The organism is Alkalicoccobacillus plakortidis, from assembly GCF_023703085.1.
GTDB lineage: Bacteria > Bacillota > Bacilli > Bacillales > Bacillaceae_D > Alkalicoccobacillus > Alkalicoccobacillus plakortidis.
Map to the genome: position 1 here is coordinate 1960589 of NZ_JAMQJY010000001.1, position 57671 is coordinate 2018259.

Annotated in this window: 52 protein-coding genes and 2 pseudogenes (2 of these 54 running past the window's edge); 7 read left to right on the forward strand and 47 right to left on the reverse strand. The window is 39.7% G+C overall.

Annotated elements, in window-relative coordinates:
- From NDM98_RS10430 to NDM98_RS10470, 9 genes are all read right to left on the reverse strand, one after another.
- A protein-coding gene (locus NDM98_RS10430) for a BglG family transcription antiterminator (RefSeq protein WP_251607187.1) crosses the window boundary here: on the reverse strand, positions 1-1861 show its 5' portion. Its footprint begins 227 nt before the window's first position; 1861 of the gene's 2088 nt are visible here — the first part of the coding sequence; the start codon lies at positions 1859-1861; its stop codon lies off the left edge, out of view.
- Between the two features lie 476 nt (positions 1862-2337).
- The gene (locus tag NDM98_RS10435; protein ID WP_251607190.1) at positions 2338-2670 is read right to left on the reverse strand and encodes a type II toxin-antitoxin system PemK/MazF family toxin; all 333 of its coding nucleotides are present in this window, start codon (positions 2668-2670) and stop codon (positions 2338-2340) included.
- On the reverse strand, positions 2670-2951 hold the full coding sequence (locus tag NDM98_RS10440) for an AbrB/MazE/SpoVT family DNA-binding domain-containing protein (protein WP_251607193.1): 282 nt from the start codon (positions 2949-2951) through the stop codon (positions 2670-2672). Before NDM98_RS10440 ends, NDM98_RS10435 begins: the two co-directional genes overlap by 1 nt.
- A gap of 473 nt (positions 2952-3424) precedes the next feature.
- Positions 3425-4348 carry a reverse transcriptase family protein gene (locus tag NDM98_RS10445; RefSeq protein WP_251607196.1) on the reverse strand — a complete coding sequence of 308 codons (924 nt, stop codon included), beginning with the start codon at positions 4346-4348 and terminating at the stop codon, positions 3425-3427.
- A 488-nt stretch (positions 4349-4836) separates the two neighbouring features.
- Positions 4837-6831, reverse strand: a complete 1995-nt coding sequence (locus NDM98_RS10450; protein WP_251607199.1) for a DEAD/DEAH box helicase — start codon at positions 6829-6831, stop codon at positions 4837-4839.
- Positions 6785-7840 carry a hypothetical protein gene (locus NDM98_RS10455; protein ID WP_251607201.1) on the reverse strand — a complete coding sequence of 352 codons (1056 nt, stop codon included), beginning with the start codon at positions 7838-7840 and terminating at the stop codon, positions 6785-6787. The genes NDM98_RS10450 and NDM98_RS10455 overlap by 47 nt, the downstream gene beginning before the upstream one ends.
- Before the next feature lie 178 nt (positions 7841-8018).
- On the reverse strand, positions 8019-9188 hold the full coding sequence (flgL, locus tag NDM98_RS10460; protein WP_251607202.1) for a flagellar hook-associated protein FlgL: 1170 nt from the start codon (positions 9186-9188) through the stop codon (positions 8019-8021).
- A gap of 150 nt (positions 9189-9338) precedes the next feature.
- On the reverse strand, positions 9339-10598 hold the full coding sequence (locus NDM98_RS10465) for a histidine--tRNA ligase (protein ID WP_251607204.1): 1260 nt from the start codon (positions 10596-10598) through the stop codon (positions 9339-9341).
- Positions 10599-10836: 238 nt separating this feature from the next.
- Complete coding sequence (locus NDM98_RS10470; RefSeq protein ID WP_251609080.1) at positions 10837-11385, reverse strand: GNAT family N-acetyltransferase; 549 nt, start codon at positions 11383-11385, stop codon at positions 10837-10839.
- Positions 11386-11824: 439 nt separating this feature from the next.
- On the opposite strand from NDM98_RS10470, the gene NDM98_RS23485 reads away from it, so the two are divergent.
- Both NDM98_RS23485 and NDM98_RS10480 read left to right on the forward strand, forming a co-directional pair.
- Positions 11825-12253 carry a methyl-accepting chemotaxis protein gene (locus NDM98_RS23485; RefSeq protein WP_285803910.1) on the forward strand — a complete coding sequence of 143 codons (429 nt, stop codon included), beginning with the start codon at positions 11825-11827 and terminating at the stop codon, positions 12251-12253.
- Positions 12246-12485 carry a chemotaxis protein gene (locus NDM98_RS10480; RefSeq protein ID WP_308807704.1) on the forward strand — a complete coding sequence of 80 codons (240 nt, stop codon included), beginning with the start codon at positions 12246-12248 and terminating at the stop codon, positions 12483-12485. Before NDM98_RS23485 ends, NDM98_RS10480 begins: the two co-directional genes overlap by 8 nt.
- A 158-nt stretch (positions 12486-12643) precedes the next feature.
- Here the strand turns inward: NDM98_RS10480 and NDM98_RS10485 are convergent, their stop codons facing one another.
- The 20 genes from NDM98_RS10485 to NDM98_RS10580 all read right to left on the reverse strand — a co-directional run bounded on the left by NDM98_RS10485 (position 12644) and on the right by NDM98_RS10580 (position 37914).
- The gene (locus tag NDM98_RS10485; protein WP_251607206.1) at positions 12644-13519 is read right to left on the reverse strand and encodes a carbohydrate ABC transporter permease; all 876 of its coding nucleotides are present in this window, start codon (positions 13517-13519) and stop codon (positions 12644-12646) included.
- A gap of 18 nt (positions 13520-13537) precedes the next feature.
- Complete coding sequence (locus tag NDM98_RS10490; protein WP_251607208.1) at positions 13538-14422, reverse strand: carbohydrate ABC transporter permease; 885 nt, start codon at positions 14420-14422, stop codon at positions 13538-13540.
- A 91-nt stretch (positions 14423-14513) separates the two neighbouring features.
- Positions 14514-15572: a response regulator transcription factor gene (locus NDM98_RS10495; protein ID WP_251607210.1), complete on the reverse strand. Its 1059-nt coding sequence runs from the start codon at positions 15570-15572 to the stop codon at positions 14514-14516.
- A 111-nt stretch (positions 15573-15683) separates the two neighbouring features.
- Entirely contained in the window at positions 15684-17354 is a 1671-nt protein-coding gene (locus NDM98_RS10500; protein ID WP_251607212.1) for a cache domain-containing sensor histidine kinase, read from the reverse strand.
- An 86-nt stretch (positions 17355-17440) separates the two neighbouring features.
- A complete protein-coding gene (locus NDM98_RS10505; RefSeq protein ID WP_251607214.1) occupies positions 17441-18724 on the reverse strand; it encodes an extracellular solute-binding protein in 1284 nt (427 codons plus the stop codon).
- Positions 18725-19055: 331 nt separating this feature from the next.
- The gene (locus NDM98_RS10510) at positions 19056-20408 is read right to left on the reverse strand and encodes a hypothetical protein (RefSeq protein ID WP_251607215.1); all 1353 of its coding nucleotides are present in this window, start codon (positions 20406-20408) and stop codon (positions 19056-19058) included.
- A gap of 759 nt (positions 20409-21167) precedes the next feature.
- Positions 21168-21566, reverse strand: coding sequence for a VOC family protein (locus NDM98_RS10515; RefSeq protein WP_251607217.1), 399 nt, complete (start codon positions 21564-21566; stop codon positions 21168-21170).
- Positions 21567-22217: 651 nt separating this feature from the next.
- Positions 22218-22628: an RDD family protein gene (locus NDM98_RS10520; RefSeq protein WP_251607219.1), complete on the reverse strand. Its 411-nt coding sequence runs from the start codon at positions 22626-22628 to the stop codon at positions 22218-22220.
- 490 nt (positions 22629-23118) lie between these two features.
- Positions 23119-23766: a bifunctional 4-hydroxy-2-oxoglutarate aldolase/2-dehydro-3-deoxy-phosphogluconate aldolase gene (locus tag NDM98_RS10525; protein WP_251607221.1), complete on the reverse strand. Its 648-nt coding sequence runs from the start codon at positions 23764-23766 to the stop codon at positions 23119-23121.
- Entirely contained in the window at positions 23763-24077 is a 315-nt protein-coding gene (locus tag NDM98_RS10530; RefSeq protein WP_251607223.1) for a carbohydrate kinase family protein, read from the reverse strand. The genes NDM98_RS10525 and NDM98_RS10530 overlap by 4 nt, the downstream gene beginning before the upstream one ends.
- A gap of 25 nt (positions 24078-24102) precedes the next feature.
- Positions 24103-24720 (reverse strand): sugar kinase, encoded by a 618-nt coding sequence (locus tag NDM98_RS10535; protein WP_251607225.1) that lies wholly within the window; start codon positions 24718-24720, stop codon positions 24103-24105.
- A complete protein-coding gene (locus NDM98_RS10540) occupies positions 24717-26216 on the reverse strand; it encodes a tripartite tricarboxylate transporter permease (protein ID WP_251607228.1) in 1500 nt (499 codons plus the stop codon). Before NDM98_RS10540 ends, NDM98_RS10535 begins: the two co-directional genes overlap by 4 nt.
- Positions 26217-26228: 12 nt before the next feature.
- Entirely contained in the window at positions 26229-26654 is a 426-nt protein-coding gene (locus NDM98_RS10545) for a tripartite tricarboxylate transporter TctB family protein (protein ID WP_251607231.1), read from the reverse strand.
- 18 nt (positions 26655-26672) lie between these two features.
- Positions 26673-27641, reverse strand: a complete 969-nt coding sequence (locus tag NDM98_RS10550; protein WP_251607234.1) for a tripartite tricarboxylate transporter substrate binding protein — start codon at positions 27639-27641, stop codon at positions 26673-26675.
- Between the two features lie 70 nt (positions 27642-27711).
- A complete protein-coding gene (locus NDM98_RS10555) occupies positions 27712-28557 on the reverse strand; it encodes an IclR family transcriptional regulator (RefSeq protein ID WP_251607237.1) in 846 nt (281 codons plus the stop codon).
- Positions 28558-28980: 423 nt separating this feature from the next.
- Positions 28981-29166: a hypothetical protein gene (locus tag NDM98_RS10560; RefSeq protein WP_251607240.1), complete on the reverse strand. Its 186-nt coding sequence runs from the start codon at positions 29164-29166 to the stop codon at positions 28981-28983.
- A gap of 96 nt (positions 29167-29262) precedes the next feature.
- Positions 29263-29862 (reverse strand): class D sortase, encoded by a 600-nt coding sequence (locus tag NDM98_RS10565; RefSeq protein WP_251607243.1) that lies wholly within the window; start codon positions 29860-29862, stop codon positions 29263-29265.
- A 9-nt stretch (positions 29863-29871) separates the two neighbouring features.
- The gene (locus tag NDM98_RS10570) at positions 29872-30879 is read right to left on the reverse strand and encodes a SpaA isopeptide-forming pilin-related protein (RefSeq protein ID WP_251607246.1); all 1008 of its coding nucleotides are present in this window, start codon (positions 30877-30879) and stop codon (positions 29872-29874) included.
- On the reverse strand, positions 30843-33614 hold the full coding sequence (locus tag NDM98_RS10575; RefSeq protein ID WP_251607249.1) for a SpaA isopeptide-forming pilin-related protein: 2772 nt from the start codon (positions 33612-33614) through the stop codon (positions 30843-30845). The genes NDM98_RS10570 and NDM98_RS10575 overlap by 37 nt, the downstream gene beginning before the upstream one ends.
- Positions 33607-37914 carry a collagen binding domain-containing protein gene (locus NDM98_RS10580; protein WP_251607252.1) on the reverse strand — a complete coding sequence of 1436 codons (4308 nt, stop codon included), beginning with the start codon at positions 37912-37914 and terminating at the stop codon, positions 33607-33609. The genes NDM98_RS10575 and NDM98_RS10580 overlap by 8 nt, the downstream gene beginning before the upstream one ends.
- Positions 37915-38285: 371 nt before the next feature.
- Here NDM98_RS10580 and NDM98_RS10585 point away from each other — a divergent pair, with 371 nt between their 5' ends.
- Together NDM98_RS10585 and NDM98_RS10590 are read left to right on the forward strand one after the other, a co-directional pair.
- A complete protein-coding gene (locus NDM98_RS10585) occupies positions 38286-39968 on the forward strand; it encodes a methyl-accepting chemotaxis protein (RefSeq protein ID WP_251607255.1) in 1683 nt (560 codons plus the stop codon).
- A 528-nt stretch (positions 39969-40496) separates the two neighbouring features.
- Entirely contained in the window at positions 40497-41072 is a 576-nt protein-coding gene (locus tag NDM98_RS10590; protein ID WP_251607257.1) for a hypothetical protein, read from the forward strand.
- A 55-nt stretch (positions 41073-41127) separates the two neighbouring features.
- Here the strand turns inward: NDM98_RS10590 and NDM98_RS10595 are convergent, their stop codons facing one another.
- The 6 genes from NDM98_RS10595 to NDM98_RS10620 all read right to left on the reverse strand — a co-directional run bounded on the left by NDM98_RS10595 (position 41128) and on the right by NDM98_RS10620 (position 44553).
- A complete protein-coding gene (locus NDM98_RS10595; protein WP_251607259.1) occupies positions 41128-41712 on the reverse strand; it encodes a hypothetical protein in 585 nt (194 codons plus the stop codon).
- A gap of 434 nt (positions 41713-42146) precedes the next feature.
- Positions 42147-42500 carry a GIY-YIG nuclease family protein gene (locus NDM98_RS10600; RefSeq protein ID WP_251607261.1) on the reverse strand — a complete coding sequence of 118 codons (354 nt, stop codon included), beginning with the start codon at positions 42498-42500 and terminating at the stop codon, positions 42147-42149.
- A gap of 93 nt (positions 42501-42593) precedes the next feature.
- On the reverse strand, positions 42594-43430 hold the full coding sequence (locus tag NDM98_RS10605) for a hypothetical protein (protein ID WP_251607263.1): 837 nt from the start codon (positions 43428-43430) through the stop codon (positions 42594-42596).
- Positions 43431-43527: 97 nt separating this feature from the next.
- On the reverse strand, positions 43528-43839 hold the full coding sequence (locus NDM98_RS10610) for a hypothetical protein (protein ID WP_251607265.1): 312 nt from the start codon (positions 43837-43839) through the stop codon (positions 43528-43530).
- A 56-nt stretch (positions 43840-43895) separates the two neighbouring features.
- Complete coding sequence (locus NDM98_RS10615) at positions 43896-44117, reverse strand: DUF6366 family protein (protein WP_251607267.1); 222 nt, start codon at positions 44115-44117, stop codon at positions 43896-43898.
- Between the two features lie 22 nt (positions 44118-44139).
- Complete coding sequence (locus tag NDM98_RS10620; protein ID WP_251607270.1) at positions 44140-44553, reverse strand: hypothetical protein; 414 nt, start codon at positions 44551-44553, stop codon at positions 44140-44142.
- Between the two features lie 563 nt (positions 44554-45116).
- Between NDM98_RS10620 and NDM98_RS10625 the strand changes: the two genes are divergently transcribed.
- Positions 45117-45329 (forward strand): hypothetical protein, encoded by a 213-nt coding sequence (locus NDM98_RS10625; protein ID WP_251607273.1) that lies wholly within the window; start codon positions 45117-45119, stop codon positions 45327-45329.
- A 24-nt stretch (positions 45330-45353) separates the two neighbouring features.
- Here NDM98_RS10625 and NDM98_RS10630 read toward each other — a convergent pair whose 3' ends face one another.
- Complete coding sequence (locus NDM98_RS10630; protein ID WP_251609083.1) at positions 45354-46154, reverse strand: sialate O-acetylesterase; 801 nt, start codon at positions 46152-46154, stop codon at positions 45354-45356.
- A gap of 413 nt (positions 46155-46567) precedes the next feature.
- On the opposite strand from NDM98_RS10630, the gene NDM98_RS10635 reads away from it, so the two are divergent.
- Entirely contained in the window at positions 46568-47218 is a 651-nt protein-coding gene (locus NDM98_RS10635; protein ID WP_251607275.1) for an SGNH/GDSL hydrolase family protein, read from the forward strand.
- A 557-nt stretch (positions 47219-47775) separates the two neighbouring features.
- On the opposite strand, the gene NDM98_RS10640 is transcribed toward NDM98_RS10635, so the two are convergent.
- Positions 47776-48117 (reverse strand): hypothetical protein, encoded by a 342-nt coding sequence (locus NDM98_RS10640; protein WP_251607278.1) that lies wholly within the window; start codon positions 48115-48117, stop codon positions 47776-47778.
- A gap of 509 nt (positions 48118-48626) precedes the next feature.
- Between NDM98_RS10640 and NDM98_RS10645 the strand changes: the two genes are divergently transcribed.
- On the forward strand, positions 48627-48887 hold the full coding sequence (locus tag NDM98_RS10645) for a hypothetical protein (protein WP_251607281.1): 261 nt from the start codon (positions 48627-48629) through the stop codon (positions 48885-48887).
- Between the two features lie 215 nt (positions 48888-49102).
- On the opposite strand, the gene NDM98_RS24635 is transcribed toward NDM98_RS10645, so the two are convergent.
- The 10 genes and pseudogenes from NDM98_RS24635 to NDM98_RS24640 form a co-directional block, all read right to left on the reverse strand.
- Positions 49103-49375: a DUF1643 domain-containing protein gene (locus tag NDM98_RS24635; RefSeq protein ID WP_373370403.1), complete on the reverse strand. Its 273-nt coding sequence runs from the start codon at positions 49373-49375 to the stop codon at positions 49103-49105.
- 169 nt (positions 49376-49544) lie between these two features.
- A complete protein-coding gene (locus NDM98_RS10650) occupies positions 49545-50063 on the reverse strand; it encodes a hypothetical protein (RefSeq protein WP_251607284.1) in 519 nt (172 codons plus the stop codon).
- Positions 50064-50091: 28 nt separating this feature from the next.
- On the reverse strand, positions 50092-50475 hold the full coding sequence (locus NDM98_RS10655; protein WP_251607287.1) for a hypothetical protein: 384 nt from the start codon (positions 50473-50475) through the stop codon (positions 50092-50094).
- A gap of 66 nt (positions 50476-50541) precedes the next feature.
- Positions 50542-51868: pseudogene (locus NDM98_RS10660) on the reverse strand (UDP-glucose dehydrogenase family protein).
- 24 nt (positions 51869-51892) lie between these two features.
- A pseudogene (locus NDM98_RS10665) lies at positions 51893-53264 on the reverse strand (sugar phosphate nucleotidyltransferase).
- The gene (locus NDM98_RS10670) at positions 53261-54565 is read right to left on the reverse strand and encodes a lipopolysaccharide biosynthesis protein (protein ID WP_251607289.1); all 1305 of its coding nucleotides are present in this window, start codon (positions 54563-54565) and stop codon (positions 53261-53263) included. The pseudogene NDM98_RS10665 and the gene NDM98_RS10670 overlap by 4 nt, the downstream one beginning before the upstream one ends.
- A gap of 30 nt (positions 54566-54595) precedes the next feature.
- Complete coding sequence (locus NDM98_RS10675; RefSeq protein WP_251607292.1) at positions 54596-55735, reverse strand: glycosyltransferase family 4 protein; 1140 nt, start codon at positions 55733-55735, stop codon at positions 54596-54598.
- Complete coding sequence (locus NDM98_RS10680) at positions 55713-57080, reverse strand: O-antigen ligase family protein (RefSeq protein ID WP_251607295.1); 1368 nt, start codon at positions 57078-57080, stop codon at positions 55713-55715. The genes NDM98_RS10675 and NDM98_RS10680 overlap by 23 nt, the downstream gene beginning before the upstream one ends.
- Positions 57077-57586 carry a glycosyltransferase family 4 protein gene (locus NDM98_RS10685; RefSeq protein ID WP_251607298.1) on the reverse strand — a complete coding sequence of 170 codons (510 nt, stop codon included), beginning with the start codon at positions 57584-57586 and terminating at the stop codon, positions 57077-57079. Before NDM98_RS10685 ends, NDM98_RS10680 begins: the two co-directional genes overlap by 4 nt.
- Positions 57576-57671, reverse strand: partial view of a glycosyltransferase gene (locus tag NDM98_RS24640; RefSeq protein ID WP_373370372.1) — the final stretch only. 240 nt of this gene lie beyond the right edge of the window; only the last 96 of its 336 coding nucleotides appear in the window; its start codon lies beyond the right edge, outside the window; the stop codon is at positions 57576-57578. Before NDM98_RS24640 ends, NDM98_RS10685 begins: the two co-directional genes overlap by 11 nt.

Below are 57671 nucleotides of genomic sequence, written 5' to 3' on the forward strand. Positions count from 1 at the left end.
CAAACCCACAGCCCTTAACGGACGAACTTCGTAGATGCGGAAAAGCAATGCCAGGAGCGATAATATAGGAATGATGACCCGACTCGACTTCTCGAATTAACTCCTCCCCATAACCCGAACGAACAAACTGATTCCGCTCAAGACTCGTGTGCAAGGCTTGAATACAACTGCGCCAATCTCTTCCTGATTCCTGAAGAAAAATACAATCAATGGCTGTTAATGATGTCACGCGACCAATCCTCTTCCTGCTCCCTGTAAAAAACCGATATAAATCCTGATAGAGAGCACGAGGCTTTTCAAGAGTTGTATGAGACGTCACAAGATCAAAAACAGATTGTACCGTGTCAATCACATCTAAATCTGTCTTAACTTGTGTCGCTTGCACACCTAAGCGTTCCTCTAGTATTTTCTGCTCCTTAAGATTTACAAGCGGAGACACTTTAATCCAATCAACCTGCATGCGTGTGGTAAAAGGAATGGTCGTAATCAATAAATCAACCTCAGCTTGATTCAATTGATGCGCTTGTTGCACAGAAAATTGTCCCACCACCACAACCTGTGGGAACAACCGCCGAATCGCCCCTTCAAGCATCATCGACGTGCCAACTCCAGAACTGCACACAATCGCCACTCTCCTAACCGGCAGCTGAGGCTTGTGCACTAATGCAGCGCAAAGATGAATGGCCAGAAACCCTATCTCATGCTTACTCATCTTACTTAATCCCCACTCAGGCGAGCTCTGAATGAAGGACTGCAGTTGATCCAAATAAACCCCATATTCCTGCTCCAGCTGAGAATAGAAGGAATTTTCAATAGCTGTACCATATTTCAAACGATAGAACGCCGATTTCAAATGAATTGACAGACCCGAAATGACATCCTCTCTTCTGATGAGCCTCGTTTGATTCTCTTGCTCAAATCGAGTGACAATAGCCCGAGCCGTTTGTTCATTTGAATAAGATATTTGATTGGAGTGACTTAATCGTCTGGCTCCTAACACATGCATGGTAATATACGATAACTCATTTAAAAAAGCCTCTGAACTCTCATCCAATCCCAAAATCCTCGCAAACTCAACTCTCGCTTGCCCATAAGAATCCTGCTCCAATACACGAAGCTCATCATCACTCGTTAACTCAATGAAATGCCCCATACGAACCCGACTCACCTGTGCTAATCCATTCAAAAACAACTCATATTTACTATCATCAACAAAATAACTTTCACCAACAGACTCAATCAAATGAATCAACCGAACCAAATCCGTACCCCACAACTCACAAGACTGAAGCAAGCTATCTGTCGGCAAATGAATGTCTTCCTCACTCACAAACATCGGAAACACATCCTGCTCCGGCAAAATCTCCCGTAACAAATCAACAAACAGCATCCGTTTATGCCGCTCACTTCCCTGCAAAAAAAGCCTCCTACTTTCCCTCACCAGAACTAGCTCATAATCTGCCAGCTGCTGCTTCATCCGATTCAAATCATTCTGCAACGTACTCTGGCTAATCTGATACTCTTCCTGTAACTCCTCAATCGGAAGAAATTCCTGTACCAACAGCCTTTTCTGCGTATCCAACCAACGCTGATTTGCACTCAAAAAATCCTGACTTTCATGAAGCGCTTTCAAAAGATTCTGCTCCTGCTCCCGTGTCACCACAAGCCGCGCTCCCCGCTTCCGATTGCGCTCCAACGTCAAATCCGCCCCAACCTCAAGCAGCCACTCCTCAATCTCAAGCAAATCCTGCCGAATCGTCCGAGGTGACAACTGATACACTTCCTTAATCGTACCAAGCGAAACAAAATCCCGCTCACTCATTAACCGCTCAAGTAACTCCTTTTGTCTAACTGAAAGCAATCCGTTCTCCTCCTACAACAATCCAATGCGTGCGTGTTATTTGTTTATTAACATATACAATTTTGAGGAGGAGGGCAAGGGGGGAGTCGTTGTAAGAATATCAAGTACTTATTTAATTAGATTATCTAATGTGAACGTAATTGGGTGATTGATCGTGGTTTGAAGAGACAGAGTGCGTTACCAAGAGGAATGGATGAAGCATCAAGGTAGAATGGGGTATTATCCAGAGGTAGCAGGCTTCTCCAAGAGAGTTTGAGTAGTTATCAAGAAGTAAAGGCAGTTTAGTAAGTGAGGTTGATCATTATTAAGACGCTTTGTGACTATATCAAGAGCGGCTCGTTCTTAGTAAAAGGATTTGGGGCCTTACCAAGAGCTTCCAGCTCTTCTAGCAAGATGGAGCGGGACCACGCCACCATTTCAAACATCAGCCCTCTTAAACCCGAAAAAAAGACCCCAAAAAGGAGGGCAGTCGTTCATCACGTCACAAGTGTACTAAGAATATCAAGCACTTCTTCCATCGTTTCATGAGAAACTTCTTCTACCACTTTAATATTGTTCCTACGCGAACGAATATCGAGGCTTTTAATATGATGAACAAGAACCACGCCACTAGTGTCCAAATGATTTGGAAGCTCCACTTCAAATGCATTCCCTCGGATTGTATTTGTGATCGGACATACCAAGGCAAACGGTGTTACAGTATTAAAAGCCTCCGGTGATATCACTAAAGCTGGTCGAAAGCCAGCTTGTTCATGACCACTCTGAGGATCAAAGCTAATCTTAATTATATCTCCACGCTTTAATACCATTACCACAATTCCTCCCCTTCAGGGCGACCCCAATCAATCTCTTTATGTTCTTTTTCTGGGTCGTACTTACTTAGAAGTTCATCTAAAGTTTGTTTTTTCCTAGCCTTCTTAATTACGATGGTTCCATTTATGAGTTCCATATCAAGTTTGCTTCCGTTTTCAATACCTAGCATTTTTTTGTATGAAGCAGGAATGCGCACTCCTGAGCTATTGCCCCATTTTTGGAGAACTGTTGATTCCTTTAATGTACTATCTGAAATTCGTCCATGAACAGCTCGCATGTTATCCTCTCCTTTGGATCTTTTCTTCATGGTATCAAACACCTCCCTTGATGTATATCTTTATGTATATACATTATGAAGGATATCCAGAATTCGTTCGGAACATTACTGTTTTAAAAAATCAATTGAATATTTTTTTGAACCATTGATATTCCACTCTATTGTTAGCTTGATATTTTGATTTCACGGAATTCTCTTTGAACCCTTGTTGGAAATCGTTTAAAGTACTTTGGATAGATTGATACTTGTGTAAACCTTCTATACTTCTAACATACCCAATCTGACCAAGTGTTTTAATTATCTTAGACTTAAAATCTATAAATTCTTCAAAACTTGAAAAATCACAATCTAATATACTTATGTAATTACGATTTATTTGCTGATGTATAGAGTTTGGGGCGAGTTGTTTATTATCTTTTAAAATAATTCCAGTAATTTTTTTATGGGAGTGGTTATAAAATTGGTTAATCTTTTCAGGGTGGATAGTTAGCTTGGTGCCGAAAAGCGATACTCTTTACTTTATTAATAAATGATGAGGTGATTTTTCGATTGGAGGAGAAGGTTAAGTCATCAACATAAACACTAAATTTCATATTTTTCATTTGTGTTAAACGATTAAGCCCATTAAAAAGATCAAAATAAACAAGATAACTCAGAATTGAGCTAGTAGGAAAACCTTGAGGTAACCTTCTTATTTTCTTTTCATCTTTTTTTTCTTCAACATCTTCATGTGTAACAAGCATAGTCACTATTTTAGCAACATCCACACTCATCTTAAGCTTATCTTTAAAGAACTTATATACATACACCTCAGAAGTTGAAGGAAAAAAGTTCTTCAAATCCATGGTGCAAACATATGGCTTATTATCATGATAACGTGCATTACTCAAAGCATTTCTTTTCTTTAAACCAGAATGTAGATAATCAGGAAAGTCTATATTTTGAAGGAAAAGGTTGATCTTACGTAGAATTTTTTTGTATGGTTTTGAGGGATTTAATATGACTCGTGTCTTACCTGCTTTTTCGATGGTAAATCTATAGCACATAAGATTTTTATCCAGATGTTTAAAAAATTTCGGATCTCTTATTCCAAGAATAGTTGCCAATCTTCTTTTACTCTTTAATTGATAAAAAGCATGAGCCTCTGATATTTTCAAAGAAACCACCCTTAGAAATTGATATAAAAGATTAGAGATCATATCATAAATTTTAGACATGAACCATGAAACATTGTTAATAACAACATCAAGCAGTCTAGAGAGAAGATTACGAATGAAAATATCTAATACATATCTTATCCATACATTCTTTGATTTTTTTCGACCATGCTTCTCTTTCCTACTTGGCCTTGCTTCATGATAATGGTTCCGGTCTCTACCAACGGACTTTTTATCCATAGGCTAGTTCCTCCTTCCTAACTATGTAGGGCTCGAATATGAACCCCCTCTGCTTAATTGTTAGTGGATTGAAACTAATTGGGTAACCATTTATCTCTAATCTTCGTAGCTCTGCGTATACCGTATCTAATTGCAGAGTATATTTGAATGAATAGAAAATTTGTTCCTAACTCTATTAGCAATTCATCCACTGGTAAGTAAATGGTTACTTTAAGCTGGTAATAAGCTTCATTGTGTGATGCCTAGAGTATTATTACGTTACGGGATTACTCACAGGTATTCACTTGTTCACCAAAGAGTTGCGATACTCAGTCGATACGTGCTTGAGAGAGTTACCTTCGAACAGTTCACCTCGCTTACCCAAACGATAAGCTAAAATTTCGCAGAATTTTCCCAATTCATGACCGTATATACATACTACCTAAATCTGTATGTATTTTCAAGTATTTAGGCATTAAAAAAGGAGGACCAAAATGGCCCTCCAATCCTCAACTCCCCATCAACTTCGCCGACACAACATCAAAGTAATCAAGTTTCGACAGTCGCTTCTGATCTCCAACCACAATAAGATTCTTCTTTGCTCTAGTAATAGCTACGTTAATTAAATTCGGTTTCTGCACGATCCAATTAGCAGCTCCTAGTTTGTTTCGATCTGTTCCTATTACAAATATGACTGTATCAGCTTCTTTTCCTTGGAAAGTGTGAACAGTCCCGACATGGTTGTAGATCCAGAGGTTAATCTCTTTGGTTATGCGGCCAGTTGATTCACCATACTTTTTGTTATTTCTTTTAATTTTCCTTATTAATTCATCTTTTACTGCTTTAAATGGGGTTATGATGTATAAGCTCGGAAGCGGATCTTCAATACTAACTACAGCAAATGCCTCATCAACCAGTTTTAAAACTGCCTTTCCTTCTTCAGGAACATAATTACTCCCATTTGTTTTGCCTATCACATCAATCCATCTACTTTTATCTGAACTTTTTACATTCGCTAGTACCATTTTATTTCTATACGCTATTTCATTCGCCATTGTAAACATCGGGTCTGCACACCGTCTGTGCACCCATAGTGGGATCCCAATCCACTTTTTATCAATATAGGTACCTATTGAATTAGCAGAGTCGGCCACAGATTGCACGGAACTTTCCATAGATAAATAGTGTTCGTTTACACCAAAATAGTGTGCAATATCTCTTATTAATGTTTCTGGCATGGTGATAACTGGTTCAATTTGCAAGGGATCGCCTACCGCAACCACATGTTTTGACCTGTACAACAACCCAACTGCCGCTTGTGGTAAAGCTTGTCCGGCCTCATCGATATAGGAATAGCCTATTTCCTCCGCATCGATATATTTAAACATATTCGAGACAGACGCAAATGTAGTAGAAATGACAGGTACCACTAGAAATAAAGTCTGCCAAGCAGCCTTCAGAAATTCTCGGTCTTCTTCAAAGTCACAATTGTATTTGTTATCATTAAAGAAAACATTTAAGTTACTCATCACTTGGTACTTCGACAAATACAAAAAGACTTTGTGTACTTTCATGGATTGAAGAAACAACTTTGATCGTAAATGATTTAATTCAGGAGAGAGCCACGGAACTTGTTTTTGCCTCGTTTCATAATTCCCTTCCCAATAATCTTCGTCAGGAATGGTCACGCCATCAGTTAAAAGGTTGTTAAAAATCTGGTTCATGTATGCAGCACTTTGCTTCAGCTTTTCCACTTGTTGCTGAAGCTCTTTGTCTTTTGCCTCATTAACCGAGAGTTCCTCTTTTTTTCTAAATCGCTCTTTTTTGATCTCGTACAACTGAGTTTTGTGCTCATCCGCTTCCTTTTTTTGCTGGCGCTTTTTAGAACTTGCCCACCAAAATACTGATGGCGAGATTAAAGATATTAGCTCCTCTATATCGTTCTGCTTGTTTTCTAAATCAGCAATATCAACTTGAAGCTTTTTGATTAAATGCTCATTTTCTTTCTGATCTTCAAGCAACTCTTGTAGCTGCCTTTTAGTTTTATTCCAGTCTGGAAGCAATCGTGCAGCTTCTTTTAATTCCTCACGCTTTTTCTCGATTTTATCTTCGAGGTCTCTCATCTCCCTTTTGGTTTTATCCCAATCATCAAGGGAATAGGAAAGATCGTTATTCCAAAAATAATTATCTATCGTTTGATGCTCCTTACTATATCGAAACTGCTGATAGAAATCTTGCCTACGTTTTGAACTACCAAGAGGCGCAGAAAACAGTCCCCACGAAGCTGGCTCACCAACACCAGTATCCTCTTTTCCCATAACAGCATCTGCTAATCTTGGAAAATAATCTAGCTCTTCAGCCCATTTAACCAAGGTTTGCTCTTTTTCATTGCCATCTTCTTCGCGCATCACCTGACTTCTTTCCGGAAGCTCTTTCGATATATTTTCGACCGCATTATTATTTTGAAGAAGAGACAACCATGCCGTACTTCGCGATCGATTCATGTGGTCTAAACCCTTTTCGACTCTCTGTTTCAGATTTTATTGGTTTAAATGCATCATATGGTTTCTTAAAGGCTGACATCGCCTTCGCTCTATTATAAATATTCGCTGCAAACAAATCCTTTAGTAGAGTTGTTTTCCCTGTTCCCGGTGGTCCATTCACGGAATGCAGAAACTGTTCATCATGTAAAATCACATTCACGGCTACCTGTTGCATGGTTGTCAGGAGATGATGATCAGGAGAAGGCCAACGAACAGGAGAAATATACTTTGGATCTAACCACTTTGTTAGAAGCACGCGATTTTCATCAATATCCGTTTTAACATCAGTCCCCTTAACATATTGCTTTAGTGCGCCTTTCCCAAGACCATTTGATAGAACCTTCTCTATATCTTTGGAATAGAAACTATTCATAAAATACGGCATCTCATTTTTCTTTAATTTCTTCACAACACACTCAAACAGATAGCCCTTTTGCTTATTAACAATCAACGATTCAGGATAGTTCATACTTTGAATAAGCGTCTCTAGCATATACTGGATCACATCCAAAGAAATGCTACCCTTACCAAAATTCTCATTAAAAACAATCTGTAGATCATTGTGCATATTCTGAAACGTTGTATGGTACGAATCATATAAATTTTGAGACTTCCCCAACTCCCCCAAAATACCACTAATATAAGGAATCTGAAGAGAACCACGTTCATAACTTCCATCAGCACCAACTTTGATCAAAGCTAAAAACGTCTTCTCATTTGTATATTGATGAAACTCTTCTTGAGACCGAAACGCATCTCGAATAAACTCCATCATGCTTTTTAAAGGAGTCAATCCAATAAAAACATAATAACCCTCACCTTTATCTTCTTGCTTTTCTTCCCAAGGAAGCTTACTCAAACCCTCTCTTTGAATATGCCTCATCGAAGAATCTTTATCATCAATTGTCGGCATTTGTAAAAGCTCAGTTAACCACCATGCTCGTAGAATATTCTTACTCTTTTTCTCCATTTTCGCCACCGCCTCTATCAGAAAAATCTTTCTATTAGTGTAACAATAATTGGGAGTTAGGTCAGGTAATGTCTCAAATCGCGACAAAAAAAGTCCAAAATGTATACATAATGAAACATCCTTTAAATGAAATACAAAAAAGACTCCGGAAAACCGGAGTCTTTAGAGTAGGATGAGATTATCCAAGAAGTTGAAGTACAGATTGTGGTGCTTGGTTAGCTTGAGCAAGCATAGCTTGAGAAGCTTGAGAAAGAATGTTGTTTTTAGTGAAGTTCATGATTTCTTTAGCCATATCTACGTCGCGAACACGTGATTCAGCTGCTTGTAAGTTTTCAGAAGTATTATCTAGGTTAGAAATTGTGTGCTCAAGACGGTTCTGTACAGCACCTAATTTAGAACGTTCAGATGAAACTGTTTCAATAGCATTGTTAATTGTAGTGATAGCTGAAGTAGCTTTGTCACCATCAGTAACATCTAGAGCATTCCCATCAGCATTTCTTAATGATAGAGCTTCAGCACGCATGTCATTGATACCAACTTTGATATTTTGACCACTGTTTGCTCCAATCTGGAAAGAAAGAGAATCTCCAAGATCTGTTTGAGCAGCTTCAGCTTTTTTGAAGCTGATTGTTACACTTTCACCAACTGCCATGTCAGCAAGTTTTGCGATATCAACAGTATTACCAGTACCATTAACACCTGAAATTGTTGATGCATCATCACTTAAAGTGATAGTGGAACCATCTGGTACAGTAACTGTAAACTCATCACCAGCATTCGTTGGTGCAGTAGCCGCTTTGTCATTACGTGTAATAGTAATTGTTCCAGTATAAGTTAAATCATTCGCTGCAGGAACAGTTAAGTCAATATCAGCTTTACTATTATTTTGAATTGAGTAACTTCCATCAGTTGCAGGTTTTAGTCCTTCTTTTTCACCATTTAGAAGTTTTTGATTGTTAAACTCAGTAGAGTTAGCAATACGATCAATTTCTTCTGTTAGTTGGTTTAACTCTTTTTGAATTTCATTACGATCTACTTCAGTGTTTGTATCATTTGAAGATTGAGTTGCTAGTTCACGCATACGTTGAAGAATGTTATGAGTCTCAGTAAGAGCTCCTTCAGCCGTTTGAATTAAAGAAATACCATCTTGCGCATTACGAGAAGCTTGATCCAAACCACGTACTTGAGCACGCATTTTTTCAGAGATTGCAAGACCAGCAGCGTCATCCCCTGCACGGTTGATGCGAAGACCTGAAGAAAGTTTTTCTTGAGATTTTGCACCTGCTGTTTGGTTTGCGCCAAGTTGACGGTGTGCGTTCATTGCAGATAGATTGTGGTTAATAATCATTTGTTATTTCCTCCTTGAGTTTGACCCGTTACACGTCCTTGTGTTGGGTTGTTGTTTTGGTTTTGAACGGCCATTGTTGGCGTGTTCTTTGTTTATATCGGAGGTGTTTGAAGGATGTTTAGCTTATTTTCAATTTTTTTGAGATTTTTTTCAATTAAATTGATAACCCACTGTCCTCTCCTCGCCAGTATCCATGTCCTTCACTTTGTATTGGTTCCTCTCTATCTCATCCTGCCCCACAATGACCACAGATCGCACCTTCTGTTTATTCGCTTTATCTAGTGCTTTGCCTAATTTTTTGCCACCTAGTTCGCACTCGACTCGATAGCCTTGTTGTCTTAGATTTCTTGCTAGCTTCAGTGATTCTTTCTCAGTCTTTAATGGGATAATGTAGTAATCTAGTTCAGCTGATCCTTCTAATAGGTCCTGCATAGCGACTGAAATGACATCGAGTCCAAATGAAATTCCGACGGTTGCAATGCTTTCACCCGATCCTACCAGTCCTCCTATCGCATTGTCATATCGTCCGCCACTTCCAATACTTGATTTGATAGAGCTGTCATTTAGAAACATTTCATAGATCGTACCTGTGTATATTTCCAAACCTCGAGCAAGCAATGGATTGAAAAGACATTGATCATTCAGACCTAAGTATTCAAGATAGGTTTGCAACTCCTCTATTTCAGCTAGACCTTGTTTGATATTGTTATTCTGAGTAGCGTATCTTTCGAAAAATGCCCTACTATACGCTTCTAGAAAGCTCACAATTTGTTCTATTGAAGGAACTCCTATCTCCTGAAGCTCCCCACGTATAGCGTCCACCCCTACCTTTTCCAACTTATCAATCGTTAGAATCACCTTATTCATCAAGTCTTCTGGCACTTCAAACACTTCAAGCATGCCTACCAGGAGCTTGCGATTGTTATATTGAATCACAACATCCAAACCCAACTTCTTAAAGGCATCGACCGCCATCATCATTAGCTCCGCTTCGGCCATTTGCGTCTTCACTCCCACAATGTCGACGTCACATTGGGTGAATTCTCGTAGTCTGCCTTTTTTAATTGGACCGTCTCGAAAGACCTTGCCGATCTCATAGCGTTTGAATGGAAGTCCAATGGTTGGGTTTATAGCTATGACTTTTGCAAAAGGAATCGTTAAGTCATACCGCAAAGCTAGATCCCGCTCTCCCCTGTCCGTCAGCGTGTACTTTTCATTTAGAATCTCTGCGCCTCCTGCATATTTTGAGGCCATGAGAGAGGTGTAATTTAGAATTGGTGTCTCTAGTGGTTTACAGCCGTACTCTGTAAATGTTCCTTCCAATACACGTTGAATCTTCCTTCTAATGATCTGCTCCTCCGGCATAAAATCCTGTGTTCCTTTGACGTTTTGATAACTCATTTTCTTCATGTTAGCTTCCTCCAATGGTTTTAGAATACAAAAAAACCGCATTACTTAAGTAAGTTCACTTAAATCAATGCGGTTCATGAGAAATAGTCTTCCTATGTTCGATTTTTTAAAGAGATCGAATTAGCAAGACTAGCTCGTATGATGATGTAGTTGTTTGGTTAAATAAATCATAAAATGCACCTCTGTGAGTGGTTAGATCTTATCTTATAGGAAAAAGAAGGGAAAGACAAGATTCATATTATGCCTTCTTCGCCATAGGAGGCTTACCCAACACTTCTTTATCAAACCTCTCCGGAATTAGCTCCTTATACATCAAGACGCCAAGATCTCCGTTATCATTTTCATGCGTGAAGTATTCTTTGTAGCCTTTGCGCTTGTACATGTCGAGTAGCCACGGGTGCTTGCGGCCTGATGTGCCGAGTACGTAGGCGGGTACCTTAAAGGTATCGCGTAAGAGCGTGTTTTCTACGTACTCCATCAGCTTGTTCCCAACCCCTTGTCCACTTAAATCGGGAGCGGTTGCGAACCACCAGACAAATGGGTAGCCTGATACAGGGGTTGTGCTCTCCCAAGGGAAACGGATGGTAATCGTTGATACTAAGCGACCGTCCCGTTCTAGAACAACTGCTGTTGATTTTTCTATATTTTCAGTGACCATCTCAAGTGTCGCTCTTGTAGATGGCCAATCGATGCCCATGTCGGCAAGTGGTTTGAACGCGGTTGAGAGCAGCTCTAAAAATCCTGGTGCGTCGTCTTTTGTTGCGATGCGGAAAATGTCGTTGGTCATCTCTATAGTTCCTCCACTTTCAATGATAAATACTGTTCTATTCACATTGATATCCTACCACTGAACCTAAGGAATTCCTACTAATGAATCTCAATGTGGAAGAACTTTCTATAGGGTGTCCTATCTTAAAAAAAGCAATCATGCTTAGATTATTGAACATATTCTTTTACCACTTTTCTATTGTAAAATTTTATGTAAGGAATTCACATTATTTATGTCGATAAAAAGGTAGATTGTCTTTTATTAGATGAGAAAGGGAGAGGTCAAACAATGAATCGATTAAATAGTTTAGTTAATGTAGCGAAGGATATACAAACCGTTTTCGGAGAGGAGATTCTGATTGCGATTACAGATCGTGAGAAGTTCCTCTGCTTTCTACCAAGTAGTAAAATTGATTTAGATATTCCAGTTGGAAGCCCCCTTGCTAAGGATGACCCAAATGCTAAAAAGGTTTTTGCCTGGAGAATATACGGCAGAGAAATTGTCAAAAGAGGTATACGGTGTCCCCGTTTTTGTGAGGGCGTTTCCCATTAAAGATGACATGGGTAAGGTAATTGGACAGTTTGCTGCCGTAAGATCTCTCGAATCTGAGAGACAATTAGACGAGTATATGCAACAGATTGGTGGAATTATTGGTGGTTTACAAGATGCGGCACAAGACGTTTCAAGTCATTCACAGCAGCTAGCAGCTTCTAGTGAGGAAATATCTCATCAATCAACTCAATCCTTGGAACTTACTGGTCAAACTGTAGAATCAACAGTTGAGATTACTAATATTCAGCGTCAAACAAATATTCTTGGCTTAAATGCTTCCATAGAAGCTGCCAGAGCCGGAGCAGCTTGGTCCTGGCTTTTCCGTAGTGGCTGAGGAGGTTCGAAAACTATCAAGCGAAACAACAAAGACGACAAGTAAAATCAATGATTCATTAGGAAATATTAAAACACATATAGAGGCACTCGTCACAAATGTAGAGCAAATTAAAAGGTCCTCTTCTGAACAAGCCAACTTAGTGACAGATTTCAGTCAGTTAATTAATGATCTTGAAAAAGTAAGCTCCGATATGAAATCATACTTTGATAAAGTTAGTTCCAATTCATAGCATGAAAACACCTCCAATTTTCTTGATTGGAGGTGTTTTTGTGTAGTAAGATTTTGCACTTTTTAATTTGCTTAACTCTTCATCTCGACTGTTTTCCCGCGCATTTTCCAAATTCCCGCGCACCACACTCCGTTTCCCGCGCATTCCTCAAATCCACACTAGCCCTTCACTGCACCCTGCGTCATGCCCTGAACAATCTGCTTTTCCATTAACAAATAGAACATGATCGTCGGCACGAGTACAATCGTTAAGGCAGCCATTTGAGCTGTGTAGTTTGTTGAGTGTTGACCGGCGAAGTTCGCGAGGCCAAGTGGCAGCGTGCGCAAAGCGTCGTCGTTGATTAATACTAGAGCAAAGCTGAATTCGTTCCAGTTGTTGATAAAATTAATGATGATGGCTGTGGCCAGGACTGGGCGAGTCATTGGGAGGATGATCGACCAGAAGATGCGGAAGACACCTGCTCCGTCCATGACAGCTGATTCTTCAATTTCTTTAGGGAATGATTTCATGAAGCTGGTTAGCAAAAAGATTGTAATGGATAGATTAAATGCAATGTATGGAAAAATAAGCGCAAGATGCGTGTCAATCAGGTTTATTTTCTGCATGAGTATAAACATGGGTACAAGTGTCGCATGAATTGGCACGAGCAACCCTAGGATAAAAAAGGCGTATAGTACTTTCTGTCCTCTAAACTTGAATCGAGCTAGAAAATAGGAGGCAAGCGCTCCAAATAATACGGTTAAGAGTACAGCGGCCACTCCAACAAATACACTATTAAAGAAGTAGGTGTTGATGTTGGCGGTGAACCACGCTTCGATATAGTTGGTCCAGACCCATTCAGTTGGTAGGCCAAATGGATTTAAGGCAAAATCCTGTCCTGATTTGAATGAATTCATGATCATCCAGACAATAGGGTAAGCATTCACAATCGCAAAGCCAATAAGGATGATATAGATAAGCGTTCTGCGTGCCACTTTTTTTAATCTAGCCGTCTTTTCATTGATTATCTTTTTTGGTGCCGTTTCTACTTGCATGATGCTAACCTCCTTTGGTTACACTGGCTTTCTATTGCCACGCTTTTTAAGTAGTAGATTGGCTAAGATGATCATGACGATACTGAACACAAAAATCAGCACAGATATCGCACTTCCATATCCATATCGCAACCCTTGGAAGGTTTCTGTGTACATATATGTAGCCATTACTTCGGTTGAGTTCGCTGGTCCTCCACCTGTCATAACGTAAATTAAGTCAAAGGTCTTTAAGCTGCCACTAATGCAAAGGATCACAGCAATCATAATAACTCCCCAAATGGACGGCAGGGTGACATAACGAGTTTTTTGCCATTCTGTTGCTCCATCTAGTTCCGCTGCTTCTAAAATATCTTTCGGAACGGTTTGCAAGGCTGATAAAAAAATAATGAAATAGAGGCCAACAAACTGCCAGATAATCACTGCAGCGATCGCGTACATGGCATAGTCTGGATTCCCGAGCCAGTTTTGGGCGAGAGCACTTAAACCGAGATTATCGAGAAGATTATTTAGTAGTCCTTGTTCGACGTTAAAAATCAATCGCCACGTTAGGGAAATGACAACAGTGGAGATGACCACCGGCAAGAAGGCAATGGTACGAAAGAACTTTGCTCCTCTGATTTTCTGATTTAGTAACAAAGCGAGCGCAAGTGCAATTGGAATTTGGCCAAATACAGATGCTGCCACTACAATGAGATTGTTCCGAACGGATAGCCAGAATACTGAATCATTTAAGATGGCTTGGAAATTTGCGATCCCCACAAATTGCATGGCAGAGAATCCATTCCAAGACATAAAGGAATAATAGAATGAGATAAATATCGGAATAATACTGAAAATACAATAGATAAGCAATGCCGGGATCACGCCTAGTGCGATTTTCCAAGGGCTTTTTAATAGATGCACAAGCTTACACATCCTCCACTTCATATTTGAAAGCGTTTACTATATGCATTGTAATTGTATTTAACACGCACAAAAATCCCAAAAGCTACGATTATATCTGTTTTTTTCGTGTATCATATGTAGCATTTAAACGGCGATAGTGAGTAGGAGTCAAACCAAGCTTTTTCTTAAAGACTTGCACAAAATACTTATATTCCTTATAGCCAACAAACTCAGCTATTTCAAAGACTTTATTCGATGTATTAAGCAAGAGCTCTGATGCCTTTTGAATACGCAACCCATTTAGATACTCAGAAAAGCTTTTGCCTGTCTCTTGTTTAAAAAGCATACTGAAATAATTTGGCGTTATAAAATGCTGCTCTGCCACCTCAGATGCGCGCAAATCCTGTTGATAGTTTTTATGCATATATCGTTTGATGTTCTCGATAACCCAATGATTTTGCTCAGAGTCTTCCACTTCATTAATAAACTGCATGATATCACCCACAAATAGGTCTTCAATGGTTGTAAAGGTGTTCTCCATACTAAGATCCACTCCACTTTGCAGCCGGAGAGGCACTTCATCAAATTGTTTATTGGGCAGTCGCTCTCGTAGCTTTCGTTTCAATGTTCGTTCAAGTTCTTGACAGACGTGAACAGATTGACGAAGGGAATAGTTGTTTTCCTTTAGCATGGATAGCGTCTCGATGATACATGATTTTGCCTTGTCTTTGTCCTGCATTAACACGGCTTCTACCAAACACACTTCCGCTTCTTTGGGATATTGATGTACCAATAACATCTTTTCCGTCACGTTTTTAACAAGACCCATTAATTCATCCACATCAACTGGTTTCAGCAAATAGTCTTCAACACCTAACCGAATGGCTTGTCTTGCATACTCAAAGTCATCATATCCACTAATGATGATCATTTTTGTGTCAGGATGTTGTTGAACGATACACTCTGCTAATTCAAGACCATCCATCTCTGGCATGGAGATATCCGTTAAGATGATATCTATGTGGTTTTTCTCTATTTTTTGCAGAGCTTGCTTTCCATTAAAAGCTACACCAACTACCTCAACGCCAATACTTTGCCAATCAATTGTCTGTGCAAGTCCTTGGCAAATAACCGGTTCATCATCAACAATAAGCATCTTCATGTTCATACTTTTTCTCCCTTCTTTACTCCATAACGAATACGGACTTGAATGTGAGTACCATGAATTGACTGGAGGGCTTTAAGACCACACTCTTCCCCAAACGTGTTCACTAATCGCTCATGAATGTTCCGCAATGCATATCCATTGCCTTGCTTGGTTCGATTGGTGTAATGATTGATTAAAGACATCAGCACTGACTGGTAAGCCTTCACCATTATCAATCACATCAATGAGCACAAACTCATCTTGTCGATAGGCTCGAATGGAAATGGAATTGGTTTGTTCCAACTCCGCGAACCCATGCTGGAGACTATTTTCAACTAAAGGCTGAAGCAGTAACTTTAGAATGTGACACTGTTCTATTCCTGCTTCCATTCGTACAGAAAAAGTCAGCATTCCTGCTAACCGCCGCTTTTGTAACTCCAAGTAGCTTTGTACATACGTCATCTCATCCTTAAGCGAAATCCATAGCTTGCCTTGACTTAAACTAATGCGGAATAAACGCGACAGATCCTCTATACTTTTGCCTGTCTCCTTTGCATTCTCCATCCGCGCTGTCCACCGAATCATGTCTAGTGTATTGTAAAGAAAATGGGGGTTGATTTGGCTTTGTAGCGCTTTCAATTCTGATTCTTTATTTTGAATTTCAAGCTTATACTTGGTCTCTATTAAATGTTGAATTTGTACAACAGCTTTATTAAAACGCGATCCGAGCTGCCCAATTTCATCACGAGAGCGAACTTTCACCTGCGCTGTGAAATCCCCATCTTCAAGTCGCCTCGTCTCACGAGTCAATTCAGTAACAGGTTTGATAATTGTAAGCATAAATCCAACGAATGCAATTAGACCTATCAGTCCTGCCACGATCATAATCACTTGCATCGTTTTGCGAATCCCACCAAATTCATTTAATAGATATTCCTCACTGACTGTGGAAACGAGGTATAGATCTCTCCCCTCAATCTTTCGTGTAACCGCATAATAAGCTTCTTCATTTTCTTCATACTCAAAGAGCTCTGACTCCTCCTGTACATGTTGGACTACAAGATCATTTGGATAAAGTTTTCCCACAAGCTGTTTATCTTGATGAGAAAGAACACGACCATCCTTTTGTAGCAAGACCATCTCATCATTCGGATTCAAGTATCCATTTGTCATATATGAAAATAGCTCTTGCTCATCTAGACGAATTCGTACTTGACCAATCGGTTCTGTAATATCATATAAATTATTAATGACTCGAAAAAGCGAGATCATCTGATAATCCTCTGGAACCCAGCCTCCACGCTCCATTTGGTAAGGATCGGTCCAGGTCATTCGACCATGTGCAGCTTGTGCCTCCTCTTCCCAAACTGCTTCATCCCCACTAATTCGTTCTCCTAAGTGAAGATCCGTACCATTTATTCCCTCAATTTGTGCCGAGTGCACATAGCTTTTGTTATTTAAATGAAAGGTGAAGAACCCACGAATGTGATCTTGGATTCGTTGCATCTCCTCTGGATCACTGCTCTCATCGTCTATAGGTAACGTCATATATTGCCGAAATTCTTCACTGAAGATGATGTAACTTGATAGCTCCTCAATCGCATGCATAGCCTCTAGTAGATTGTTCTCAATATGACGTAGATTTTGTTCGTTTCTCTCAATGACCTGCCTCTCTAAAATCGTATTTGATTGGTAATACACAAGCAAACTAATCGTGAGTGCGGGAATAAAGATCAATGATAATAAAATGAGGAATGACTTCCATCGTAAGCTCCAATCATGAAAATGAATCCACTTTTTCATATAACGACAGTCCTTTGAAAGAAGTAGTGAAAAAAAGCAGCGCAATTCTATGAAAGAATGCCCTGCTCTTTTTATCTACTATAGCATCATTGTGTATTTACAGCATTTTGGATATTTTGTGCTGCTTCTTCAGGGGTCGAACGACCAATCGTAATCGCTTGAAGCTCATTTTGAAGAACGTTATTCACAGCTTGAGGTAATACGGCATCATACACTGGTGCTGGAGGAGATTGTTGTGATAGCTCTAGCATATCAAGGAATAATGGCTCAAGATCTGCATCTTCAGGCATATCTACTTCAGCCGCTACCACTCGATTCACACCAATTAATTCTTGATAGAAATCCTCGCTAAACATCCATTGTAAAAAGGTTTCTGCTGCCTCTCGTTTTTCACCTTCTAAGTCAGCATTCAAAGACCACGCATTTCCATATACCGTTGAAATCGTTGGCGTGTCTCCTAAAGGGAATGGTGCGATTCCTACATTCATATCATCAGGCTTATTAGTCAAAATACTAATCGCTCCCCAGTTTCCATCTATCACCATCGCGGAGCGCTCTTGTAAGAAGTACTCAATCATTTGATTATCATCAATCGTATTCAAATCTTCATTAAATGCGCCAATATCTACTAACTCATCAATGACACCAAGCGCCTCAACAAAGTCCGGATCCGTAAAGGCACGTTCCCCTTCTAGAACCTGAGGAATGAAGTCATTACCTGTAAAACGATCAGCAATTGTCGAGATATAAACGGACTGAAGCACCCACGAAGCCGAGTTCCCTAAAGCAATGGGAGTCGTATCCTCTTCATTAATATCCTCAATCAATTCTTTAAATTCATCATACGTTTGTGGAAACTCCTCATAGCCTAACTCATCCAGCATATCAACGTTATAATAGACAAAGCTCGTCGGATTCTGCACAGACGGTATTGCATACGTTTCCCCATCAAATGAAAAGTCAGCGATCGCATCTTCATTTAATAGACCATTATCTGTCCAATTATCTAAAATATTATTAATTGAGCCAACTGCGCCACCATCTACAAGCGGCTCAAGCTCAGTTCCCGGCCACACCTGAAAAATATCCGGTAGCTGACCACCTGCTGCCTGTGTATTCAAGCGTGTCCGATAATCCGCATGAGGTGTTGTCTCTATATTTAACTCAATGTCATCATGCTCTTCATTAAATTGCTCCACCCGGTCCATCGTCAGCTTAAAATCATCCCGATCCGGATTTGCAGACGCCCAAAAACTCAGCTCTACTACTCCATCACCATTTGACCCGCCCGCTTCTTCTGAATTGCCACCACATGCAGCCAGTAGAGCTGACATACTCAAAACAGCACCAGTATACATATATCTCCTCAAACTAAATCCCCCCTTTAATGAAATCGCTTTCAAAATCATTATGACAGATTCTCCTATTATAAAAAGACTAAAAAGTTACTATTATATCTGATATTTTAAGGAGTGTTGGTTGGGGGTCCCCCCTTGTGAAGTGGAAGGACCAATCTAAAATAGAAAACAACCACCTCTATAGATGGTTGCATCATCCTTTACGGAACATGGCTACCGATTTTTTGAGCGTCGGGCAGGTGTTTTTGAGCATTCTTCAAGTTTTTGAGCACTGGGTTATGATTTTTGAGCACTATGCTGTTTTTTCCGCGCACTGTCACATCATCCCGGTTCTCCTCCGTCCCTATACCTCCCCCAACTCATCCACAAATGCAGGCTTCCTATTATACTCCGCAATTAGCTCGTCCCTGACTTGAGCTGCTTCTTCTGCTCCGCCTAATTTCTCTAAGTTGCGAATGAGTTTTACGACGGATCTGTATTGCTTTCTATTGTTTGCTATATAAGCATTTTCTCTAATGAATTCTTGGTACAGTGTCTTGACTTGCTCTGGATAGTGATCCAGGAGGTGCGGGTAATGGAACGCAACTAGTGATGGGTTTGCTTGTACATGCTGCATCAGTCGCACGAGGTCATTTTCTTCTATTAGAATATCCGTATAAATTCTTTTCCCCTCGAGCTGTTGGATTAGTTGCTCGTATTTGACTGGCCATTCGTCATCTGAATATAGGGATTTTAGTTTATTATAAAATTCAATATCACCATTTAATACAAGCTCCGTCCCGAGTTTTTGAAGCTCTTCTGTTTCCCCCAATGCTTGATAGGCTTTAAAGCGGTAGGTTTTCCACTTGGTGACTAATCCAGGCGCTCGCTCTTGGCTGTGTTGGGTTTCTCCTTGCTTGGCTACCTCGATTACTTTTTGATAATTTTCTTCTTCTAAGGCTTCATCTAGTATCAATTCGCGAATGTCTGGTAGGTGAATGTGCTGTTCCAGAAATGCCTGGGCTTTCTCATGCTCCCCGAACCGCCGCATCATCTGATATCGGTTGACGGTTAGCTGCTGTATTAGGTACCTTTCGCTCCAATCATCCTCACTATTTGACTCGAGTAGCTTCGTGACTTCTAATTCCAAGCGATTTCGCTGCTTAGTAGTTGTGGTCAGTAGTGCCGAGATCTCGATCAACTCAACTTGCCAGTCCGACCACTCTGAATACCTACTTTTCTTTGATTCTTGCAATAATCTCTGAGCGATCTGTTCCTCCTCTGGTAGACCACTCACATCGTCTATGCCATCAAACAATCGCTGAAAATTAGCCCGCATGATGTAACCAATTTCGCCGTACGAATCATCTGCAAACTGAATCGCATCAATCATTTCCCCAATGACACACAAGTAAAGTTCCAGTGCATTCAGATAAAATCCTTCCGCCCACTTTTTAGCCGCAAGCTCAGATACACGTTCGGCTCCTCCAATCGCAGCCGCCACTTTGCCCCTCGGGATAAAACCTCCACGCTCTTGATATTGCTTCAGCACTTTTTTAATCAATGCACGACTTTTCTTCACATCAAATTGTCCACTTTGATTCTCCAATAAAAAGTTCAACTCTTGCTCAACCAACTCCGAACGTTCAGCAAGTATACATAACCACTCAACTAAATGTTCCTTACTTTGGTTTTTTAGCTTTTTTTCTAATGACATGTGAGGGTTCCCTCCTGTTTTTTGAGCAAATTCATATATATCCAGTATGATCTAACTTTTAGAAATTTAGTAGACCGATAGTTACATCGTCAAACAACAAAAACAGCACTCCTTATCTCAATCCAATAAGTGATGCTGGTTTTAACTCGATATTCGTTTTAATAATTTTTTTATTTTGAAATTCATACATATAAAACTTACAAACGCAAAAGTCATTTGTGAAAGGATCGTCGCGATAAAAAATTTGCGCCTGGAATAACTTATGGAGAAATATGTCTTAAGAAGTCCCTCTTCCCTCAGCCTCACCACATGTAATCCTACCCCAAAAACGTAAGAAGAAAGAATGATAAAAGCCCAGAAAAAATACAATTTCAATACTTCTTGAATGTAAGATCCGTTTAATATTAAAAAGATCGTTGGCAACAAAGTCGACCAAACATCTCCTTTAAAATAATCTTCAAGTTCAACATATAGTACACATGAATGACCGCCACCAACATTCCCCCTTACACTAAGATATTCAGAAACTAACGATATTTTGCCATAGTGAACCTTTTTTTCCTATATCTTATAATAAAAAACTCACCTCTGCAGATGGTTTCTTAGTAATGCTCTTTTTGAGCATCTCAACAATTTTTTTGAGCCAAAGTCTTGTATTCCTCAAATCCTAATTGCATCAAAGTCCTGTGCATCGTCTCCCCTCAAACCACAAAAAACCATCCTAATCACAATGATTAGGATGATTTCTTTAGGTAATTGTCACTCCGCAAGCGTCAACTGCCACGACACACCAAATCGATCATTGACCCAACCAAACTTCTTGCTGAAGCCGTAGTTATCAATTGGCATAAGGGCTTTGCCGTCTTTCAAAAGTTCGCTATAAAGATGGTCTATTTCTTCTTCTGTGTCGCATGTTAGATAGATTGAGAATGAGGGGGTGAATTCGAATTCGTGAGTGACGTAACTGTCGATACACATGAAGTCTTGTCCTTTTAATGAGAAGAGGGCTTGAATAACGGTGCCTTCTGGTCCGGGTCCTTCTGCGCCGTATCGCGATATGCTTTTGATTTCAGAGTCCTCAATTAAGCTTGTATAAAATGTCATTGCTTCTTCGGCTATTCCGTTTTGGAACATGAGAAATGGGGTTACGTTTTTCATAAGGATCGTCCCTTTCTATAGGAAATCATTTTTGGACTGTGTTGCGCTTACTTCTCATTATAACAAAGGGGTTGATTGTCGATGGAGAACAGAGTAACGCCTTTGTTTGATTGTGATTATGATCGGCTTTTAGCAAAAAAACTGATCCTCACTGAATCAGTTGGCCGCTAAGCTAAATGCAAAGAACTTTGTTCCCCCACTCTGCTTAGCTTTGAGTACTTTTTGACCATTCTCATGTCATGTCAGACTTATGACTCACTTTTAAGACCAAGTCTTAATAATCCTTATCAATTACTTCCTCATTCGTTATACTTTTCATGGAAGTACCCTCACAAAATATTACATTTAAATACAAGATTCTACAAAATTCACTTTACATGAAATGCATGCAAGGAGTTGAGATCTATCTTTTACTATCGCTTGAACTTTAAGAATGGGGTTAGCTACTATTTTAAATCAACAACCTATCTTGAAAGTCCACATAGAATCATTCAATACGCTGTCACTGGTGGCTTTATGCACAAAAATGACAAATCACTAGTGTTCACAGCACGAAGAGTTCGCTCGGACCAAGTCATTGAGCCAGTCAATCTCGTATAGAAGTTAATCTGCAGAAGTCCTTAATGAGGGTACTTCTGTTCTGTGTTATTCCTACTTTTTTCGATAGACCACACGTGTGCCACAAATCATGTCATGCAACGCTTTTTTATCTTCAGTAAATCCAGCCATGATAAAACCAATGTAGAAGATGATTCCGGAAAGAATCGTAGCAAAAAAACGACCAATCGAACGGCCAATACCTATTTTCTCGTGATGTATGGACAGTACCTGTATGCCTACAATCAATTTACCTGGAGTTCCTTTGTATTTACTTGCCGTTAAATATATGATGAAAACAACGGAATAAATAAACGTAAATGTATTTGCTGATGTTGAGTTGTCGATGTCTCCTGGTGGATCCTGAAAAATATACGATAAAATAAGTCCAACTATCGCAACAATAAAACCATCGATTAATGTTGCTACAAACCTAATCCAAAATCCAGCCGGTTTATAATCCATTATTACCCATTCCTTTACTATTTCATTGCTTTCATTTTACAGTAAAGTTATGAAGTTTTTATAAAAATATGTTTTATTTTAGGGAGTTTTCTTTATGCCTTAGCTAGTACCCATAGAAGAGGTTGCCGTTGCATACCAAGAACTTGCAGACTTAGCCGTGGAGCTAAGAGATGAGATTTAGAGATTTAAGGTGGAAGAATGTTATTATGTAAAACAATGCGCACACACTCCCAACCAGTTTTCGCGCATCTCTTTTTTTGAGCACTGCTCTTTGGTTTTTGAGCATTCTCACTATTTTTGAGCACCGTACTCGATTTTCCGCGCACCACTACTCAATTTTTGAGCATTTTCAGTATTTTTGAGCATATCCATCAAATATTTGAGCGCATCTACCATATTTTTGAGCCCTCTCATCTATAGATAGTCAGCACTCCCAATAGTCACTAATAAAAAAATAGCGCACCAGGACTCCTCCCAAGTGCGCTATCTTTTATTTTTTTGCAGCCTGAATAGTTGTGACAAAATTTTTGGCATGGTCCGTTATGGCATCCCAGTTATTGTCCTCTACCCATTCATTTTTAAATAATGATCCGCCGGCACCTACTGCAATGGCACCTGCTTTAATAAATTCTTCTACGTTATCAATGGAGACTCCACCAGTAGGCATAATGGAAATATGATTAAGTGGGCCTTTAAAGCCTTTGATAAATTTGCTTCCTACTGCGTCTGCTGGGAAAAACTTTACGATATCCGCTCCCCAAGTAACTGCCTGTAATGCCTCAGTTGGTGTAAAGACACCCGGGATGACTACTCTGCCGTAGCGATTAGCTACTTCGATTGTTTCTTTGTCGAGTGCTGGGGCAAATAAGAAGGAAGCTCCTGCTTGTACGGCTAAAAGTCCTGCTCCGGCATCTAGTACGGTACCTGCGCCAACAGCTGCCTTGCCTTTATATTTTTTTGATTCTGATTTGATTAAATCCAATGCGTCTTCTGAATCCATTGTGATTTCCATTACCCGGACTCCACCGTCATACAATGAGCTAATTAGTGCTGGCACTTTATCTGCGGGAATGCCTCTAATGACTGCAACCAGACCTGTTTCTTTTATCCATTGAAGCGTCTCTAATCTTTCAATCATCTAACCACGTCCTTTTTCTTACTGAAGTCAATCACTTGCTGTCTCTCAGGTAGTCCTTCAATATCACCTTGAATCGTAATGACTCTGGCTCCGACTACGTTTCCTCTTAAAACAGCCTGCTCAAGGCTTATTCCATCTAATAGACCGCTAAGCAATCCTGCTGCAAATCCGTCTCCAGCACCGATTGGATCAACGATATGGTCGACTTTTACACACTCGACAAACCCTGAATTAGAGCCATCTAAGAAATATGTACCATCTGCACCATTTTTGATGACTGCCTGGTTGACCCCCATCTTTTGCAGAGTCATAAGATAATCTTCCGGTGTGGATTTTTCATTTAGAATAAACTCCAAGCTCATCAATTCCAGGGATAAACAAGTCAGACAGCTTGATCATTTCAAGAATTGTTTCACGGGCACTTTCTTTATCATTCATTAACTTATAGCGTAAGTTTGGATCAAAGCTTACAAATACTCCATTTTCTTTAGCGGATCTCATCGCTTTTAAGGTCATGTCTTTACATGATTCACTTAGAAGCGGTGTGATTCCCGTGACATGAAGGATCTTTGCATTTTTAATATAATCCAAGTCAATCCAATCAGCATCCATTTTACTTGCGGCCGAATGTGCTCGGTAATAATAAACATGGTGCTCGTCACTTTTAATTTTTTCTTTTATAAATAAACCTGTTGGGGCGTCATCTCGATAGAGAACTCTCGACACGTCAACTCCTTCTCCTCGAAGCAGTTGAACGATAAATTTACCGAACTCATCATTGCCAAGCTCGCTCATCCAGGCTGACTTATGTCCAAGCCTGGTGAGTCCGAGCGCAACATTAGATTCAGCGCCTCCGATCCGTTTCTTAAAGTCATCTACGTATCTGAGAGGACCTGAAGTGGCGGCATCAAAGATAAACATCGTTTCCCCAAATGTTACAACTTCCTGATTCATGCCGTATCTCTTCCTTTCTTTCTTTTCTTAATAATGGAACTGATAATCGGCAGGAATAATGAAATAATACCGAGTGAAATAAGTGTTGCTGCAATTGGTCTTGTGAAGAAAATGCTAAACTCTCCCTGCGAAAGCACAAGTGACCTTCTAAGCTCACTTTCTGCCATTGGCCCAAGTATTAAAGCCAGTACAATTGGGGACGTTGGAAATCCATATTTCTTCATAAAGTAACCAATCAAACCAAATGCCAAGGCAATATATACATCAAAAATATTATTACTAATCGCATAAGAACCAACGACACTTAGAATTAAAATAACTGGAAGCAGCCAATGAATTGGCACTTTTAATACCTGAGCAAACGCTTTAACCCCGAGTAATCCAAATACAATAATCAATACCGCACAAACAAGCATGCCGGCAAATAATGCGTATACTAAGTCACCGTTCGTTTGGAAAAGCATTGGACCCGGCTGAATGCCTTGAATAATAAATGCCCCTAGCAGGACAGCAGCAACCGCATCACCTGGGATTCCAAGTGTCAAAAGTGGCACCATTGCGCCTCCAGTAACACCATTGCTTCCTGCTTCAGCAGCAGCAACCCCTTTAATATTTCCTTTCCCAAACGAATCTTTGTCCTTCTTCTTTGCAAAACGCTTTGCTTCATTGTAAGAAACAAATGCGGCAATATCTGCCCCGGCACCTGGAATGATTCCGATAAACGTACCAATAATAGAGGATCGGACAATGGTTACCCATAGTGAAAGTGTTTCTTTAATTTTTGGAAGCGAAATGGCAGAGCGCATTTTAGGCTTTTTCTCATCTAATCTTGTTTTGTACTGCATGAATACTTCAGAAATGGCAAACAACCCAATCATAACCGGGATAAAGTTTAAGCCACTAAGTAATGCACCTTGTCCAAATGTAAACCGTGGAAAACTTGTCATCGGATCAAGACCAACTGTCGCAATAATCAGGCCAAACGCTCCGGCTATCAGTCCTTTCACTACGTTTTCTCCAGAGACACTGGAAATAATGGCGAGTCCAAAGAAAGCTAACGCAAAAGATTCAGGTGCACTAAATTGCAAAGCAACCTGTGCAAGCTCCGGTGCGATGAGGATAAGTGCGATCGTACTGATTAAAGAGCCGCAACCGGATGCAATAGCAGCGACCGCTAGAGCTTTTCCTGCTTCACCTTTTCTCGTTAAGGGATACCCATCAAGAGTCGTAGCAGCAGAGGCTGGCGTACCGGGGGTATTTAACAGGATGGCTGCGATCGATCCGCCATAGATTGAACCAAAATAAAGACTGATTAACAACAAGATTCCCGGCACGGGCTCCATGCCAAAAGTAACTGGCAAAAACAAAGCCACTGCCATTGTGGAAGTTAGTCCAGGCATCGCACCAATCACGATTCCTGCTAAAAGCCCACCTATAAGTGAAAAGAAGATTGCAGGTACTAATAACTCTGAAAATCCATTTAATAATTCGATCATCGCACTCTCTCCTTAATAAAGCCATCCATGAGGTAGCGGTACATTTAAAAGCCACTCAAACATGAAGATGATAACGGCTGCTATGGCAAGGGAACCTACTGCAGCAGCCTTGATTCCACTTTTTTTACTCATGATTAAAATCGTAAAGACGATGATAGCTGTAGAAACGAAAAAACCTAAGAAATCAACTAAAATGACATAAAGTAAACTGAGTCCAATGATCGACCAAGGGGAACCTTTTCCCCCTTCAGGCTCATTACGTGACGGCGCAATGATCAAGAACAACGCCAGTCCAATTAACAAACATGCCATAATAATTGGAAAGAACCCTGGTCCAGTCAGTTGGGCTGGATTACTCGGAAACCCAAGCGAAATAACGAGTACAATTGTTCCAAATGCGACTAAAATGATGCCTATAATTCTATCTGCAGTCAGCACAGCGGCGCCTCCCGTTCTTTAATTTGAAAGTCCAAGGTCTGAAATCAAGTCACTAAACAAATCATCCTGGCTTTCCATTAGACTTAAAAATTCTTCCCCAGATGCGACTTTGTATCCTAAGTTCAACTTTTCAATCTCTTCTCTAAACTCATCCTTTTGACCAACAGCGATAAAGTACTCTTCCATTTGTGCTACGATCTCATCTGGTGTTTCGGTTGGTACTGCTAAGCCTCTCCACGTTCCTAATGAAATGTCATAGCCTACTTCTTTTAAGGTTGGTACATCTTCGTGTGTCGCTAATCTTTCATCAGCCATGACACCTAATACTTTTAGGTTTCCTGCTTCAACCTGAGTTTCAACTTCACCTGGACTAACGGATACAGCATCAATATGTCCGCCCATTAGAGCCGTGATTGCTGGTGCTGCCCCTTCATATGGAACATAGTTGAACTCAACGCCAGCTTCTTTAGCCAAGCCTGCTGCTGCAAGATGCCAAATAGCTCCACTGCCTGAATTACCTACATCTAAAACGTTCGACTCTGCATCAGCAAGGAATTCCTCAATCGTATCCCAAGGTGCGTCAGCCTTAACTGTAATCGCTGCCGGATCTTCATTTAATTGAACAACCGGTCTGAATTCGTCATACGTAAAATTCGCAAGTCCCTGCTGCGGAAGCGTTAACAATTCAACCGTCACCATACTAACCGTATAACCATCGGGATTTGCTGACACACCATTTTGCATGCCTACAGCACCACCGCCGCCTTCACGATTAACAACCGCAACACCTTGATCAATGTCTTCTTTAAGCAGTTCAGCAAAGCTTCTTGCAAGAATATCAGTTCCGCCCCCAGCAGAGTAAGGAACCATGATCTCTATATTTTTTGAAGGATAGTCCTCTGCACTTTCCCCAGATGACCCATTTCCTCCGCATGCTCCTAATAATAAGACTGTTGATAAACCTAAACCCGTCCATAATTTATTCAAGTAACCCATCCCCTTTTCACTTTCGTTCCTTATTAAGGAACGACGTTCTCTGATTTTATTTAAAAAGAAATCAGCGGAAAGCGCCGATCGCCTTTGAAATTAAGTTTGCTGTGTGAATCAAAATTGGTTTTAATTCTTCAATCTTCTCATCTGACATTCGATCAATCGGACCAGTTACACTTATCGCATTTTCAACTTTTCCTTCATGATTCCAAATCGGCGCTGCTACACAGCGAATACCTAATTCATGCTCTTCATTATCCAAGGCGTAACCTAACTGTTTAATTTGACTTAATTCTTCCCTGAAAGCTTCTTCAGAGGTGAAAGTATGAGGTGTATATCCCTCTAATTCAGCCTGATGAAAATACTTTTTCAACTGAGCTTCATTAAAATGAGCTGCAATGGCTTTGCCTACACCCGTACAGTGAATAGGAGCCCGTTTGCCTGTTCTGGAGAAGATTCGTATCGTCTGATTCGGTTCGACTTTATCAATGTAAACCATTTCAAAACCGTCTAACAGAACAAGGTGAGTGATTTCTCCTACCTTTTCCACCAATTCCTCTAAAAGCGGATGAGCTTCTTCAACTATGTCAGTCGTATCAATCACATAAGATTTTATTTCTAAAAATTTCAAACCTAATCGATATCTTTGCTGATCAACTGTTCTTCTTACATAATGCTTGCTTTCTAATGAAGAGAGTAAGCGATGGGCAGTGCTCTTTACGACTCCAATTCGATTCGCAATTTCTGTTACCCCCAACCCTTTCGGATGCTCTTTCAAAATATCAATAATCTCTAATGCACGATCAACTGCTTGAACCAACTGATTATCACCTACCTGCGAACGTTCCTTATTACGGAACGGCGTTTCTTTTAACTTCAATCCAACTATAATTGAATATGAAAACGGTGTCAATAATAGTTTTAACGTTTTAATAAAATTGGCTGTTTTGCCAGTAGACTAAACTGAAAGAAGGCGCATGCCCCAACGTTCCTCGCGGATTTGCACCTCTTAGTTGGTGAACATTCCAAGCATGAAAAGTAACCTCATAACAAAACCTGAAGTCATTCTTAAACAAACGTTTATTTACTTGTTCTCATATAGCTATTAGAAAAGATCGACAAAAATATGATGTATTCTGCTTTGCATTGTGAAATAACCAATCAAATTTCGTGTATCTCATTTTTTTGAGCACCCCACCTCAGTTCCCGCGCATTTTTCAGATTTCCGCGCACCGATCCTCAATTCCCGCGCATTTTCAGGTTTTCCGCGCACCCCACCTCCATTCCCGCGCATTTTCAGATTTCCCGCGCACCGAACCTCCATTCCCGCGCATTTTCAGATTTTCCGCGCACCGAACCTCCATTCCCGCGCATTTTTCAGATTTCCGCGCACCCCACCTCCATTTCCGCGCACCCCACACCGTTTTTGAGCACCGAACTCTGGTTTTTGAGCATTCTCAACTTTTTTGAGCATCGTCATCAGTTTTTTGAGCACCCCACCCTTTTTTTTGCGCATTTTCAATATTTTCGAGCACCGCCATCAGTTTTTTGAGCATCTAACCCCGTTTCCCGCGCACCACCAAAAAACCCAGCCTAATCAACTCAGGCTGGGTTCGACTTATACTGTTTGAGATTCTTCAATTACTTCTACTAGTTTGCCTTTCACGATTAACCGCTGCTCTCCTGACATCGTGCATGTGATTAGAGTAATTTCCGCTTCCTCTGAATCATCTAGTACGTCCAATTGAGTTGGCTCTACGATAGAAATGCTGTTCACTTCATAAATATAGGTTTTCCCTTCAGAGATGAGTCGAACTTCATCGCCGTCACTTACATTGGATAATTGTCTAAAATGGCGATCCCCGCGATAGCCGCGGTGTCCGGCTATGCTGAAATTCCCTTCGCCTGGTGTTTGGTTTTCACTGACTTGAGTTAAGGCAATAGCTAAGTTTTCTTCTGTTGTTTCGTCTAGTACGTATTGTTCTAAGTCAATGGACGGAATGTCTAATGTCATTACGTTCTCGAGCTCTTCTTTGCTCCATTGTGTTTCTAATTCTTGGACGGAGCCGTTAAGAGGATCAACTTCTAATGAAGCAAGCGCACCCTCTAGTGCAGATACGCCTTTTGATTGCTGCCATTCATTGTAGAGAGGAATGGATACAAACACTATTCCCACTAAGATGAAGATCAATCCGATGAGTGACTTTCCTTTTATCAAGAGAGCTCCCTACTTTCCGGTTACTTTTCTTGAACGCTTGCTTTGAATCATGAACCCTGCACCGATCAAGATGAGCATCATTCCTGCAAATAGGTACAGCAGATACGTTTGCTCTCCAGTTTGTGGAAGGGTACCAGCTTTCGATCCTGATGCAGGAGTGGCTGCTCCTAATTTTGGACCACTTGTACCTGATGCTACAGGAATCAATGTATTCGGGCTCTTTATAACTGTCGATTCTGTTTGAGTCGGTGGTTCAGTTGGCTCTCCCGGTGTTCCCGGTTCCCCTGGTTCTCCTGGCTCTCCCGGCTCTCCCGGCTCTCCTGGCTCTCCTGGCTCTCCTGGCTCTCCTGGCTCTCCTGGTTCTCCTGGCTCTCCTGGCTCTCCTGGTTCTCCTGGTTCTCCTGGTTCTCCTGGCTCTCCTGGCTCCCCTGGTTCTCCCGGACTACCCGGCTCCCCTGGCTCTCCTGGCTCTCCTGGCTCCCCTGGTTCTCCCGGACTACCCGGCTCTCCTGGTTCTCCTGGTTCTCCCGGCTCCCCTGGCTCTCCTGGCTCTCCTGGCTCTCCTGGCTCTCCTGGCTCTCCTGGCTCTCCTGGCTCTCCTGGCTCTCCTGGCTCTCCTGGCTCTCCTGGCTCTCCTGGCTCTCCTGGCTCTCCTGGCTCTCCTGGCTCTCCTGGCTCTCCTGGCTCTCCTGGCTCTCCTGGCTCTCCTGGTTCATCTGATGTGACAGTGTTGGTGATCTGGATTTCGATTATTTCTTTATTGCCTTTTAGTACCTCGACTAGGTGAGGTGTTGGGTCTAGTTCGTATCCGTTTGGTGCTTTTGTTTCGACAAAGACATAGGTGCCTGGTGCTAGGTCTTCATGGATTTCTCCATTTGTATCCGTTTGGAGGTTTGCTTTTATGATGTTGCCATCTGCGTCCTCTAAACGGAACTCTGCTCCGGCTAGTGTAAGTGTTTGGTTGTCTTTGTCTACTTTAATTAGGACAACTGAACCGTTCTCCAAAGTATTTTCCATCGACCTTTCTGCTGCAACTTGTTGTCTTTTTCAATGGTAAATAAAATTGGAGTCTCGTCTATCACATAGTGTTCTGGTGCTTTTGTTTCGACAAGTTGATAGTCACCTGGAGCAAGCTGGTCAATCTTGATTTGACCATTCTCGTCAGTCACTAAACCTGTTTGTACTTCTGCGCCGTCTTTATCGAGAAGGGCAAATTCGGCTCCTGCTAAATAAAGTGTGGCGTCCGCTGAATCGGTTTTTGTAAAAATAAATGATCCTGGTGTCAGCGTATTTTCCGCTTGGATCACAAGCGATTGTTCCTGACCTTTTACGATCTCAAATGCGTATGGCTCATCACTCAGGTCGTATCCAACCGGTGCTACAACTTCGATAAATTGATAGCTTCCTGGTTTTAAGTCACTCACTGTGATGCGTCCGTTCTCATTCGTTGTTAATTCTTCTGCAACTAATTCTCCATCTAATGTTTCCAGACGGAATTCTGCTCCTGCAAGTACTGTAGAGTCTACATCGTCTACTTTTTCAAGGACAACAGAGCCGTTACTTAATGTGTTCGTTGCTGTCACAACAAATGCTTGATCTTGCCCTTTTTCGACGATTACTTCATATTCAGTATCATCCAGCACATAATGCTCAGGTGCTTTCGTTTCCACAAAGTAATACGTGCCTGGGACTAAGTTTTCAACAACAATGCGTCCATCTTCATCTGTAACAAGATTTTCGTGGACAGTTTCACGATCTGCATTCACTAATTTGAACTCGGTTCCTGCAAGTGTGACATCTGGATTGTCAGCATCTACCTTCACTAATACCACTGAACCTGGTGTTAGCGTGTTGGTAAATGTCTTTTCAACCACTGTTTGCAGACCTTTTTCAATGGTAAAAATAATTGGTGTCGCGTCTTGCACATAATTGATTGGTGCTTTTGTTTCGACTAATTGATAATCACCCGGAGGTAACTGACCAATCGTCAACTGACCATTTTCGTCTGTTACGAGTCCTGTTTGCAACTCGTTACCAGACTCATCAAAAAGTGTGAATTCTGCGCCTTCAAGTGCAACCTCACCATCTACTGAGTCCACTTTTGTTAATGTAAACGAACCTGGTGTTAACGTGTTCTCCTTGGCTAGAAGAGGAATCTCATCCTGACTGCGTTCCACCGTCACCGGAATTGGTGTGGCATCCGGCTCGTAGCCGAACGGTGCTTCTACTTCAACGACTACATAATCTCCTGGCAACACATTTGTAAAGATTAGTATTCCTTCTTCATTTGTCACTTCTGTTGCGACTATAGCCCCATTTTCATGACGAAGCTCAAATGTCGCTCCAGGAAGGACGATAGAAGAATCGAGACTGTCGGTTTTCACTAATGACACCTGACCGCGAATCAGTTCATTGGTGACCGGCACTTTTTCGATTGTTGTCTTCTCGCTGCGCTTAATCACAAATGTAATTGGCGTCGCATCTACAACAAAATCAGTTGGTGCTTTTGTTTCCACAAAGTAATAACTTCCTGGTGCAAGACCTTCCACAACCAGTTTACCTTCCTCGTTTGTTACAAGTTTTTCTTCTAAAAGATTATCTTCTGCATCAAACAAGCTAAATTCTGCTCCTGCTAATGTTTCACTTGAATCATGTTTGTTCACTTTCAACAATTCCACTGATCCTGGAACAAGCGTGTTTGTTGCTTTGACGATTCTCACTTCATCTTGACTCTTTGTAATTTCAAATGGGTATGGCTGATCATTCAGTACATAGTCAATTGGAGCATTGATCTCCACGAACTGATATGTCCCTGGCTTCAAATCACTCACAACAATCCGGCCATTCTCATCTGTTACGAGCGACTCTTCAATAACTTTTCCATCCGATGTTTCTAATCGGAATTCAGCATCTTTAAGTTTCTCACCTGATCCATCGTCTTCTTTTTCAAGTACAACCGATCCTGTAATTAACTTGTTCTTCGCTGTGTACGTTGCGGATTGCTCCTGGCCTTTTTCAACCACAACTTCAATTTTGGACCCATCTAACTGATAATCCGCTGGTGCCTTTGTCTCTACAAAATAGTAGGTACCCGGTGCCAGATCTTCGACAACGATACGGCCATTCTCATCCGTGACAAGATCTTGCTTAATGATCTCGTCATCTTGATCAACAAGCTTAAACTCGGCTCCAGCTAACACAACCGATTCATCATCCTCATCGACTTTCACTAAAGCAACTGAACCTGGTTTTAAAGTGTTTGTAACTGGAACAAGTTCAACTTCCACTTGCCCTCGCTCAATCGTAAATGCAATCTTCTCATCACTTGCAAGATAATGCTCTGGTGCACTTGTTTCTACAAAATAGTAATCTCCTGGCTTCAAATCATGGACTTCAAGCAGCCCCTTCTCATCTGTGACAAGCTCAGTTTGAAGCTCTTTATCATCACTTGTGTAAAGGCTGAACACAGCGCCTGCAAGGGCCGTTCCATCCTTGTCATCTGCTTTTTTCAGTAAAACAGAACCTGGAATAAGGTAGTTCTTCACATTCGTTTCAAACTGAACCTTGGTTTTTTCACTTGGCTTAATTTCAAATGAAATCGACTCTATCAGCTTTTCATAATGCGCAGGTGCCTTTGTTTCCTCTAGCTCATACTTACCTGGTGCTAGACCTGTAATCTCAAGGTACCCGGCTGCGTTGGTCTCAAGTCCCTCACGTACCGTTTCACCTTTTTCATTCAATAGCTTAAACACAGCCCCAAGCTAGAGGCGTCTTATCATCACCATCAACCTTCTTAAGCTTCACGCTTCCTGTTACAAGTGTGTTTTTCTTATCCGGTAGTTTTAACGTGTCTTTTTCACCGGCTTTCACAGTGAACTCAATTGGTGTGGTATCCAACTGATAAAATTCTGGTGCTTGTGTTTCAATCAATTGGTACTCACCCGGACGAAGATTTGTTAGTTCAACCACGCCGTCCTCATTTGATGTTACGTGCTCTTGAATCACCTGACCGTCTTTTGTAACTAGCTTAAAGACTGCACTTTCTAGCCCTTTTCCAGTAACAGAATCCACTTTCTTAAGCGTTGCAGATCCTTTTAGAATTTCGTTGGTCTTCTGAACCTTTACGACTTCCGTTTGGAAATCTTCAATTGAAAATTTAACCGGTTCCGCGTCAAGAATGTAGCCTGATGGTGCTTTGGTTTCAATGAAACGGTACTCGCCTACTTCAAGATCCTCGTAGCGTAGCTTCCCGTTTTCTACCTTAAGCCCTTCTGCCACCACTTTCCACGTGCCTTCGTCTTTGTGCTCAAGTTGGAACTCCGCGCCATCTAACGCTTCGTTTGTTTCTTGATCCACTTTTGATAGCTCAACATGTCTAGTAATCTTTTTGTTTTCAACTTTTAGATTTTTATTGCCATCAATCTTCACGACCTCTTGATCTTGAAGCCCAATTACATACCCAACCGGTGCTTGCTCTTCAAGCAAAATGTAATTGTCATAACGAAGATTCGTGAAGCGTGCTATTCCGTCCTCGTCCGTGACAACGCTACGAATGGCGATACGTCCCTCACTATCGTACAGCGTGAACTTGGCCCCAGCTAATTTCTCGCCAGTCTCTGCATCTACCTTTTTCACTTCAAGACTGCCGCGTTCACCGCTTCCGGTACCGCCACCTGTTGTGAGACTTACTTTAATGCTTTTGCTAGATTCCACTGTTTCAGTCGTGATATTTTCCCCATTAAACTTCGCCTTATTTGTAATGGTCTCGCCATTATCTGCGTTGATGTAAGACTGATACTCTAAGATGTAGGCTGATGTGATCTTGTTGTTAAACGAGAGATCAAATCGTTGTGATCCATCCTCTTTTGTCTCAATTTTCAGCTCGTAGTCTTTGCCTTTCTCAAGCAAAGCCCCTTTTGAGACATTTCCATTTGCTGCTACATTCGTTGAATACAGCTTAAATGAATCCTCTAGTAAAATCTGATTGCTTCCCTGCTCGTCATTCACCACCGCATTGGAAACCGTAGATTGTGTAAAGTTGATATCAATCTTCCAATTAATCAGCTTCCCGCTTTGTCCACCTGTTTTATTGACGTAGCTTCCACCGTGGTTAACACTTACGCGTGCATCAAGGTTCAATGCTTTCCCGGTATCACTCGTGACAACGGCACGGTTGTCATAAAAGTTCTTAATTAATTGATCCTTTAAATCTGTTTTGTACTCAATCCAGTAAGCTCCTGTTTGTTCTCCGTTAAACGTAACAACAAACTTCTGGTCGCTAACAATGAGTTCATAATCTTTGCCTGCTTCGAGCTGAGCGCCTTTTTTCGCTCCGTTCCACCATGTTTCAAATTCCATTTTATAGACTTTGATTGTGTCAGGAAGCAGCTGCTGATTTCCTTGAATTTCATCAGTGACTACAATGTTGTTTTGCTTACGCAAATCGTAGTTCACACCGACATTCCAAGTAATTTCCTTTGTTTGAGCATTATATGAACCATTCTTAAAACCATTGTTCTGAGTGTACTCATCCGGCCAGAACTCAGAGCTAGCTTCTTTATCCTGGGTTTTACCTTGTTCATTCTTCCAACTAACATTAACAGTATTCTTAAACGACCTCTTACCTTCTATTAAGTTCTCAAAGTAAAAGTACGTCGTGTATCGAATATCATGTTGATGTTCAATATCTTCTTTAAAGGTTAAGGTATACCCATCATCAGTTGCGACAACCGTATAATCTGTTCCCTCTTTCAGTTCCTTGTTAGTAGCCACATTCTTAACATAAAAACTACCTTCTTTTAAGGTGAGCCCCTTGTGATTAAAGGTATCGTTAAGCACAACTTCCTTCATCTTGTGGGAATCTCTGTTAATACTAATGTGCCAATCTACTGTTTTATCTCGGTAGTTTCCATTATTGTGCCATTTGTTGATAACAACATGGTTAATCCCTTGATTTGAATCTTTTGATTTGTCTCCAACCGTTACCTTGTTATTGATATTCCCGTTATCAATCACTCGGTCATTCGATTTTGTCTGATAGGTAATCTTGTATGCCTGGTTAATATCTTCAGTAAACTGTAGATCAAATCCATTTCCTTTTGGTGTAACTGTGTAGTTTGAAGCTACTTTCTTAACAGACTCACGACCATTCTCGTCAATCTCGATCTGTTCTACTTTAATCGAGTCCTCCAATAATCCATGAGAGCTTGAAAATTCATCTTTCAATAATGCGTCCTTCTGACTTATGGAGCGCTCATTGTAATTGTATTTGATCTCCCATGTAATGGTTTGAGTATTCGGGTTGTAGTTTGCACTCCGCTTCTCAAGCGGTTGACCACGTTTCGTCCCAACCGTCGCCTGCGCCTTCAGATCATCTTGGTTGGAGCTAGTTAAGACAACATCATTCTTGTAAGTCGTCGCTTCGCTATCCGTGATTTCTGTGTCATATACTACTCGATAGGCATTATTTAACTCTTCCTTAAACGCAATCTCAAAAGGACTTTCTTTCAAAGAATACTTACTTGAATCAAGCTCTTCTCCTTGGCTGACACTGCCATCAACGTTCACATTTAACTTGTAAACTTTCACTGTGCCAGGTGAGAGTGCTAGATTATCTTCCAAGAAATCCTTCAAAACAGCATTTTGTAAGGTAGACATCGACTTATTAAAATCAACTGTCCAACTAATACTTTGCGCATTGTACGCGCGATCGGCAGCTCCCTTTTTATCGATCTCGCTTCCACCTGGTGTTCCAAACAAGACAGGAATCTTCGCAATCACTTCATCAAAGATTTCAAAGATGATCTCGCGTTCCACGGTTCCTTCAAGCTTTTCTTTAATTTTTGTTTGGAAAAACAGCGTTCCTTTTATATTGGATAATTGTTCAATGGTTTCATTAAATGTCACAACGACGGTGTTATCCATCGCAAGTGTAAATGTTCCTACACTGTCGCCATCAAAGTCTAGGTTACCCGACACTTCGTTAAAGACTTCAAACTCTTCAGGCAATTTAAACGTGAATGTGGACCCGCTTGCATAACCATGTCCGTTTGGTAATGCCCAGTCCATATAAATGTTTGCCACACTTCCGCGTACTGGACGATAGTCAGGATTCTCATCCCGGTGAATAGGTTGGCCCTCTGCGTTTTTCAGTTCAACATTTGTGATGATGTTTTGTTCAATTTCAGAAACAACTGCTGCGATTGTTACTTCTTCATCTTCAGCTTGATCTTCCTCTTGCTCTTCTTTCGTTGCTTCAGAAGCCTCATCTTTCTCAGCTTCTTCTTCTTCAGTTACTTCTTCTTGCTGCTCTTCGTCTTGCTGTTCTTCTTTTACTTCTTCCTCTGTTCCTTGTTCTTGCTCATCTTCTTTTACTTCTTCTTCAACCGTTTCTTCCTGATCTTCTTCCTTTACTTCCTCATCTACCGCTTCATCTTCCTTTACTTCTTCCTTTACTTCTTCCTCAGCTACTTCTTCTTGCACCTCTTCAGGCTGCTCTTCGCTTACGTCTTCAGTGGCTTCTTCTTCAATTACTTCTTCTTCCTCAACCACTTCTTCAAACGTAAGACTAAGCACTTGTTCAGCTGTGCTCCATTTGAAGGAAAGCTCGTGTGCTCCACTAAGCTCTTCTACTTTCTCCTGGTTCCACTCTGAGTCCAAGCTGATAAAACCTTCAACATTTTTCTCTTGAGGGAGAACGGTCAGTGCAATCGTTTGGTTGACCACTTCGTAGGTACCGATCACGGTTCCTTCGTCTGTATGTATGTCACCTGCTGATTCTCCTGTAAAAGTCACTTCCTCAGATACTTCCACTTGCTCTGTAACATCGTCCCCACTTGCCTCGCCAGAAATCGTGACGAGTGTCTTGAATGATTCTTCTTTTGAGACGTTCAGCTCCCTTAATGATGTCTCATTCCCATTTACCAAATCAACCACCAGGTTAAGCTCATTGCGATCATCTTTTGTCTCTGCCATCGCAATACCTGAGCTAGCTAAAGTAGGTTGGAAGATAAAAAGAAGAATGAGTAGGAGTATCATCCCTTTTTTCTTCATAAATATTCCTCCTTAATAAGTTTTCAGACCTATTATAATCGTACAAAATTGACCATAATAGCATTACTTTTGAACTTGTAAGAATGAGTTATTTAGACCTATACATATTTTTCATTTCTGTGCCCATTTGCTTATACCCTCCATATTTCCTCCGCATTTTACATATCTTCCTATCCAGGAATCATTAACCACTCCTTTATACCTATTTTAAAAAGTATCAAAAAAGAACGAATCCAATTCGAATGTTCCCTCAAAATCGGGACCATTTACTCAAAATTTAGAACAAAATTAATCTATTCATTTTTAAGCCGATATATACCTTAATTCGAATTCATTCGAGCCAAAAAATAGAGAAAGAGAGTGATAGGTGGTTGAGAACAATTAGAGGAAAGCTATTCAGTGTGTTTGGGGTTGTACTTTTTTTATTTGCGGGGTTGTCCGTATATTTGGTCGTCTCCTTAATCCAAACGAATGACCGTATGGAAACGATGCAAGACGTGGACTTTGAACTCGTTGTCCTTCAGGAACAAATGGCAAATAGTATGAACGATCGATTAGCATTAATTAGAGGGTACATTATCTTTGGCGAGGCCGATTTTTTAGATCGTTTTGAAGCGGTGAACGCGCGAATTGCTGAAACGAAGGAGCAATTAGTGACCTTATCTTCTAATGAACAACTACTCACTACCATTGAAAAATCAGAGCAATGGCTTGAGATTATTGAAACGGAAGTCCTACCTGTTTATAATGCAGGCGACACTGAAACAGCCAACGAGGTTATGCGTAATTCTACAACGATGATCGCACGTGATATTACAAGTAACTTTCAGGAACTAGCGGAAAACCGTCGCAATAGTATGGACGCAAGCTTTAATACCAACAAAGAAGAACTTCAGACGATGCAGACACTGGTTATTAGTATTGTCAGCTTTACAGCTCTTATCATGATTGTCCTAGTTTTATGGCTTGCGAGATCTATTACCAGACCATTAAAACAACTTGTAAATGAAGCTGAACTCATTGCCAATGCCGACCTTTCCAGTCCGCCTGTTCAAATCAAAACGAAAGATGAGCTCTCTCTACTCGGGTCTTCATTTAATGAAATGAAAGCCTCACTCCAACAACTCATCGGACAAACGAGAAGTGTAGCAGAAAATGTCGCGGCTACCTCACAACAGCTTTCAGCCAGTTCAGAAGAAACATCAGCGGCAACGAATCAAATAGCAGATACCGTACAATCTTTAACACATACAGCCGATACAAGTGTGACCCTTTCAAGCGAGAGCATGCAGGCTTCCACACTTATGGAAGAAAAAGCGCAACATATTACGCAAGCAACCCAACTAATGAAAACGGATTCCGAGGAAATGGGCACTCGCTCTCAAGAAGGACGAAATTCGGTCGCACAAGCGATTGAACAAATCGAGTCCATTAATCAAACAGTGGCGTCGTCATCTAAGACGATGAACCTACTTGATGAGCAAGTAACCGAAATTAGCTCAATCTTAGAATTAATTACATCCATATCTGATCAAACCAACCTATTATCGTTAAACGCAGCCATCGAAGCCGCTAGAGCCGGTGAAAGTGGCAAAGGCTTTGCTGTCGTAGCAGGAGAGGTCCGTAGCCTCGCCGAGCAATCCAAAGCTTCCGTTACACAAATCGAAGCTATGATTAAAGGAATCCAGCAACAAGCCAAATCAGCAGCAACCGATATGCAAAAAGGTACAAGTGAAGTGGAAAAAGGCACACAAATGATCAAAGGCGTCGACCGATCCTTTGCAGCCATCTCCACCTCCATCGATAAAGTCACAAACCAGATCCAAACCGTCTTCGCCTCGGCCGAAGACATCGCCAAACAAACATCACAACTAAAAGGTCACATCACGCAAATGAATCAAGCATCCGTATCCACACTCGCCAGCACAGAAGACGCCGCCGCAAGCACCGAAGAACAACTTGCAGCAATGGAAGAAGTCGCCTCATCCGCGCAAGGATTGGCAGACTTAGCTGGAGATTTGAGAGATGAGATTTCGCGGTTTAAGGTGGAATAAATAAGTAAGTATAAAGAGTGAGCCCCCTACAGTGGAAGTTGGTAGGGGGCTTTTTGCGATGTATTTATGTGCTGAGTCGATGTATTCAGCTTTTTCCCGATGTATTTCTGCTCCGAGTTGATGTATTCATTCTTTTCTCGATGTATTTCTGCTCCGAACCGATGTATTTCTGCCCCGAACCGATGTATTTCTGCCCCGAACCGATGTATTTCCACTCATCTCCTTGGTTGCTGAAGCACAACAAAAAAACAGGTAGAACCCCTAACCCATGGATTCTACCTGCCTAAGCCTTCAACTTTGAATAGAGTAAATATACTAGGTTAGAAACAATCAGCAGAATGATCACCCCAACAAAATGAATGGTCAATCCGTCTCTGTTATCATTTTAACTTAATTGCAGTTTGCATTCTATAAATAGCTAAGCACGATAAAACGACTCTTAAAAAACTCACATATAATTACCAAAAAATTGATTTAACCTTTTGAGAAAGGGTATGGGTAAATATGAATATGTAGGGAGGGGTTCTATTGAAACGCATGTATCTTTTGACTTTTAGCGCATTCTTTATTGTTGGATGTAGCCAAGAGAAAAGTATTGAAGACATTCAGGAGGACTATTCAATTGATCTCACTATACAAGATACAGACGACGTCGATCCAAGTACCATAGCGCAGTTAGATCAAGAACAAGTGGAAGGATTATTAAACCATATAGATGTATTTAAAAAGTATGAGGGCGTAAATGAATTTAGTATTGTTGAACATAGTCATTCGGCTAATCAGCAGATCTATCGAATCGAATTAGATATGCCAATCTCTGACCCTATTAGCGGTTTTGAACTTAAACGGTCTGTTAGATTTGATACGAATGATGATTCCGAACAATTAGAACCTCTCGAGATTAGTTCCTCAGGACATGGGGATGGTGGAGTTGATTGGGTTTCCGACTTGGATCCACTCATTGAGACATCAAGTTCTGAAGCGAATCTTGAGATCTTAGGAGAGTGGCAAGGAGAATTCATTTATTCCGGAGATCTCATCCGGTTTAGTGTACCAAATACTTGGTATATCAACATTTCAGCCGATGATTTACCACGATACTAGATACTAAAAAGCATCTAAGAAGATGCTTTTTACTATCCAGTAAAATTAAGCTTCTTTATTCTCCCACCGGCTCCAACGCCCGCAATTCCTCTTCTGTGAACTCAACCGACCAGTCATTCGGCGCGTTAAATTTCACCACTTCTCCCTGATAGATAAACTCGCCACGCCACTCACCTATCACTTCAATAGACACAATGCCATCTGATGTATTCACAACCGGTTCGACCAACTGCACCCATTCTAAACCCCCGCCACCATTCAATCCAGAGTCTACTTCCCTTGGAATAAAGAAAGAATCGGAGGGTTTGATGTCAAAGTAGATCATTCTCAATAACTCATAATTAGGAATTTCTCTTTCTGGAGCTTCTAGTTGAAGGGTAAAAAATTCTCCTTCTTCGCCATCCATATGAAACAAAATCTCAAAATCAGGCTGCTCGTCCGCCTGATATTCCTCAATATACGTGAGCAATCCCTCAATCTGTTCTTCGTCTAAATTCGCCATTCGATCCGGATCCCGATCACCTATTTCTTCAGTAAAAAACTCCACGGAGTAGTCCTCTTCAAATTCCTCAAGGCTTTTGCCACTGCTGCAACTGGCAAGTATAAACGATAAGACAAGCATGACATACGCACGCTTCATAAACCCTCACTACCCTTCTATTTATACCATTTCCCCTTTTATTTGATCGCTCAACCTATTTTCTGTTAATGTTTACATAGTCTAAAATTAAGAGATGGACTTGTATCAATTTTAGTTAGAGGATAAAGTCACACTGCGCGAACTCGACATGTCGGTTATTACAATAAGGAGGAAGGTTTACTTTGAGCAAAAAAACTATTTTGATTTTAGGAATTGCTTTTATGGCTGTCACCCTTGTCTTTAATCTTTTCTTTCAAACTTTTGTTGGGGATTTATTAATGACCCTTAGTTTCATAGCGTTTTTAGTGGTAGTTATAGGGACTGTATACTGCGTCATTCAGTTTTCAATTAAACTATTCATTTATAATCGAAAGAATCGAAACGATACATAAAACAAGCACATCTCCTCACAAGGAATGTGCTTGTCCCACCGTCTAATACCCCTTAATCGAATCCACAATTTCCCGCGGATACTCCGCCCGCTTAATCCAACGAATATCCTCACCACTCAGATCAAACCATTCTCCCTTTACTCGTTTTCCCTTCCAATATTGGTGAAACAACGTCTCCGTTTTGTGATAATTTTTGCTTTGCAAAGTGTGGATGAGAGTGATGGTTCCTGGCATAATCGTTCCGAAGTTATTGCGAATTCGCTTCTCGACATCGATTGCTTTGCCCACTTTGATAAGATCACTTCCGGAGTCTTTCACAAAATAAATATAACCCGCATCGGTACTCTGAGAGTCATAGCGCTCGCGAATGAGCCCAAGCTCATGCCATTCCTGCACTGGCTGTTTGTCCTTTTTATAACTAGACGATACATGCTTAAGTCCCTTCCACAACAACAGACAAACCACTGCCACCAAAAGAAATTCAGCATGTCATTCATAAGGCTTCACCTCTATGTCCTGATTCATAATACACGGCGAGTACACTCTATCAATCTGGTGAAAGCCTGTCCTCTTTTTGTGTGCGACAAGGGTGCGGTTCTTTTGCAGCAATACATGCGGAGTCGCCCCTCTTGCCTTAAGGGCATTTCGTTCAAGAATCGCCGAGAGAATCGGGAAGTGATCTTGCGCTGATCCCAACAACCCATTAAGATAAATGGTTCGACATGGCAAAACCGCAAACAGCTCACGCGCCACACGCACTAAACAACTATAGACATACGACTCATATAATATGATTCGCTTTGTTTTCGGGAAGTCTCGATAGCGAATCTGCCCTCGTTTGGTCGCATATTCAATCTTTGAGGGGATTACCTCTTCCATTGAGTGGAGGAACACATCACATTCCGCTGTATTCTGGTCGTACTTATGTAAGCTATAGGATTTGGCAATTGTTTGTTCCTGATGAAATGTTGCATGGAGCCTAACAACCTCTCTCCAGACATCTTGTTCCCCACTCATCACTTGTTGAACAAACGGATGGTTCACTTCCCACTCCTTATAAAGCTTCAGATCCTCGTTCGCTGCTTTTCTCTTTCTATACTGCCAATACATTGGCTTTACTTTATGAATGCCAATATACCTTTCTAGCATAGGAGGCTCGTACGATTGAAGCTTCGTTGCCCACACAGCTTCACCTGGCCCAAGTTGACCTTTGTTAAAAGGCTTCAGTGACCTTTGCTGCCAATCGATGGGTTCACACCAGTTCTTATGAAATTCCTCTAATCGCGTAAGAAACGACTCTTGTGCCGAGGTTACCTTGCTACTCATATTCATCACCTTAGCGTAGCTTTTGTAAAATTGGTGCAATTATACATTTAATCACCTGACAAAAAAGAGCCAGGAACTTCAGAATAAGTCCATATTTTTAGTCATATAACATCTGAAAAGGGAAAAAGAAAACAAACAGAACGACAACAAGTAACCCCAAATAAATGGAGAATCGAACCGTTTTCTTAAATTCTCTCATCTTAATTACTTTGATCAGTAGTGCGATGGAAACAAGACCACGAAATAAATAGGAAACTACAGCAAAGGTTACTCCAACATTCGTATCATCCATTCGATCTAAGTAGCTCACCACCCCATACAAAGAGGACACTGCAACAATGCCAAACCACAACCAAAACTCTACAAACAAATAGCTTGTCTTCCTGCTCTCTATCGTCTCTTGTTCCAACTCAGCCACCCCAAGCTAAAAAGTCAAAAAGCCACCCCATACTCTGAGATCGCTCCTTACCACGGAAAATAACCTAATACATAGAGCCGATACAAAATATAGCCACCAATTAGCACAACAAGTAAACCCAAAATGCCTTTCCAACCTAGATCAGCAAGCCCCCCGCCATAACTCCGATTCACGCCATCACTGAAGTTCCCGCCTGCATTTCGTTTTTGTTCTTCAAACCGTAAGCGCTCCCTTCTTTCTTCAGGAGTTTCTTTATCTTGGGGTTTCATCGCTTCATCCACCTTCCGCAGCCTATTGTTGTTCCCGTGACCACTCTCCGCGTGCCTCATCAATTCGATCAATCCGAATGAGCGCACTATCATTATCGTCATCACTGTCGGATCCAATTACGATCTTGTCTGCATCTTCAAAATACGCTTCAAACACGGTATGATACGTTTCGTTACTTGGATGAACAACCTCCATGATAAACGAACCCTCATCCGTATCACTAATCCGATATTCTTCACTACCGCTCATATCTGGCGTATATTGTTCAGTAACAACAGTTTGGTCATCTCTAAAGATTAAGTATTGATCCTGTTTCTCTCCATCAAAGACTGCTTGCCAAGTCCCTAAAATTTTTTCTTCATTCGATTCGCTACAAGCTGTTAATAGAGAGAGTAGAATCACTCCTCCAAAGAAACCTTTCCATCTATCAAGCATGTAAAAGCCTCCCCTCTCCTTCACTCTCCATATCTTACATAAGAGTTGCATAGATAGGTTTAATTCCCTATATTAGCCAAATGAAACATGATTCGATCGTTCGAGACCCTACATCGATCCTTCTCTCCCTTTTAATAAAATAGGATTCTGCTCCCTTCTCACATAGAGAGGGTGTCTTGGATAGCCATCTCGTGTTGTAGAAAGACAATAGACATCCTAGCCTCTCGTTTCCACACACGGCTTAACAAGTAACGATATCTCCTCGTCGTATCTAGAAATGCTTCTGATGAAATATACGTCATCTGCCACCCACTCCTTCACGCAAAAAATCCACCATCGGACGTTTAACGCCTAATGGTGGATTTTATTCGGGTGAGGGTTTCCTTATGATGGACTCGGGATCTTCACGACAAGTTCATTGCTACGAATATCAGGCTAAGCACGATCATCAGTTCAATGGTTTTTTTATATCCAATTATCAGGAATTTAAAACATATTTTGTTTAACCACTAAGCATTCAGGTAAGCAGAAAACAACCAAACGATTAGGGAGGCAAATTGTCTATGGTATCTTTTAAACAGAGAGTTGATCACTCACACTTTAGAACCGTGAGGACCGGTATGACGGTCATGCCAATTATCGCGATCCTTGGTTTTTTAGACCTCATCCCAGTCTCTAATACAGTAGCTTGGTTGTCCCTTGCGGCGTTCATTGTAAGCATTATTATGTATTTCGCAAAGTTTAAAGGAAGAAATCCGACTAAAGACATTAATTAAAGACATTTAAAATAGTTGTCTTTTTTAACTCTTATAAGAAAAATAAAGCTCCCCATACTCCGGATCATACATACAAGGCTCTTTCCTATTATTTATATGAAAGGCCACATTCCGCCCCGCCTCTTCACCGACACGATTATATCCCTCCTGAGTGTAATGAATGCCATCGTCTTTCATTAAATTCAACTGATCCGAAGTCATGCCTGCATAAAGAGTAGACACCAGTGTCGCATGCGGATACGACTTACAAAAGTCAGTCTGTATCTCGATCATTGACTTATAAAGGTCCGTCCCCTCCTTATTCCCAATGCGAATCAAGTAACAACGCTCCACTCCTTGCTCCAGCATCTCCTCAATCATATTGGTAAGCTTCGGCACATAACTACTTTTCGGTACAAGAGCATCCGTCTCTCCTTGACACCACACCATGAACAAACGCCTCACCTCATATCCATTTGACTCTAGCCACTCTTTTGCTGTATGTAATCTATCAATCGAATCATTTAAATAAGGCGTGCCAGGTTGCCATTCATCAATCGAACTCCCGCCCTTTGATGCAGATACCGCCACAATCGGCAGATGAGTAATTGAATAATACTCATTGATAAAAGCCGAAACCAAGGAGCCCGTCTTGATCGTCTCCGTAATACCGTCCTCCTTGTTTTCATTCACACCAAAAGGCTCCGTTACAGGATAAAGTGTTGTCGGATCCGTGATCGCACGAAACTCATACCCATGCCCTTCTGCCACGCTTGGCGCTTCCTCAGCAACGCCTCTCCCCGCGATATTCGACTGCCCCATAAACAAAACTAGATCTACTTTCATCACATCGTTCACCCCTCAAAATAGAAAGCGATTTCAAAAACACCTTGAATACTTCTTCCTAATCCAACTACACTGTAAGAACAGTGTATCTGATAAGGAGGATGTAAGCATTTATTTGCTTTATCTCTGATATACGCAATTACGTTGTGGTACGCGCCCAACGAGATGGAATCAGTAGCTGCTCCCTTGTTTTTAATCTCGCTGTTTTCCTTGATCTTAAGCCTCATAAATAAAAGGCATAAATGGATGTTTGTCGCACTAAATGCAGTTCTACTCCTCATGCCACTATCGTATTTCTCTCTCAGGTTCATCTTTTTTGCTAATCCATAAATTTCAAGCATCCTGAAGGAATTTGTCTAACTATAGCGAATTAATTATGTAAGCGCTTAATTACTTTTCGGAGGGACACGACTATGACTACATACAATCAAGACTTTTCATCAAAACATCTACTAATATTCGGAGACAGTATCGCACACGGCAATGAGAACAACTTAAAATCATTTGCCACCATAGCAGCAGACAAACTATCCATGCCCTACACCAATTACGCAAGAGGTGGCGCAACCATTACAAGCATCCCTCACCTCGAAAATGATCTCCATATTCATATTGAAAAAGCACTCAGCGAAGGCGCCAAGGCCGATTATATCGTTTTTAACGGCATGACCAACGACATCGTCGGATCACGCAATGCTCCACTAGGCGAAGTAACAGAGGGCTACGACAACGAGTTTGATGAAAGCACATTCTGTGGCGGGTTCGAATCCATTTGTAAAAAACTAAAGATAAACTGGCTCGGAGCAAAAGTACTCTATGTCCGTCCCCATAACATGAAATCAAGAGACATAGATAAACAAATTGCGTTTGGAAACAAAGCTCTGGAGGTTTGTAGGAAGTGGAGTATTCCCTATCTAGATCTGTATACAGAAGGTGGATTAAATACGCATCTAGGAGAAATGAACGCTGCATATACGATTAACCAAGACGGGACTCATCCGAATACAGAGGGATATGAATTGTTTTATGTGAATGCGGTTGTGACGAGGTTGGTGGGGGGGTAAACATATTCATTTAATTTTTTGGAAAGAGCTATCAATAATTTTAGGTAGCTCTTTTTTAATCAACACACACAGTTCTCATGTTTTTATATCAACTAAACCAACAAATAATTCGCCTTTAATCGTTAGCCTTACTTTTTTAATATGATTCGGACACTTCTCTTCTGCTTGAACCTCTCACGTTCCACTAAATGTTCTTTGGCATGTTCAACTAAAAGAGTCCGATAGTTTAAATATCGCTTTAATAAGATAAATTGATCGTTAATAGAAAGAGCTAGGAATAAACCATTATTCTCTCTAATAATCTTTTTGATAATTGGTAAATTATTCGTTGTGACCCGATAATTTTCTCTTCCAAACTCCAAGTAGAATAGTCTAAGAATTAATTCTTTTGAAATTCCCAGTTTCGTTAAATCACTTAACTTATTTAGAGTTGCTGGACTTAGTTTAGATCGATCGACTAACTCTTTAGGGAAGAAATCTGTAACTATAAAATCTCGAATCCGAGATTTTGGTAGATTGGTTTCTTCTCTTATATGTTTACATCCATCTTGATACCCTTATCGCTCAATGACCTTTTGAATACAGTAACTCTTATCTTTAATGAGCCATCCCTGATGATAAAGAAGCCAACGCAAAATATGTGTATAGAGGAATTCCTCCGATGGAATTATCAAGACGTGACAGCTAATACGTTCACTTGGCTGGAATGACATATAGGCAAATCGATCAAAACCATCTATTAAATAATATTCGCCATTCCAACATCCTATTAGATACTCATAAAGTCTTCCTTCTTCTTTTTTTACAATGCCACTGATCTTGTTTAGTTTACTCTTGCTCACATCCACATCAAACACTTTTTTAATATTCATCACATTTAAACTTTGTATGCTCCCCATGTCTGCACCTCCTTGCAGAAGTGTATTCATGAAAGAGATTGTCCTAGTTCTGTTATTTTGTATATAGATACCAAATGTAATAATTTTTAGCGAATCTTGCTGTCAAATTCACTTGGGATTAAACTCAGTCATACATGAAATCCAGTTAAGTGTGGTTAATGGAGACCTAAATTATTAATGATAAAAGCTACTCCTATATCACGAGTAGCCTTAGGTAATATCACTTATTTTAAAAAATTCTCACTCGTTCATAGTGGCATCTGTCTCCACTTGCCACCAAACCATAAACGTCCGCCTAACCTGGTAACCGTTCGTTCCAAGCCATACTTTTGCTTTCAGAAGCCTTTCCAGTGCATCATCTAAGTAGGGAGTTCGCGGTTGCCACTCATTAATGGAACTCCCACCTTCTCAAAAAATCCATTTGCAAAAAATTACCACAATTTATATAATAAATATTGCAATGAAAGTATTATAACAGATCATTTTTATCATATAGGGGGAGAATTATAATGGGTAAACCGAATTGGACTGAAATTGAACAGATGAAGGTTGTATGGAATATTGTTGATCGAGGATTGCTAAGAACAGAGGTCCGTTCAGAAGAAAGAGTAACTTTAAGGAAAAAGATTGCAATTGATTTACTCAATGATCCTGATTTCTCGAATAGACATTCTGCTGAGAAACCTCAAGACACAGTTGAGCAGCATATCAATGCCTGGTTGGGTTATATTGAAGGAACTCGCGAGAAAAAACCCCCACGTGTTATGTAATTAAATTAATATGAAACAATTACAATGAAACTAGATTAGTGAAAGGATTACAAGGAGAGCGGAATCTACTCCCATATTGTATGGTTTAAAATTGGAATGAATAATTGCTGGTATTAAAGCAAATTAAAATAAGAAAAGATTAGCAGTACAGGAGCATAGTTTAATAGGAAAACGTCGCAGAATTGAGTGAAGACCAACTACACAATTCTGCACGGCTATATCAGCACTGATAAAGAATTAGCTCCTGATCCCTCACATAAAGTCGATGTCTTGTATGACCAAGCCTTTTTAGTCGATAAACAGTTAGTTTCTCGACCCTTAATCAGATTCATCACTTCTCGATCTCTCTTATATCCCCCTCCATTAGACTGTAATACTGCCTCCGAACTCTCTTCACGAATATATAAACTATTCTCTTGTCCTATCGGATCTTGGCATACTTTCAGTTCCTTAGGATCTGTAGCCCGGTACACATACAAGTTCACAATCTCAAGCGAGCCTTATCCCAAAGACTTTGAAGAATTCAAGTATTCGCGAATCGTCTGATCATTCTCTTGATGATCCCATGCATTTGCATAAGGGATCAAAATAGACATCATCCCACCTCTTCTTGAATCAGAATTTTATAATAATTAAACAGATACAGCATAAGTCTATTCACCCCACTATCTCAGTATGACCACCCGACTTCAGATCCTCTAACCTCCCCCTCGCATCCCGCTTAATCACAAGTGCTTGTTCCTGTCGATTCAACCCTGTTCCACATATATTAAAATACTTACTGCTCATCCCCACCTTCACCGCTATACGGCGGTCTTGTGTTTGGCAATCAACACCTAAACACTTCTGCAAATCTTCAATCGTTAAGAAAGCAACCTCACTATCCTCAAGATCCTTCCTCCCACAAATGAAAGCAAATAGGTAATAATCATTTGGATATAATGCTTGGATTCGCTTGACCTCTGCCTCATTAAATTGAAATTGCCAAGTCAGCACATCTTTATTATTTCCAAACGCATTAGATACATATTTCGCATAGAAATGATAATCTTGGTGAGTCGTGATTTGATACACTTTATTTGACTCATCTTCCTCGATCATAGCAGGCATAATATCTGTTTTAACTAATAATGAAAGCAATGCCCCAAAGTAAAAATCGTGTTTAGATAGTTTCATTCTGTTCTCCAATCATTTTTTTGGTTATTCAATTGCCATAGCCAGATAAATAATCGTCAAATATTAGATTGCTACCAGTCCTTTGATTCTTTTTTCTAGAAATCATCTTCATGTTTACGTTCTGAGATGTATACCTCTCCTGAAATTCTGTATAAAGAGTAAGCAGCACGTTATACTCTTTCTTTGTGATAGGTTTAAAATGACAAATCTTGTGGCGAATGTGAATGGATTTGAGGAAGTTTTTTTGTAGTGTAGGACTGAAGGATAAAGATTGATTATGAACAGTTCGTGAAACAGTTAGCTTATAAGAATCACAGTAATCTCTTGGATGATGAAGTCTTAATAGATTATTAATCTTCTCTAGCAATGAATACCCTTGACTGGAATAAGAGTTTTTATTAAATTCCACCATAAACGACCCCCTTTGTACACTAATAGTCAGTCCTCACACCCTAGATAGGATGTGAGGACCATTTAATTACACTAATTCCTTCTCCACTTTCACGACCGGTCGTCCAACTGAATAATACTCAATCCCAGCTGCCTTCATTTCTTCAAGGTCATAACAATTACGCCCATCAAATAATACAGGCTCTTTCAGTAAAGACACATATTGAGCAGGGCTTAACTCTTTAAACTCATCCCACTCTGTTACGAGGAATGCAGCATCAGCACCAGTAAGCGCTGACTCAGCATTATCAACAAAATCAACCGCTTTAGGAAAAATCCTTTTTGCTTGGCTCCATAGCGATCGGATCATAGGCGACTACATTTGCGCCAGCCAAAACAAGCTCCTTCGCCAGTATGGTCGAAGCAGCTTCACGCATATCATCCGTATTTGGTTTAAATGCCGTTCCAAGCATGGCAATCGTTTTTCCACGTAGCGAACCAAAATGCTCTTTCGCTTTTTCAATCAATAACCGCTGTTGTTTGTAGTTGACTTCAATAACAGCCTTAAGCAAAGTAAATTCATGCTCCACATTACCAGCTATCTGTACAAGAGCGCTAGTATCTTTTGGGAAACACGAACCCCCATAACCAATACCAGCATTTAAAAATTTCTCACCAATTCGCTTATCCTGCCCCATACCTTGAGCCACATCTTCAACGTTAGCTCCAAGCTTCTCACATAGTGCCGCAATCTCATTTACAAAGCTAATCTTTGTTGCAAGAAACGCATTAGAGGCATACTTAATCATCTCAGAGCTGCGAATATCTGTTTTAAAAATTGGAATGCCAAAAGGTGCATTGATCTCTTCCATAATAGAAGCAGTTAAGCCATTGTCCGAACCAATTACAATACGATCTCCATGAAACGTATCATGAACAGCTGAACCTTCCCGAAGAAACTCAGGATTTGAAACAACATCAAAAGGAACATCCGTGTGCTTCTCGATATATTGCTTAATATAATCATTCGTTCCAACTGGCACTGTACTCTTTGTTACAACAACCGCATAATCAGTGAGATGCTCTGCAATATCACGTGCAACTGACTCAATAAAGCGAAGATCGGCAGTCCCATCCTCTTTCTGAGGTGTGCCAACTGCAATATAAATGGCATCCGCCCAAGCGAATGCCATCTCATGTGAAGTCGTAAATGATAATCGACTCGCTTTATAATTTTTTATCATAAGTTCAGATAATCCTGGCTCGTAGATTGGTGAGATCCCGTCTCTCATCGAGGCTACTTTTTGTTCGTCGATGTCAACGCATGTGACTGAGTGACCGATTTCTGAGAGAGCTACTCCTGTGACTAGGCCGACGTAGCCGGTTCCGACAACTGCGATTTTTTTTGCTAACATAGGTTTACCTTCTTTCTCCAAATTTTATTTAACTGCAAGACAATGACTCTGGATATCTTCCCACGCTTCAAACACTCTGAAGTTATCACCTTCTACTAGATTTGATCCAGTTTGAACTTCAATCAATTCCATTGCTGTAGTAGCACGTAAGCTATGACGTGCTCTTGCTGGAATACGCAAGACGTCACCTGCTTGTACACTAAAAATCTTATCATCTAGTACAAATTCACCTTCACCTTTGACAACAGTCCAAACCTCGTTACGTGTTTCGTGATATTGATAGCTGATATTCTTACCCGCATGAACGGAGAGTCGTTTCGTCAGCATCTCTTTTCCATCTTCATAACTAGCATAATCCGTCACCTGATACCAACCCCAAGCGTCTTTCTTCAAACATTGGTCGCTGATCGAAATCTTTTAGCAACTCTTTAATACGAGGGCTAGCAGATTTCTCAGTAACAAGAATTCCATCAGGACTTGCTGCAACTACAATGTTCTGCAGTCCAAGAGCAGCCACAGGAATATCTAATTCATTCACTATATGTGTGTTAAGTGAATCCTTGCTAATCATACCTTTACCAACAACATTTGTAGCCATCTCTTCTGTTAATGTGTTCCATGTTCCAAGGTCTTTCCAATAACCCTGATATGGAATTGCAACAATATGTTCTGCTCTTTCAACAACTTCATAATCAAAACTGATCTTTGGTAGTCGGGAGTAACCATCTAGTAGAGTATAATAGTCAGTTGGGAGTCCTCTGTCTACCAAAAGATCAATAATATAACTTAATTTAAATGCAAAAACGCCAGTATTCCATAATGCATTTTGAGTGATGAGTTCTGTTGCTTTTTCTTCAGTCGGCTTTTCTTGGAAATGACTGACTTTTATATAATCACTTTTCATAGATTTTTCAGGGATAATATACCCATATTTTGATGAAGGATAGGTTGGTTGAACTCCGATCAGTCCTAGATTTGCACTAGATGATGCGAGTAATTCTTCAAGATTTTTCAGGGTTTCAAAAAATGCAGTATCTACAAATGGATCAACCGGAACCACCGCAACAACTTCATCTAGTGAGACCTCCTGAACAGAATACAAATAGCTAGCCGCAAGTGCTATTGCTGGAAAAGTATCTCTTCTTTCAGGTTCTACAATCAGGGGAACTTCTTGCCCAAGTTGGTTTCTGATCATATCAACCTGCGAGATACTAGTCGCTATTACTGAAGTACTAGCCAAATCTACATTTACTAATTGACTCCAAACACGTTCTACCATTGATTCATCAAAACCATCTTTATCTTTTAATATTCTTAAGAACTGTTTTGAACGCGAGTCATTTGAAAGTGGCCATAATCGTTTTCCTGATCCACCAGAAAGTAATACTAAATTCATTCCAAAAACCCCCTCTTAATATTTTTTGAAATAACCAATGTTATGATAATTAATAATATGTTACTCAATGAACCAGTTAAACTGAATACAGCAACTGAAATTATGTCACTTTTAAAATAGTGATAACTTATCACAATACCCAAAGTGTTTACAATCAAAGAAAAAAAAGTAAATACAAGATGGAATTTTTGTGCTTTTAATACCGGAAGAGCTCTAATTGAAGGCTGATTTATAAAAAGAAAAAACATCCATATTGCCATCCATTGAGAATATGACCCTGCTTTCGTCCAGTCATGACCAAAAGCAAATTCAAAAATGGTAGGTCCAAATATTATAATAATACTGAAAGGGATAATACCTACGCAACCTAGTAATAATGTTGCTTTATAAATCAATTTATACAAATTCTCTTGGTTATTAGCTGCTTCAGAAATTCTGGGATAGAATACGTCTCCAACTGCTTTTCCTATAAGTTGAATTGGAGCATTTAATGCCGTTCGAGAAATTGTATAGAAACCCACAGCTGCAGGTCCAAAAAAATTCAATAAAAGCAAAACAGGTAAACTGAGTGATGTAGCATGCAACAACATTTGAGGGGATCTAAATAAAGCAAAATCTTTATATTTTTTCCCAACTAACCAGATTGATATTTCATTATTACCTGTATAAATTCTATATGAGTTTATAATATTGTTTTTATTATTTAAACTTAACATTGTAGCTTTCAATAATTGACCTAACGTTGTAACTACAATTAATCCAATTGAGACTGGATTAATCAACCCTAAAACGATCTTACTAGTATTAAACAAAGAAGAATACAAGAAATTAGTTTTAGCTGTAATATAAAATGCTTTTTTTCTAATCAACCATTGTTCAGATACTTGCAAAAGAGAAGAAAATATTATTACAAGAGGTATAAAGTAAAGTGCTATATTTAAAGTGTCCATTCCATCAAATAAATTAATACTATTAAGTATTAATATAAGCATTAATGATATTACAGATAATATTAAAGCAATCACCACAGATAATTTAATTAACTTTATCGCAACAATATCATGTTTTGGTAGTACTATAGCAATTGGATAAGCTAATGCTGCTATAGGAATAATTATTTCAGTAATCGATGTAAAAGTTCCTAACTCACCAATAATCTCGGGACCGAATAAACGTGTTATTAGCGGAGTAGTAAGTAGAGTTATTACCTGCGCAGCCATTGTCCCAGATACTAGTACTACTATATTCTTAATAATACTTTTCGATTTTAATTTTCTGAACAGCTTTTTTATCTGTTCCATTTCCTACTCCTTAAAATATTAATTTTAAACCTATTGACCAAGTTTAAATTCAGATACTTTTTTATCTACAAATGACTTAAACTTTTCTTTGAAAATTTGTTCTGAAAAATTTAATGCATTTTCTCTTATTTTGATTGGGTGGAAAATTTCTTCATTCTTTTCGAATTTATTTATTGCCGCTTTTAAACTACCTACATTTTGCTCTGGAAAAAAAACACCTGTTGGATTCTTTTCACTTTTTTGACTTATATCAATAACAGTATCAGTTATTCCACCTTTTCCAAATGCAATTACAGGAGTTCCACATGCTTGAGATTCTACCGGTATGATTCCAAAATCTTCTTCAGCTGCAAATACAAAAGCCTTAGCATTTTGCATATAGTTAATTAATTTATCAAACTCTAGATATCCAAGCATTTCTATATTATCTCCTGCAATTTTTTTGATTTTTAAGTAATCTGGTCCATCACCAATAACAACAAGTTTTTTCTCGGGCATATCATTGAAAGCTTCCACTATTAAATCGATCTTTTTGTAAGGAACTAATCGAGATGCTGTTAAGAAATATTCACTCTTCGTTTCTGTTAGTTTAAATGAATCAATATCTACAGGAGGATGTATTACAACTGAATTTCTTTTATAAGCTTTCCATACTCGCCTTTTTATAAATTCTGAGTTACTTATAAATTCATCGACTCCATTTGCAGTTCTACTATCCCATACTCTCATATAGTGCATAGTAGCTCTCGCAATCCAACTCTTTATCCCTTTTGTGATTCCTGCTTCTTTTAAATACTGATGTTGCAAATCCCATGCATACCTTATTGGTGAATGTATATAGCATATATGAATTTGGTCAGGACCAGTAATGACACCTTTAGCAATAGCATGTGAACTTGATATTATAAGATGATATTCTGAAAGATCAAACTGTTCTATAGCAAGTGGCATTAAGCCTAAGTAATTTCTGTACTTTTTTTTAGACTTTGGCAACTTTTGAATGAAACTAGTATGAACTTTTTTATTTTTTATAAAACCTCGTTTATCAGCATCAATATAATCCACGATACTGTATATATCTGCTTGCGGATAGATTTCTAGAATTTGCTCTAAAACTTTTTCTGCTCCTGCATACGTAGTAAGCCAATCATGTATTATTGCAACTTTCATCAGTACCCTCCTCATTATTATTTTTAGTTTTCACATTGAATAAAATACCACAAAATGTAAATAAAATAATACTAGCTTGCCAGAACGTGAATGAATCTACAAAAGTCATATGTATAGATAATCCTACTATACTAGCTACTAAGAATAGACTTAAAAAATTACATCTAACACTATTTAATGCTTTTATAAAAATACTTAAGAGAAATAATATAAATATAGTAACACCAAATACCCCACCTTCAACTAAGAAGGTAACGTAATTATTATCATATACGCCGCCTTGCCTATACCCTAAACCTAGAATTAAATTATCATTTAAACTTCTTAAACCCGCTAACCAGATATCCAGTCTTCCTCCGCTTATAGAGTTAAAATCTTGAATACCATTTGAAAATGTCAGTTGTAACCTTCCAATAAAAGATTGGAAATAAGACACTCTACTAAAAATCACATATATTAAAGTCGATATAAAAATAATTTTAAATGTTGTTTTGAGCTTGAAATTTGTAAAAAACAATATTATTAAACCGATAATAAAAAATAATATAGAGGATCTCGAAAAAGTTAAAATAACCGTAACTAAAAATGTAAATAAATAAATTAATAAATGATAATTTCTAATTTTCATTTCATAATTTATTTTTTTCCCATACATAATAATTGTTGATACTAATAATGCCATTAGAGCTGCAAAGTGGCCAAAACTGTTCGCCTCTTTGAAAACTCCTCCCAACCTATATATCACTTCTCCTCCAACAATTGTTGTTTTACTATCCATCTCAATTTGAAATAAGAACAGTATTATTCCTAACACACAAGTTAGAAACCCAATAAAAAGAATTTTTTTCACATAAAAATAAACATCTGAAACTTTAAATTCAAATGTCGAAAGTAAAATTAATGGAAACAAAATTTCTATTAATCTTGTATATGATAGAAAACTTACCAAAACACCTGACATTTCATAATATTGATAACTATTTATAACAGAGAGTAGTACCGAACCTAAAAAAGTCAAAATTACGAATTGAAATAGACCTAATCTATATTTATGTATCCTCATTAGAAATAAATAAATAGATAAAATAAAGAATATAACACTTACGTGTATAGAGATACCGTAAATTTCTATACTTGGAACTAACAATATACAAATTGCATATCCAACTAAAAAAAAATGAACACTTTTAATTGCTAAGTATCCAATAGTTATAACTGCAAATAATGATAGTATCAATACTAAACTTTCAAATTTCGCCACTGCCACTACTATTCCTATAGACACAGATAGTAGTGTAAACAACGTTACTTTGATGAAACTTTTATTCAACAAGTATACATTCATTGATAAATATCCTTTGATATTTTTCTCCAACTAAACTCTTTTAATATTCTATTTAAAGACGCTTCCCCCATTTCATTCCTCATACTAGGGTCGTTTATTAGACTTAAGATACAATCTACAGCTTCTTCTTCAAGATTATTACCTTTTAAAAGAAATCCTGTATTCTCATTAACAGCATCAATAGCTCCACCTTGATAACAACCAATAACAGGTTTTTTTCTTGCACCAGCTTCAATAAAAGATATGCCGAACCCTTCCACATTATTATTATCTTGTCTATTAAGCATTATAAACACATCTGATGCATCATAATAACCAGCTTTATCCTGTTCATCAATAGGACCCACAAAAATAATACGATCTCTAATTTCTAAATCTTGTGCTAATCCTGATAATCTATCTCTGTCATCACCTTTCCCTGCTACAATATACATAAAATCTATGTCTTTTAATCTTTCATTAGATAAAGCTGCAATAATTTTATCGTGACCTTTTCTAGGATCCAAGCCTAGCTAGAGTAAATAAAAGAATAGTTTGCGGAGATATATTGTGCCGCTTTCGTATAAGTTCTCTTTTATTTTCCGAATTAAT

Bases quoted from the DNA above. Each gene is read 5' to 3' on its own strand.
- NDM98_RS10520 (WP_251607219.1), bottom strand. From the start codon at position 22,628: ATGGATTATAAACCGGCTGGATTTTGGATTAGGTTTGTAGCAACATTA.
- NDM98_RS10525 (WP_251607221.1), bottom strand. From the start codon at position 23,766: ATGATTGAAAGATTAGAGACGCTTCAATGGATAAAAGAAACAGGTCTG.
- NDM98_RS10570 (WP_251607246.1), bottom strand. From the start codon at position 30,879: ATGGAAAATACTTTGGAGAACGGTTCAGTTGTCCTAATTAAAGTAGAC.
- NDM98_RS10605 (WP_251607263.1), bottom strand. From the start codon at position 43,430: ATGAGTAGCAAGGTAACCTCGGCACAAGAGTCGTTTCTTACGCGATTA.
- NDM98_RS10500 (WP_251607212.1), bottom strand. From the start codon at position 17,354: ATGAAAAAGTGGATTCATTTTCATGATTGGAGCTTACGATGGAAGTCA.
- NDM98_RS10445 (WP_251607196.1), bottom strand. From the start codon at position 4,348: ATGGATAAAAAGTCCGTTGGTAGAGACCGGAACCATTATCATGAAGCA.
- NDM98_RS10470 (WP_251609080.1), bottom strand. From the start codon at position 11,385: ATGACCAACGACATTTTCCGCATCGCAACAAAAGACGACGCACCAGGA.
- NDM98_RS10655 (WP_251607287.1), bottom strand. From the start codon at position 50,475: ATGGTGGAATTTAATAAAAACTCTTATTCCAGTCAAGGGTATTCATTG.
- NDM98_RS10435 (WP_251607190.1), bottom strand. From the start codon at position 2,670: ATGGTATTAAAGCGTGGAGATATAATTAAGATTAGCTTTGATCCTCAG.
- NDM98_RS10670 (WP_251607289.1), bottom strand. From the start codon at position 54,565: ATGGAACAGATAAAAAAGCTGTTCAGAAAATTAAAATCGAAAAGTATT.
- NDM98_RS10540 (WP_251607228.1), bottom strand. From the start codon at position 26,216: ATGATCGAATTATTAAATGGATTTTCAGAGTTATTAGTACCTGCAATC.
- NDM98_RS10580 (WP_251607252.1), bottom strand. From the start codon at position 37,914: ATGAAGAAAAAAGGGATGATACTCCTACTCATTCTTCTTTTTATCTTC.
- flgL (WP_251607202.1), bottom strand. From the start codon at position 9,188: ATGATTATTAACCACAATCTATCTGCAATGAACGCACACCGTCAACTT.
- NDM98_RS10630 (WP_251609083.1), bottom strand. From the start codon at position 46,154: ATGAAAGTAGATCTAGTTTTGTTTATGGGGCAGTCGAATATCGCGGGG.
- NDM98_RS10625 (WP_251607273.1), top strand. From the start codon at position 45,117: ATGGTATCTTTTAAACAGAGAGTTGATCACTCACACTTTAGAACCGTG.
- NDM98_RS10535 (WP_251607225.1), bottom strand. From the start codon at position 24,720: ATGAATCAGGAAGTTGTAACATTTGGGGAAACGATGTTTATCTTTGAT.
- NDM98_RS10615 (WP_251607267.1), bottom strand. From the start codon at position 44,117: ATGAAACCCCAAGATAAAGAAACTCCTGAAGAAAGAAGGGAGCGCTTA.
- NDM98_RS10680 (WP_251607295.1), bottom strand. From the start codon at position 57,080: ATGAATGTATACTTGTTGAATAAAAGTTTCATCAAAGTAACGTTGTTT.
- NDM98_RS10530 (WP_251607223.1), bottom strand. From the start codon at position 24,077: ATGACTCTGCAAAAGATGGGGGTCAACCAGGCAGTCATCAAAAATGGT.
- NDM98_RS10650 (WP_251607284.1), bottom strand. From the start codon at position 50,063: ATGAAACTATCTAAACACGATTTTTACTTTGGGGCATTGCTTTCATTA.
- NDM98_RS10645 (WP_251607281.1), top strand. From the start codon at position 48,627: ATGGGTAAACCGAATTGGACTGAAATTGAACAGATGAAGGTTGTATGG.
- NDM98_RS23485 (WP_285803910.1), top strand. From the start codon at position 11,825: ATGCTAAAAAGGTTTTTGCCTGGAGAATATACGGCAGAGAAATTGTCA.
- NDM98_RS10485 (WP_251607206.1), bottom strand. From the start codon at position 13,519: ATGCAAGTAGAAACGGCACCAAAAAAGATAATCAATGAAAAGACGGCT.
- NDM98_RS10465 (WP_251607204.1), bottom strand. From the start codon at position 10,598: ATGAAGAAAATGAGTTATCAAAACGTCAAAGGAACACAGGATTTTATG.
- NDM98_RS10640 (WP_251607278.1), bottom strand. From the start codon at position 48,117: ATGGGGAGCATACAAAGTTTAAATGTGATGAATATTAAAAAAGTGTTT.
- NDM98_RS10595 (WP_251607259.1), bottom strand. From the start codon at position 41,712: ATGAAGCGTGCGTATGTCATGCTTGTCTTATCGTTTATACTTGCCAGT.
- NDM98_RS10440 (WP_251607193.1), bottom strand. From the start codon at position 2,951: ATGCGAGCTGTTCATGGACGAATTTCAGATAGTACATTAAAGGAATCA.
- NDM98_RS10620 (WP_251607270.1), bottom strand. From the start codon at position 44,553: ATGCTTGATAGATGGAAAGGTTTCTTTGGAGGAGTGATTCTACTCTCT.
- NDM98_RS10495 (WP_251607210.1), bottom strand. From the start codon at position 15,572: ATGAACATGAAGATGCTTATTGTTGATGATGAACCGGTTATTTGCCAA.
- NDM98_RS10450 (WP_251607199.1), bottom strand. From the start codon at position 6,831: ATGAATCGATCGCGAAGTACGGCATGGTTGTCTCTTCTTCAAAATAAT.
- NDM98_RS10635 (WP_251607275.1), top strand. From the start codon at position 46,568: ATGACTACATACAATCAAGACTTTTCATCAAAACATCTACTAATATTC.
- NDM98_RS10455 (WP_251607201.1), bottom strand. From the start codon at position 7,840: ATGGAGAAAAAGAGTAAGAATATTCTACGAGCATGGTGGTTAACTGAG.
- NDM98_RS10675 (WP_251607292.1), bottom strand. From the start codon at position 55,735: ATGAAAGTTGCAATAATACATGATTGGCTTACTACGTATGCAGGAGCA.
- NDM98_RS10515 (WP_251607217.1), bottom strand. From the start codon at position 21,566: ATGAAAAACGTAACCCCATTTCTCATGTTCCAAAACGGAATAGCCGAA.
- NDM98_RS10510 (WP_251607215.1), bottom strand. From the start codon at position 20,408: ATGTCATTAGAAAAAAAGCTAAAAAACCAAAGTAAGGAACATTTAGTT.